The organism is Mesorhizobium neociceri, from assembly GCF_013520985.1.
Lineage (GTDB): Bacteria > Pseudomonadota > Alphaproteobacteria > Rhizobiales > Rhizobiaceae > Mesorhizobium > Mesorhizobium neociceri.
Genome location: NZ_JACDTY010000003.1, coordinates 335,836 through 390,489, shown reverse-complemented (window position 1 = coordinate 390,489; position 54,654 = coordinate 335,836). Strand labels below are relative to the sequence as shown.

59 protein-coding genes and 1 pseudogene (2 of these 60 cut by a window edge) are annotated in these 54,654 nt (G+C 62.5%); 30 read left to right on the top strand and 30 right to left on the bottom strand.

The genetic code is table 11. The features are described from left to right. Window positions 1–1,721, bottom strand: the 5' portion of a protein-coding gene (gene purL, locus H0241_RS09870) for a phosphoribosylformylglycinamidine synthase subunit PurL (protein ID WP_181057220.1). 511 nt of this gene lie to the left of the window's left edge; only the first 1,721 of its 2,232 coding nucleotides appear in the window; the start codon lies at window positions 1,719–1,721; its stop codon lies beyond the left edge, outside the window. A 190-nt stretch (window positions 1,722–1,911) separates the two neighbouring features. On the opposite strand from purL, the gene H0241_RS09865 reads away from it, so the two are divergent. After that, a complete protein-coding gene (locus H0241_RS09865) occupies window positions 1,912–2,076 on the top strand; it encodes a hypothetical protein (protein WP_181057219.1) in 165 nt (54 codons plus the stop codon). A 42-nt stretch (window positions 2,077–2,118) separates the two neighbouring features. On the opposite strand, the gene H0241_RS09860 is transcribed toward H0241_RS09865, so the two are convergent. After that, on the bottom strand, window positions 2,119–3,531 hold the full coding sequence (locus H0241_RS09860) for an aminotransferase-like domain-containing protein (protein ID WP_181057218.1): 1,413 nt from the start codon (window positions 3,529–3,531) through the stop codon (window positions 2,119–2,121). A 93-nt stretch (window positions 3,532–3,624) separates the two neighbouring features. On the opposite strand from H0241_RS09860, the gene H0241_RS09855 reads away from it, so the two are divergent. Beyond that, window positions 3,625–3,870 carry a DUF1127 domain-containing protein gene (locus H0241_RS09855; RefSeq protein ID WP_181057217.1) on the top strand — a complete coding sequence of 82 codons (246 nt, stop codon included), beginning with the start codon at window positions 3,625–3,627 and terminating at the stop codon, window positions 3,868–3,870. Between the two features lie 12 nt (window positions 3,871–3,882). Here the strand turns inward: H0241_RS09855 and H0241_RS09850 are convergent, their stop codons facing one another. The 7 genes and pseudogenes from H0241_RS09850 to purC form a co-directional block, all read right to left on the bottom strand. Beyond that, window positions 3,883–4,521, bottom strand: coding sequence for a Pr6Pr family membrane protein (locus tag H0241_RS09850; protein ID WP_181057216.1), 639 nt, complete (start codon window positions 4,519–4,521; stop codon window positions 3,883–3,885). Between the two features lie 4 nt (window positions 4,522–4,525). Then, window positions 4,526–4,936, bottom strand: a complete 411-nt coding sequence (locus tag H0241_RS09845) for a hypothetical protein (protein ID WP_181057215.1) — start codon at window positions 4,934–4,936, stop codon at window positions 4,526–4,528. Between the two features lie 43 nt (window positions 4,937–4,979). Beyond that, window positions 4,980–5,648, bottom strand: a complete 669-nt coding sequence (gene purQ, locus H0241_RS09840) for a phosphoribosylformylglycinamidine synthase subunit PurQ (RefSeq protein ID WP_181057214.1) — start codon at window positions 5,646–5,648, stop codon at window positions 4,980–4,982. Beyond that, window positions 5,645–6,195 (bottom strand): annotated as a pseudogene (locus tag H0241_RS09835) (RNA 2'-phosphotransferase). Before H0241_RS09835 ends, purQ begins: the two are co-directional and overlap by 4 nt. 36 nt (window positions 6,196–6,231) lie before the next feature. After that, the gene (locus H0241_RS09830) at window positions 6,232–6,486 is read right to left on the bottom strand and encodes a hypothetical protein (protein ID WP_181057213.1); all 255 of its coding nucleotides are present in this window, start codon (window positions 6,484–6,486) and stop codon (window positions 6,232–6,234) included. Between the two features lie 20 nt (window positions 6,487–6,506). Next, window positions 6,507–6,749: a phosphoribosylformylglycinamidine synthase subunit PurS gene (gene purS, locus H0241_RS09825; RefSeq protein ID WP_181057212.1), complete on the bottom strand. Its 243-nt coding sequence runs from the start codon at window positions 6,747–6,749 to the stop codon at window positions 6,507–6,509. 128 nt (window positions 6,750–6,877) lie between these two features. After that, entirely contained in the window at window positions 6,878–7,672 is a 795-nt protein-coding gene (gene purC, locus H0241_RS09820) for a phosphoribosylaminoimidazolesuccinocarboxamide synthase (RefSeq protein WP_013532127.1), read from the bottom strand. A 274-nt stretch (window positions 7,673–7,946) separates the two neighbouring features. On the opposite strand from purC, the gene H0241_RS09815 reads away from it, so the two are divergent. Together H0241_RS09815 and H0241_RS09810 are read left to right on the top strand one after the other, a co-directional pair. Then, window positions 7,947–8,267, top strand: a complete 321-nt coding sequence (locus H0241_RS09815) for a DUF1476 domain-containing protein (protein ID WP_181057211.1) — start codon at window positions 7,947–7,949, stop codon at window positions 8,265–8,267. Between the two features lie 184 nt (window positions 8,268–8,451). After that, window positions 8,452–9,225, top strand: a complete 774-nt coding sequence (locus H0241_RS09810; protein ID WP_181057210.1) for an HpcH/HpaI aldolase family protein — start codon at window positions 8,452–8,454, stop codon at window positions 9,223–9,225. Between the two features lie 20 nt (window positions 9,226–9,245). Here H0241_RS09810 and H0241_RS09805 read toward each other — a convergent pair whose 3' ends face one another. Beyond that, entirely contained in the window at window positions 9,246–9,800 is a 555-nt protein-coding gene (locus H0241_RS09805) for an RBBP9/YdeN family alpha/beta hydrolase (protein ID WP_181057209.1), read from the bottom strand. A gap of 241 nt (window positions 9,801–10,041) precedes the next feature. Here H0241_RS09805 and H0241_RS09800 point away from each other — a divergent pair, with 241 nt between their 5' ends. Further along, window positions 10,042–10,854 (top strand): VOC family protein, encoded by an 813-nt coding sequence (locus H0241_RS09800; RefSeq protein WP_181057208.1) that lies wholly within the window; start codon window positions 10,042–10,044, stop codon window positions 10,852–10,854. 228 nt (window positions 10,855–11,082) lie between these two features. Here H0241_RS09800 and purB read toward each other — a convergent pair whose 3' ends face one another. Genes purB through H0241_RS09785 form a run of 3 tightly spaced genes read right to left on the bottom strand, consistent with a single transcriptional unit; the run spans window position 11,083 to window position 13,696 of the window. Further along, window positions 11,083–12,390, bottom strand: coding sequence for an adenylosuccinate lyase (gene purB / locus H0241_RS09795; protein ID WP_181057207.1), 1,308 nt, complete (start codon window positions 12,388–12,390; stop codon window positions 11,083–11,085). Window positions 12,391–12,449: 59 nt separating this feature from the next. Beyond that, window positions 12,450–12,914, bottom strand: coding sequence for a hypothetical protein (locus H0241_RS09790; RefSeq protein ID WP_181057291.1), 465 nt, complete (start codon window positions 12,912–12,914; stop codon window positions 12,450–12,452). 56 nt (window positions 12,915–12,970) lie between these two features. Then, complete coding sequence (locus H0241_RS09785; RefSeq protein ID WP_181057206.1) at window positions 12,971–13,696, bottom strand: DUF2259 domain-containing protein; 726 nt, start codon at window positions 13,694–13,696, stop codon at window positions 12,971–12,973. A 138-nt stretch (window positions 13,697–13,834) separates the two neighbouring features. Here H0241_RS09785 and H0241_RS09780 point away from each other — a divergent pair, with 138 nt between their 5' ends. Next, window positions 13,835–14,089: a DUF2171 domain-containing protein gene (locus H0241_RS09780; RefSeq protein ID WP_181057205.1), complete on the top strand. Its 255-nt coding sequence runs from the start codon at window positions 13,835–13,837 to the stop codon at window positions 14,087–14,089. Window positions 14,090–14,102: 13 nt separating this feature from the next. Here H0241_RS09780 and H0241_RS09775 read toward each other — a convergent pair whose 3' ends face one another. Both H0241_RS09775 and H0241_RS09770 read right to left on the bottom strand, forming a co-directional pair. After that, window positions 14,103–15,122, bottom strand: coding sequence for a P1 family peptidase (locus tag H0241_RS09775; protein WP_181057204.1), 1,020 nt, complete (start codon window positions 15,120–15,122; stop codon window positions 14,103–14,105). Beyond that, the gene (locus tag H0241_RS09770) at window positions 15,122–16,192 is read right to left on the bottom strand and encodes a branched-chain amino acid ABC transporter substrate-binding protein (protein WP_181057203.1); all 1,071 of its coding nucleotides are present in this window, start codon (window positions 16,190–16,192) and stop codon (window positions 15,122–15,124) included. Before H0241_RS09770 ends, H0241_RS09775 begins: the two co-directional genes overlap by 1 nt. Window positions 16,193–16,371: 179 nt before the next feature. Between H0241_RS09770 and H0241_RS09765 the strand changes: the two genes are divergently transcribed. Genes H0241_RS09765 through H0241_RS09735 form a run of 7 tightly spaced genes read left to right on the top strand, consistent with a single transcriptional unit; the run spans window position 16,372 to window position 22,804 of the window. Beyond that, on the top strand, window positions 16,372–16,899 hold the full coding sequence (locus tag H0241_RS09765) for a flavin reductase (RefSeq protein WP_181057202.1): 528 nt from the start codon (window positions 16,372–16,374) through the stop codon (window positions 16,897–16,899). Then, window positions 16,896–17,825, top strand: a complete 930-nt coding sequence (locus H0241_RS09760) for an AAA family ATPase (protein WP_181057201.1) — start codon at window positions 16,896–16,898, stop codon at window positions 17,823–17,825. Before H0241_RS09765 ends, H0241_RS09760 begins: the two co-directional genes overlap by 4 nt. A 4-nt stretch (window positions 17,826–17,829) precedes the next feature. Continuing rightward, window positions 17,830–19,110, top strand: a complete 1,281-nt coding sequence (locus H0241_RS09755; RefSeq protein WP_407941732.1) for a vWA domain-containing protein — start codon at window positions 17,830–17,832, stop codon at window positions 19,108–19,110. A gap of 46 nt (window positions 19,111–19,156) precedes the next feature. Further along, the gene (locus tag H0241_RS09750; protein WP_023734542.1) at window positions 19,157–19,495 is read left to right on the top strand and encodes an XdhC family protein; all 339 of its coding nucleotides are present in this window, start codon (window positions 19,157–19,159) and stop codon (window positions 19,493–19,495) included. Window positions 19,496–19,497: 2 nt separating this feature from the next. Beyond that, window positions 19,498–20,202, top strand: a complete 705-nt coding sequence (locus H0241_RS09745) for an XdhC family protein (RefSeq protein ID WP_181057200.1) — start codon at window positions 19,498–19,500, stop codon at window positions 20,200–20,202. After that, the gene (locus H0241_RS09740) at window positions 20,199–21,809 is read left to right on the top strand and encodes an NTP transferase domain-containing protein (protein WP_181057199.1); all 1,611 of its coding nucleotides are present in this window, start codon (window positions 20,199–20,201) and stop codon (window positions 21,807–21,809) included. Before H0241_RS09745 ends, H0241_RS09740 begins: the two co-directional genes overlap by 4 nt. A gap of 32 nt (window positions 21,810–21,841) precedes the next feature. After that, on the top strand, window positions 21,842–22,804 hold the full coding sequence (locus H0241_RS09735; RefSeq protein ID WP_235984199.1) for an alpha/beta hydrolase: 963 nt from the start codon (window positions 21,842–21,844) through the stop codon (window positions 22,802–22,804). 14 nt (window positions 22,805–22,818) lie between these two features. Here the strand turns inward: H0241_RS09735 and H0241_RS09730 are convergent, their stop codons facing one another. Continuing rightward, complete coding sequence (locus H0241_RS09730; protein WP_181057198.1) at window positions 22,819–23,877, bottom strand: DUF1176 domain-containing protein; 1,059 nt, start codon at window positions 23,875–23,877, stop codon at window positions 22,819–22,821. 125 nt (window positions 23,878–24,002) lie between these two features. On the opposite strand from H0241_RS09730, the gene H0241_RS09725 reads away from it, so the two are divergent. Then, window positions 24,003–24,509 (top strand): DUF1993 domain-containing protein, encoded by a 507-nt coding sequence (locus H0241_RS09725; RefSeq protein ID WP_181057197.1) that lies wholly within the window; start codon window positions 24,003–24,005, stop codon window positions 24,507–24,509. A 58-nt stretch (window positions 24,510–24,567) separates the two neighbouring features. Here the strand turns inward: H0241_RS09725 and H0241_RS09720 are convergent, their stop codons facing one another. Continuing rightward, the gene (locus H0241_RS09720) at window positions 24,568–24,732 is read right to left on the bottom strand and encodes a hypothetical protein (protein ID WP_112395048.1); all 165 of its coding nucleotides are present in this window, start codon (window positions 24,730–24,732) and stop codon (window positions 24,568–24,570) included. A 407-nt stretch (window positions 24,733–25,139) separates the two neighbouring features. Here H0241_RS09720 and H0241_RS09715 point away from each other — a divergent pair, with 407 nt between their 5' ends. The 3 genes from H0241_RS09715 (at window position 25,140) to H0241_RS09705 (ending at window position 28,102) form a co-directional block, all read left to right on the top strand. Next, window positions 25,140–25,601, top strand: coding sequence for a hypothetical protein (locus H0241_RS09715; RefSeq protein WP_181057196.1), 462 nt, complete (start codon window positions 25,140–25,142; stop codon window positions 25,599–25,601). 118 nt (window positions 25,602–25,719) lie between these two features. Next, on the top strand, window positions 25,720–26,787 hold the full coding sequence (locus H0241_RS09710; protein WP_181057195.1) for an aldo/keto reductase: 1,068 nt from the start codon (window positions 25,720–25,722) through the stop codon (window positions 26,785–26,787). Between the two features lie 52 nt (window positions 26,788–26,839). Beyond that, window positions 26,840–28,102, top strand: a complete 1,263-nt coding sequence (locus tag H0241_RS09705) for a cysteine desulfurase-like protein (protein WP_181057194.1) — start codon at window positions 26,840–26,842, stop codon at window positions 28,100–28,102. A 4-nt stretch (window positions 28,103–28,106) separates the two neighbouring features. On the opposite strand, the gene H0241_RS09700 is transcribed toward H0241_RS09705, so the two are convergent. Genes H0241_RS09700 through H0241_RS09675 form a run of 6 tightly spaced genes read right to left on the bottom strand, consistent with a single transcriptional unit; the run spans window position 28,107 to window position 34,144 of the window. Continuing rightward, window positions 28,107–29,135 carry a histone deacetylase family protein gene (locus tag H0241_RS09700; protein WP_181057193.1) on the bottom strand — a complete coding sequence of 343 codons (1,029 nt, stop codon included), beginning with the start codon at window positions 29,133–29,135 and terminating at the stop codon, window positions 28,107–28,109. Beyond that, complete coding sequence (locus H0241_RS09695) at window positions 29,132–29,653, bottom strand: GNAT family N-acetyltransferase (protein ID WP_181057192.1); 522 nt, start codon at window positions 29,651–29,653, stop codon at window positions 29,132–29,134. The genes H0241_RS09700 and H0241_RS09695 overlap by 4 nt, the downstream gene beginning before the upstream one ends. Before the next feature lie 3 nt (window positions 29,654–29,656). After that, a complete protein-coding gene (locus H0241_RS09690) occupies window positions 29,657–30,154 on the bottom strand; it encodes a DUF523 domain-containing protein (protein WP_181057191.1) in 498 nt (165 codons plus the stop codon). Between the two features lie 36 nt (window positions 30,155–30,190). Next, on the bottom strand, window positions 30,191–31,120 hold the full coding sequence (locus tag H0241_RS09685; protein WP_181057190.1) for a BKACE family enzyme: 930 nt from the start codon (window positions 31,118–31,120) through the stop codon (window positions 30,191–30,193). An 11-nt stretch (window positions 31,121–31,131) separates the two neighbouring features. Further along, on the bottom strand, window positions 31,132–32,505 hold the full coding sequence (locus tag H0241_RS09680; RefSeq protein ID WP_181057189.1) for an aminotransferase family protein: 1,374 nt from the start codon (window positions 32,503–32,505) through the stop codon (window positions 31,132–31,134). A gap of 1 nt (window position 32,506) precedes the next feature. Beyond that, a complete protein-coding gene (locus tag H0241_RS09675; RefSeq protein WP_181057188.1) occupies window positions 32,507–34,144 on the bottom strand; it encodes a N,N-dimethylformamidase beta subunit family domain-containing protein in 1,638 nt (545 codons plus the stop codon). A 155-nt stretch (window positions 34,145–34,299) separates the two neighbouring features. On the opposite strand from H0241_RS09675, the gene H0241_RS09670 reads away from it, so the two are divergent. Together H0241_RS09670 and H0241_RS09665 are read left to right on the top strand one after the other, a co-directional pair. Next, window positions 34,300–34,548 (top strand): ParB N-terminal domain-containing protein, encoded by a 249-nt coding sequence (locus H0241_RS09670; RefSeq protein WP_008875526.1) that lies wholly within the window; start codon window positions 34,300–34,302, stop codon window positions 34,546–34,548. A 118-nt stretch (window positions 34,549–34,666) separates the two neighbouring features. Then, complete coding sequence (locus tag H0241_RS09665; RefSeq protein ID WP_181057187.1) at window positions 34,667–35,623, top strand: alpha/beta fold hydrolase; 957 nt, start codon at window positions 34,667–34,669, stop codon at window positions 35,621–35,623. Window positions 35,624–35,685: 62 nt separating this feature from the next. Here H0241_RS09665 and H0241_RS09660 read toward each other — a convergent pair whose 3' ends face one another. After that, entirely contained in the window at window positions 35,686–36,720 is a 1,035-nt protein-coding gene (locus H0241_RS09660; RefSeq protein ID WP_181057186.1) for an isopenicillin N synthase family dioxygenase, read from the bottom strand. A gap of 200 nt (window positions 36,721–36,920) precedes the next feature. On the opposite strand from H0241_RS09660, the gene H0241_RS09655 reads away from it, so the two are divergent. Continuing rightward, complete coding sequence (locus H0241_RS09655; RefSeq protein ID WP_181057288.1) at window positions 36,921–37,319, top strand: GFA family protein; 399 nt, start codon at window positions 36,921–36,923, stop codon at window positions 37,317–37,319. Between the two features lie 118 nt (window positions 37,320–37,437). Then, window positions 37,438–37,629, top strand: a complete 192-nt coding sequence (locus H0241_RS09650; RefSeq protein WP_181057185.1) for a hypothetical protein — start codon at window positions 37,438–37,440, stop codon at window positions 37,627–37,629. Between the two features lie 210 nt (window positions 37,630–37,839). Here H0241_RS09650 and H0241_RS35600 read toward each other — a convergent pair whose 3' ends face one another. Next, window positions 37,840–38,028, bottom strand: a complete 189-nt coding sequence (locus H0241_RS35600) for a hypothetical protein (protein WP_235984198.1) — start codon at window positions 38,026–38,028, stop codon at window positions 37,840–37,842. Here H0241_RS35600 and H0241_RS09645 point away from each other — a divergent pair. Next, window positions 37,940–38,977 (top strand): glycoside hydrolase family 25 protein, encoded by a 1,038-nt coding sequence (locus H0241_RS09645; RefSeq protein ID WP_407941736.1) that lies wholly within the window; start codon window positions 37,940–37,942, stop codon window positions 38,975–38,977. The two genes, H0241_RS35600 and H0241_RS09645, sit on opposite strands and share 89 nt — an antisense overlap. 162 nt (window positions 38,978–39,139) lie before the next feature. Beyond that, window positions 39,140–39,646 (top strand): DUF2314 domain-containing protein, encoded by a 507-nt coding sequence (locus tag H0241_RS09640; protein ID WP_181057183.1) that lies wholly within the window; start codon window positions 39,140–39,142, stop codon window positions 39,644–39,646. A gap of 162 nt (window positions 39,647–39,808) precedes the next feature. Here the strand turns inward: H0241_RS09640 and H0241_RS09635 are convergent, their stop codons facing one another. After that, window positions 39,809–40,714, bottom strand: coding sequence for a LysR substrate-binding domain-containing protein (locus H0241_RS09635; protein WP_181057182.1), 906 nt, complete (start codon window positions 40,712–40,714; stop codon window positions 39,809–39,811). A 104-nt stretch (window positions 40,715–40,818) separates the two neighbouring features. On the opposite strand from H0241_RS09635, the gene H0241_RS09630 reads away from it, so the two are divergent. Beyond that, window positions 40,819–40,989, top strand: coding sequence for a hypothetical protein (locus H0241_RS09630; protein ID WP_181057181.1), 171 nt, complete (start codon window positions 40,819–40,821; stop codon window positions 40,987–40,989). Window positions 40,990–41,029: 40 nt separating this feature from the next. Continuing rightward, entirely contained in the window at window positions 41,030–41,638 is a 609-nt protein-coding gene (locus tag H0241_RS09625; RefSeq protein ID WP_181057180.1) for a class I SAM-dependent DNA methyltransferase, read from the top strand. Window positions 41,639–41,666: 28 nt separating this feature from the next. On the opposite strand, the gene H0241_RS09620 is transcribed toward H0241_RS09625, so the two are convergent. Continuing rightward, the gene (locus H0241_RS09620) at window positions 41,667–42,608 is read right to left on the bottom strand and encodes a phosphoribosylaminoimidazolesuccinocarboxamide synthase (protein ID WP_181057287.1); all 942 of its coding nucleotides are present in this window, start codon (window positions 42,606–42,608) and stop codon (window positions 41,667–41,669) included. A gap of 169 nt (window positions 42,609–42,777) precedes the next feature. On the opposite strand from H0241_RS09620, the gene H0241_RS09615 reads away from it, so the two are divergent. After that, window positions 42,778–43,752: a DUF3592 domain-containing protein gene (locus H0241_RS09615; protein ID WP_328824643.1), complete on the top strand. Its 975-nt coding sequence runs from the start codon at window positions 42,778–42,780 to the stop codon at window positions 43,750–43,752. Window positions 43,753–43,776: 24 nt separating this feature from the next. Next, window positions 43,777–44,379 carry a hypothetical protein gene (locus tag H0241_RS09610; RefSeq protein WP_235984196.1) on the top strand — a complete coding sequence of 201 codons (603 nt, stop codon included), beginning with the start codon at window positions 43,777–43,779 and terminating at the stop codon, window positions 44,377–44,379. A 3-nt stretch (window positions 44,380–44,382) separates the two neighbouring features. Here H0241_RS09610 and H0241_RS09605 read toward each other — a convergent pair whose 3' ends face one another. Both H0241_RS09605 and H0241_RS09600 read right to left on the bottom strand, forming a co-directional pair. Then, window positions 44,383–46,086: an AIPR family protein gene (locus tag H0241_RS09605; protein ID WP_181057178.1), complete on the bottom strand. Its 1,704-nt coding sequence runs from the start codon at window positions 46,084–46,086 to the stop codon at window positions 44,383–44,385. A 10-nt stretch (window positions 46,087–46,096) separates the two neighbouring features. Beyond that, on the bottom strand, window positions 46,097–49,876 hold the full coding sequence (locus tag H0241_RS09600) for a vitamin B12-dependent ribonucleotide reductase (RefSeq protein WP_181057177.1): 3,780 nt from the start codon (window positions 49,874–49,876) through the stop codon (window positions 46,097–46,099). A gap of 817 nt (window positions 49,877–50,693) precedes the next feature. On the opposite strand from H0241_RS09600, the gene H0241_RS09595 reads away from it, so the two are divergent. Then, on the top strand, window positions 50,694–51,224 hold the full coding sequence (locus tag H0241_RS09595) for a dihydrofolate reductase family protein (protein WP_181057176.1): 531 nt from the start codon (window positions 50,694–50,696) through the stop codon (window positions 51,222–51,224). A gap of 169 nt (window positions 51,225–51,393) precedes the next feature. Beyond that, window positions 51,394–52,767, top strand: coding sequence for a glutamate--tRNA ligase (gene gltX / locus H0241_RS09590; RefSeq protein ID WP_181057175.1), 1,374 nt, complete (start codon window positions 51,394–51,396; stop codon window positions 52,765–52,767). On the opposite strand, the gene H0241_RS09585 is transcribed toward gltX, so the two are convergent. Beyond that, a complete protein-coding gene (locus tag H0241_RS09585) occupies window positions 52,685–53,881 on the bottom strand; it encodes a DUF2865 domain-containing protein (RefSeq protein WP_181057174.1) in 1,197 nt (398 codons plus the stop codon). The genes gltX and H0241_RS09585 overlap by 83 nt on opposite strands. Before the next feature lie 210 nt (window positions 53,882–54,091). On the opposite strand from H0241_RS09585, the gene H0241_RS09580 reads away from it, so the two are divergent. Next, a protein-coding gene (locus tag H0241_RS09580; RefSeq protein ID WP_181057173.1) for a DUF1287 domain-containing protein crosses the window boundary here: on the top strand, window positions 54,092–54,654 show its 5' portion. It continues 58 nt past the right edge of the window; only the first 563 of its 621 coding nucleotides appear in the window; its start codon is at window positions 54,092–54,094; its stop codon lies beyond the right edge, outside the window.

Here is a 54,654-nt window from a genome sequence, read left to right as displayed (position 1 = left end):
ATCATCTGCCCCTCGGCGGCGAAGCCGATCCGGGCCATCTTCGACCAGTCGGCGATCAGCCCGACACCGCCGATGGTCGGCGTCGGCAGGATGCCCTGGCCGTTGGTCTCGTTGTAGAGCGAGACATTGCCCGACACGATGGGGAAGCCGAGCGCACGGCAGGCATCGCCAATGCCTTTCACCGCGCCGACAAGCTGGCCCATGATCTCGGGCCTCTCCGGATTGCCGAAATTGAGGTTGTCGGTCGCCGCAAGCGGCAGCGCGCCGGTGGCGGTGAGATTGCGCCAGCATTCGGCCACGGCCTGCTTGCCGCCCTCATAGGGGTCGGCTTCGCAATAGCGCGGGGTGACGTCGGAGGAGAAGGCGAGCGCCTTGGTCGCATGGCCTTCGACGCGCACCACGCCGGCGTCACCGCCCGGCAGCTGCAGCGAATTGCCCTGGATCAGCGTGTCGTACTGTTCCCACACCCAGCGGCGCGAGGACAAATCCGGACCGCCGAGCAGCTTCAGCAGCGCATCGGCGACATCGGCCTTCGGTGCATCGCCAGCCGCCAGTGCCGCCGGCTTCTTCGGCTCGACCCAGGGACGGTCGTATTCCGGCGCCTTGTCGCCAAGGTCCTTGATCGGCAGATTGGCGACCTCGTCGCCCTGATGGATGACGCGGAAACGCAGATCGTCGGTGGTCTTGCCGACAATGGCGAAGTCGAGGCCCCATTTGTGGAAGATCGCCTCGGCTTCTTTTTCCTTTTCGGGGCGCAGCACCATCAGCATGCGCTCCTGGCTTTCCGACAGCATCATCTCATAGGCGCTCATGCGCTCTTCGCGCACCGGCACCTGGTCGAGCTGAAGCTCGATACCGAGGTCGCCCTTGGCGCCCATCTCGACCGCCGAACAGGTGAGGCCGGCCGCACCCATATCCTGGATGGCGATGACCGCGCCCGAGGCCATCAGTTCGAGGCAGGCTTCGAGCAGGCATTTTTCGGTGAAGGGATCGCCGACCTGCACGGTCGGGCGCTTCTCGTCGATCTTGTCGTCGAACTCGGCCGAAGCCATTGTGGCGCCACCGACGCCGTCGCGGCCGGTCTTGGCGCCGAGATAGACGACGGGCAGGCCGACGCCCTTGGCTTCCGACAGGAAGATCGCATCGGTCTTGGCAAGGCCGGCGGCAAAGGCGTTGACCAGGATGTTGCCGTTGTAGCGCGCGTCGAAATTGACCTCGCCGCCGACCGTTGGCACGCCGAAGGCATTGCCATAGCCGCCGACGCCGGAAACCACGCCGGAGACCAGATGCCTGGTCTTGGGATGGTCGGGCGCGCCGAAGCGCAGCGCATTCATCGCCGCGATCGGCCGCGCGCCCATGGTGAACACGTCGCGCAAGATGCCGCCGACGCCGGTCGCCGCACCTTGGTAGGGCTCGATGTAGGAGGGGTGGTTGTGGCTCTCCATCTTGAAGACGACGCAGTCGCCGTCGCCGATATCGACTACGCCGGCATTCTCGCCCGGACCCTGGATGACCTGCGGCCCGGTGGTGGGCAGCGTGCGCAGCCATTTCTTCGAAGACTTATACGAGCAGTGCTCGTTCCACATCGCCGAGAAGATGCCGAGTTCGGTGAAGCTCGGCTCGCGCCCGACCAGATCGAGGATGCGCTGGTATTCGTCGGGCTTCAGCCCGTGCGCGGCAATGAGTTCCGGAGTGATCGGCACGGAATTGGAAATGGTCATGGGCAGCGATTGGTATCCGTGGGAGAGGGGGATTTCTGAGTCCCCTCTTATCGCAAGCTTTGGCGCGATACACCCCCATCCGCTGACGAAAAACGCCGGAAAGCCACAAGGTGACGATAGCAGCGGTGAGCCCGGGGGGAACGCTAAGGCATGCCGGCCGTTAGGTCTCCAACCAATCAGGAGATTCGCCATGGCCACCAAGCAAGGCAAGAAAGACAATCGCCTCTCGGACAAGGAGGCTATGCATATTGCCGAGACCACCGACGTTTCGCCCAAGCAGGCCAAGGACCTGGCCGAGAAGCACGGCAAGGACAAGGGCGCGAAGGAAGCCAGGAATTTCAAGGCAGAGGGCTGACCGAGATCGGGGGGCGCGACCACCAGGTTAAGCGTCAACGGGTCAGGAAGACCTGTCGTAGCCGGCGCGGCCTTCTTCCAGCAGCCGCCGGATCACCGCGACGCCACCGGCGATCTCCTCGCGTCGCCTGGGCTGCGAGACGCCGAACCGCACGCCATGGAAAACCTGCTCGGAGCGCCCGGCCTTGAATTCGTCCTCGTCGTCGAGGAGCACGCCATTTTCGAGGCAGGCGTTCCTGAACGTGCCGGACAGCCAGGGGTCGGGCAAGGTCAGCCAGACGAAGGGCACGTTCTCGTGTGACCTGAAGGCGAAGCCGGTCAAAGTCTCGCGCACGATGGCGATGCGGGCGGCGATTTCGGCAATGCAGCGCCGACGGATATCGCCAGCCTGCCCTGACAGAACCAGCCGGGCATTCACCTCCGCCAGCAGGAACGGCATGCCGCCGGTCATCATCTTGTGGGCGACGCGGATGCGATGGCGATAGGCGGGCGGGCAGGAGAGCCAGCCGCCGCGAACGCCGGCGGCGACCGATTTCGACAGGCCGCCGGCGACAATGGTGCGCTCGGGCGCATATTCGGCCAGCAGCGGCGCCGGATCCTCGGTCAGGCCGCCATACAGATCGTCCTCGATGAGAATGACATTGTACTCGCGCGCGACGCGTGCGATCGCCTCGCGGCGTGAAACCGACAGGATCGCCAGCGTCGGGTTTTGCACCGTCGGCATCAGGAAGATCATTTTCGGGTGCTTTTGCGCGCAGACGCGCTCAAAATCCTCGGGATCGAGACCTTCCTCGTCCGATGCCACCAACGCCGTGCGCCGCCCGATCAGCCCGGCACTGCGGGCGATTTGGGAATAGGTGAGGTGCTCGAAGGCGACATAGTCGCCGGGCGTGGTGAGCGCCGCGATCGCCGCCATTACAGCGGCATGGGTGCCGAGCGTGGGAACGATGGTCTCGGCCGCCGGGCGGAACGAATTGCGCGACAGCCAGCGGGCGCCGGCTTCGAACCATCGCTCCGGAAAGTCCCTGGTGTAGCTGGAAATCTCATGCGGATGATCTTGCACCGTGCGCGACAGCATGTTGGCGACAATGGCGCCCTGGCCGATGTCGGGTGCGGCCGTGCTATCGAAGCGCAGTTTGCCGGACGGTGCGTCGACATAGCGGGTGCCTTGCACTGCGGGCTCGGCGAATTCGGGTGAAGCCGCTTCCGATTGCTGGGCCAGCACATAGGTTCCGCGTCCGACCTCGCCGCTCACCAGCCCGCGCTCGCGCAGCAGCTGATAGGCCCGGCCGATCGTGCCGACCGTGGTGCCGATGTCATAGGCGAGATCGCGCTGCGGCGGCAGTTTTGCCCCGGCATCGATGATGCCCTTGTCGATGTCCGACTCGATGCTGTCGGCAAGGCGCTGGTAAAGCGGGCCGGAGCCGGTGGTGAGGTCAGGAAGCCAATTTGTCATGGTGACAATTTTGTATATTGCACCGAAATAGGAGTCAATACATATCAGCGTCGTATCGAAACGGGTACAATTTGCAACCTCGGCAGAAAGACAATGAGCACAATCGAGACAATCCGCTATACGGGCATTGAACTGGTCGGGCCGCGCCCGTCTGGACGGCGAGGCTTTGTCAGCCGCATCGTGCATGTGGTCAGGTCACTGGCGCAGCAGATCGACGCGCTCATCGAGCGCCGCCGCGGCCGCATGGCCCTGCTGGAAATGACCGACGACCAGCTCAGGGATATCGGTGTGTCGCGTGGCGACGCCCACCGCGAAGGGATCAGGCGGTTCTGGGACTGAACCGTAGTTCGGTCAGCGGCGCACGCCCCTGAGGCGTGCGACACCCCTGTCGACAAGCACGGCAACAATGCACAGCACCAGGAAAACCCCGGTGACGGCCAGCGCTGCAAGCGCGACGCTGGCCGCGCCGTTTTTCGCAACGTCGAGGAACGGGTAGGGCACTTCGCCCGCAATCGGCGCGCGCGCCAGTGCATAGGCGAGATAGGCGATCGGATAGGCCATCCACCAGGAAATGTCGCTCCAGCGTGTCCTGCCGTCGGCGCCCGCCACCAGCCACCACAGCACGAACAGCGCCGGGGTCACATAGTGCAGCAGCACGTCGCAGAGCAGGAACAGGCCCTGCGGCTGCCAGAGCTGCGCCAGAACCGTCGCATAGACGATAAAGACCAGCGCGATGGACACCGCGACGCCAGCCCGCATCCGCGGTCCGGCAAAGGCCGGCAGCCAGGCATAGCCCGAAGGCGACAGCAGCGAGGCGTGGACCAGCACCGCGCCGATGTTGGTCAGGATGGTGAAAAAGCTGAACAGAAAGACGATGGAGCCGAGAAAACTGCGGCCGGCTTCCATCGAAGCCGGGATGGTGATGCAGGCTTGCAGGACAAGCCCGGCCAGACCGACGATCAATCCCGCAATCTGCAGGAAGCGACCCATGGTGTCAGGCGGCCGCGTTGCAGGAAGGGTTGCCCGTCTGCCAACGCGCAATATCGGAGCCGATGCGCGCACCGAGCGGATCGTCCATCAGCGGACCGAACACGTCGATGCGGCTGGAATTGCCTTGCGCCTGCACGACCAGCAACGGCTTGCCGCCATAATGCTTGGCCGGCACCAGCAGGAAGCGCGGTGTGCCGCTGAACGAATTCAGTTCATTGGCCATCTGATACGACTTGAAGGCGGGATCCTTGCTGGCGATCCAGCATTTATGCGCCGATATCGCCACTTGTTCCATGGCGAGCAGCGAAGCGCTCTTGCCCGCAGGCACCGGCGCACTCTTCGGGCTCGACTGGCAGGACGCCAGCGCCAACCCGGCGGCAGTCAGGAGAGCCATCCGGGCAATCGTCAGTCTCATGGTCAGCCGCCCCCGCGCTTTGAAAGGAATTTCGAAAAGGATATTAGGCGGCGATGCCGAGCGCACCTTCGAACAGGGCCCTGCCGTCGCTGCCGCCATGCGCTGCCTCGATCAGGTTCTCCGGATGCGGCATCAGGCCGAGCACATTGCCCTTTTCGCTGATGATGCCGGCAATGTCGTTGATCGAGCCGTTGGGATTGGTGCCTTCGGCATAGCGAAACACCACTTGGCCTTCGCCTTCGAGACGGGCAAGCGTGTCGGCATCGGCAAAGTAATTGCCGTCATGATGCGCCACCGGCGTGCGAATGATCTGACCCGGCTGATAGCGGCGGGTGAACATGGTGTTGGCGTTGGCGATTTCGAGCTTCACCTGCCGGCAGACGAATTTCAGCGAGGAATTGCGCATCAGCGCGCCGGGCAAAAGGCCGGCCTCGACTAGGATCTGGAACCCGTTGCACACGCCGATGACCATGACGCCCTTGGCCGCCTTTTCAGCGACCGCCCGCATCACCGGCATGCGCGCGGCAATCGCGCCGCAGCGCAGATAGTCGCCGAAGGAGAAGCCGCCGGGGATGGCGATGAGGTCGACATCGGGGATTTCGGTGTCGGTCTGCCAGACGGTCGCCGGCGCCTGTCCGGAAATCTTGGTCAGCGCCGCGATCATGTCGCGGTCACGGTTGAGGCCCGGGAGAAGAACGACGGCGGATTTCATGGCAATTCCTGTTCGCTGATCTCAAGCAGATACCGGGGCGGAACATGATTGGTCAACCAGACGCCGTTGTCGGAGAGAAAGAATATCTCGCCATCCCCAGCCATGGCTGCCGAGTCGACCTGAAGGATAACATCTTTTCCCTTGCGCCGCCGCGCCACGATGCGGGCGGTTTCGACATCCTTCGACAGATGCACATGCTGGCGCGACTGGCTGGTCAGGCCCTCGCGCAAGATGGTGGGCAGAAACTCCACCTTGGTGCCGTGGTAGAGGATGGCGGGCGGGATGGAATGCGGCAGGCCGAGATCGACATCGACGCTGTGGCCCTGCACGGCGCGGATGCGATTGCCCTCGACGGCAAAGCGCCTTTTCGGATTTTCATCGACGATGCGGACAACCTCAGCTAGGGGGGTGCCGAATTTCGATTGAAGGACAGCGCACAGCTTGTTGAAATCAGCCCAACCGTTTCGTCGAGCGAAAGCCCGGCCTCTTTCGGCGCGTGCCGAAGGACCAGGCTCATGAATTTCGAGATCTGTGTGTCGTTCGGCATGGTGAAGGCAGTTTCAGTCCATTTGCCGAACCGGCGTCATTTCGGCTCAAAGGGCCTTTGTGCTTCGGCGAGTTCGCGCAATTCGAGGCGCTGCTCAATCCGCTCAAGACGTTGATCGATACGACCTGTTATCGCGTAGATGTTGCTGACGTCCGTCTGCGTGCTCAACGCCTGCAGCCTGATCGCAACAATCTCCTGCTTGACTTCGCCTAGACCATTCTCAAGCCGATCCATTCGTGAATGGATTTTCTTGAGAAGTTCGTACATCAACTCATTCGTGACTTCCGGCATCCGAGCCCCCGGGTACAACCTCAGGTAAGCGTCACACTATAATTCTCTATCACCGTATTCGCCAGCAGCTTGTCGCACATGGCTTTGAGGTCGGCTTCAGCCTTGGCCTTGTCGGTCTCTGAAAGCTCGAGGTCGAAGACCTTGCCTTGCCGCACCTGGCCGACACCGCCGAACCCCAGTCCCGACAGGGCGTGCTCTATGGCTTTTCCCTGCGGGTCGAGCACGCCGTTCTTGAGAGTGACGGTGATGCGGGCCTTGATCATGCTGGACAGGTTCCTGTTCGAGTTTGGTCTTAGCAATTCCAGGAAAAGTGTGAAGCGGTTTTCCGTCCGGAATTGCGTCAAAACAAAGAGCTAGAACGGTTCAGCGTTCCTCGAAACGATGGACAGTTCTAGTGCGGCTTGCCTTTGAGGCCGTCGGTCGAGGCGACGAGCACCGGGCCGGTCGGGCGCGGCGGTTCGTTCTCGTTCATGATGCCGAGGCGGCGGGCCACTTCCTGATAGGCTTCGACAAGGCCGCCCATATCGCGGCGGAAACGGTCCTTGTCGAGCTTGTCTTGCGTCGCCACGTCCCACAGCCGGCAGGAATCCGGCGAGATCTCGTCGGCAACGACGATGCGCATCATGTCGCCCTCGAACAGGCGGCCGCATTCGATCTTGAAATCGACGAGCTGGATGCCGACACCCATGAACAGGCCGGAGAGGAAGTCGTTGACGCGGATGGCGAGCGCCATGACGTCGTCGATTTCCTGCGGGCTCGCCCAGCCGAAAGCGGTGATGTGCTCTTCCGACACCATCGGGTCGTCGAGCGCATCGGCCTTGTAATAGAATTCGATGATCGAGCGCGGCAGAACGGTGCCTTCCTCGATGCCGAGGCGCTTGGACAGCGAACCGGCGGCGACATTGCGCACCACCACTTCGAGCGGAATGATCTCGACTTCCTTGATCAGTTGCTCGCGCATGTTGAGCCGGCGGATGAAGTGGGTCGGAATGCCCATGCGGTTCAGATGATTGAAGATGTATTCGGAAATGCGGTTGTTGAGCACACCTTTGCCGTCGATGACCTCGTGCTTCTTCTTGTTGAACGCGGTCGCATCATCCTTGAAGAACTGGATCAGCGTGCCCGGTTCTGGTCCCTCATAGAGGATCTTGGCCTTGCCTTCATAAATGCGGCGGCGATTTTTCATCTGATTTTTCTCTGGATTTGCGGGCAGGCGGCAAGCGACCAGTTCCTGTCCGTCCGCCTAAATTAGTGCGGCGACGGGTGGGTTCAATGCCGGGTCTATCCCAATCACACCGTTTGCTCAATCGGCAAATCCTTTCCATCTACCGCTTTCAGGAATGAAATGCCGCAGCGCAGCAAGTGATGTAGCATATTGACCGACCCGCGCCCTTTTGGTTTGTGCTGCGGCAACACACATATCCATCGCCAACGCGAATCGATTTCACCGGAGGGAAGCCATGAGCAGCATGAAAGACCGCGAAGAGGGTTTTGAGCGCAAATTCGCCTTCGACGAAGAACTTCGCTTCAAGGCTGCGGCGCGCCGCAACAAGGCGCTCGGCCTGTGGGCCGCTGAAAAGCTGGGCAAGTCCGGCTCTGACGCCGACGCCTATGCCAAGGAAGTGGTTGTCTCCGACATAGAGGAAGCTGGCGACCACGACGTATTCCGCAAGATCCGTAAGGATTTCGACGCCGCCGGCGTCGACCAGTCGGATCATCAGATCCGCCGCACCATGGACGAGCTGATGGCGCAGGCGATCGAGCAGATCAAGAACACCTGATCTGAAGCAGGTCCGCGAAAGTGTCCTGCGGTTTTGCGACTGGACCTGGGACAAACAAGGAATGACTGGACCAATCGACCGCCCGGCCCAACCGGGCGGTTTTTCTTTGCCTTTTCAGCCTTTTCCGGCTGAAACTGTGCGTGGGCCTGTTAGAAAAGGTCCTAGCCAACAAGGAAAAGCGCCGATGTCCCTGAAATCACGCCTGGCGGCGGATGAAACGCTGTTCACCGCCTGGTCCGGGGTTCCGGACGCCTTGACGGTCGAAATCATCGCCAAGCAGGGTTTTGACGCCGTCACCCTCGATATGCAGCATGGCGGTCATCACGAAGACTCTGTCTTGCGCGGCCTGGTGCCGGTGCTCGCCGCCAACAAGCCGGCGCTGGTGCGCATTCCGGTCGGCCGCTTCGATATGGCCAGCCGCGCCCTCGATTTTGGCGCCGAGGCGGTGATTGCGCCGATGGTGAACTCGGTGGCCGATGCAAAACTGTTTGCCGCCGCGATGAAATATCCGCCGCTCGGCGAGCGCTCCTGGGGCCCGACCTATGCCTTTCCGCGCCACGGCAAGGGCGACCAGGCCGAGTGGCTGCGCGACACCAATGCGCGCACCATGGCCTTCGCCATGGTCGAAACGCGCGCCGCGCTCGATGCGCTGGACGGCATTCTCGACACGCCTGGCATTGACGGCATCTTTCTCGGACCGTCGGATTTCTCGATCGCCTGGTCGAACGGCGCTACCGTCAATTCGACACTGGAAAGCATGATGGAAACCGTCGCGTCCATCGCCGAGCAGACGCGCAAGGCAGGCAAGCATGCCGCCATCTACGTTATCGAGCCGGCCATCGCCGGCCGCGTCGTGGCGATGGGCTACCGGCTGCTGGCGATGGGCTCGGACCACGCGCTGATTTCGCTCGGCGCAAAAACCCTCATCAAGAGCATGAACGATTCGATCAAGGGCTGAGGCGTGGTGCCTTGCCCTGGTCAGGCCTTGAGGTCGGTCAGGAATTTGGCGAAGGTCATCGATCCCTCGGGCCACGGGCCGAAGCCGGCATCCTCGTTGAGGTGACCGGTTTCACCGGCATCGATGAACAAAGAGCCCCAGGCGCCGGCTATGTCTTCGGCAACCTCGAAGGCGCAGAACGGATCATTGCGGCTGGCGATCACGATGGATGGAAAGGGCAGCGGCTCGCGCGAATAGGGGCCGAAGGTCATCAGGTGCCTCGGCCTTATGTCCGGGTTGGCGACATCGGGTGGCGCGACAAAGAAGGCGCCGACGACCGGCTTCCTGAATTGCGGAATGGCCTGCACCGCGGCTGCCACGCCGAGCGAATGGGCAACGATCACCACCGGCCGCTCCGCTTCGTTGACGGCGTTCGCCACGCTGGCTGTCCAGTCCTCGCGAACCGGCTTCGACCATTCGGCCTGCTCGACCCGGCGTGCCGTCGACAGTTTCGACTGCCAGCGTGTCTGCCAGTGTTCCGGGCCTGAATTGGTGTAGCCCGGTACGATCAAGATATCTGCGTCTTTGACTTTCATGGCGCTGAGATAGCGAGCAGCTCTGTCTCGTGCAACCATGCTGATGGACGCGGCGCATCACAATTGTGAACAACCTGTTCGATTCTTTCCGTCTTGTGTGAACGATCGGGATAGACGATCTGTGGACAGGAAGAGCGACCGTGAAAACCAGGGCTTGTTGGTTGAAACGGCGCTACAGTTGTTGCGGCGCCGGGCCTCTGGCTTGGAAACCTCGCGGAACGCCGCCCGAGCGGAGATTTTGATGAGCGAACTGCCTTTTGCCGCGACTACCCCCGTCAGTGTGTCACGCGTTGGCCTGAAGGCGAGCGATGCCGAGGGCCTCGCGGCCTATTACCGTGCCGTTGTCGGCCTGCAGGAATTGAGCCGCGCCGACGGCGCGATCACGCTGGGCGCCGCCGAGCGACCGCTGCTGGTCATCGAGCCTGACGCAACGGCCAAGCCCGACGATCCGCGCAGCGCCGGCCTGTTCCACACGGCTTTCCTTTTGCCCAGCCGCGCCGATCTCGGCCGCTGGATCAACCATGCTGCCGCCAACAAGATCCGCATAGAGGGTGCCTCTGACCATCTGGTCAGCGAAGCGCTCTATCTGACCGATCCCGAAGGCAACGGCATTGAAATCTATAGAGACCGTTTGCCGGAGGAGTGGAAGTGGAACGGCGACAAGATCGCCATGGCGACCGAGCGGCTGAACCTGGCCGCTGTGGCCGCCAGCGTGCCGGCCGGTGACGCCGGCTGGCAGGGCGCGCCGGAAAACAGCATTGTCGGCCACGTCCATCTGCGTGTCGGCCGGCCGGAAGACGCCGAAGCCTGGTGGCACCAGGAGTTCGGTTTCGACACCGTGGCCAAGTATGGCGGGCAGGCGGTGTTCCTGTCGTCCGGCGGCTACCACCACCATATCGGTGGCAATTCGTGGCACAGCGCCGGCGCCGGCCGCCGCGATCCGTCCCGCTCGGGTCTGGCCTGGGTCGAGATGCGCTCGGACAATGTGACCAAGGAAACGAACCGCGAGGATCCGTGGGGCACGGTTATCAGGACGGTGCCTGGCAAGGCCTAGATCTGAGGGCAGCGCCAAGCTGGAACACCCCTCATCCGTCTCGGCGCTACGCGCCGATCCACCTTCTCCCACAAGGGGAGAAGGCGGAGCTCGCCGCTTGCGCCTCTGCAAATCTCAATCGTTGATGATTGGCGGCAAGGTCGCCGCAGTCTTCCCTTCTCCCCTTGTGGGAGAAGGTGGCCTCGCGAAGCGAGGTCGGATGAGGGGTGCTCCAGCTTGGCGCTGGCGTCAGGCTTCCCCAAAAACCCGCTTGAAGATCGTGTCGACATGCTTGGTGTGATAGCCAAGGTCGAACTTTTCGCGGATCTCGGCTTCGGGCAGCGCTGCGGTGACCTCCTTGTCGGCCAACAGTTCCTCAAGGAAATCAGCGCCGTGTTCCCACACCTTCATGGCGTTGCGCTGCACCAGGCGGTAGGCGTCCTCGCGGCTGACACCGGCCTGCGTCAGCGCCAGAAGCACGCGCTGCGAATGCACAAGGCCGCGGAACTTGTTCATGTTCTTCAGCATGTTGTCGGGGTAGACCAGCAATTTGTCGACGACGCCGGTCAGCCGCGACAGCGCGAAATCCAGCGTCACCGTGGCGTCGGGCCCGATCATGCGCTCGACCGAGGAGTGCGAGATATCGCGCTCGTGCCAGAGCGCCACATTCTCCATCGCCGGCAAGGCCATGGACCGAACCATGCGGGCAAGGCCGGTGAGGTTTTCGGTCAGCACCGGGTTGCGCTTGTGCGGCATGGCCGACGAGCCCTTCTGGCCCGGCGAGAAATACTCTTCCGCTTCCAGCACCTCGGTGCGCTGCAGATGGCGGATCTCGGTCGCCAGCCGCTCGACCGACGAGGCGATGACGCCGAGCGTGGCGAAGAACATGGCGTGGCGGTCGCGCGGGATGACCTGCGTCGAAACCGGTTCCGGCTTCAGCCCGAGCTTTTTCGCCACATGCTCTTCGACATAGGGGTCGATGTTGGCGAAGGTGCCGATGGCGCCCGATATGGCGCAGGTGGCGATGTCCTCACGCGCATGCACCAGCCGCTCGCGGCAGCGCGAGAACTCGGCATAGGCCTGCGCCAGCTTGACGCCGAAGGTGGTCGGCTCGGCATGGATGCCGTGGCTGCGGCCGATGGTGACGGTGTCCTTGTGCTCGAAGGCACGGCGCTTCAGAGCGGCGAGCAGACCGTCGAGGTCGGCGAGCAGAATGTCGCTGGCGCGGCTGAGCTGCACGGCCAGGCAGGTATCGAGCACGTCAGACGATGTCATGCCCTGGTGGATGAAACGCGCATCCGGCCCGACAAATTCGGCGAGATGGGTGAGGAAGGCAATGACGTCATGCTTGGTGACGGCTTCGATCTCGTCGATCTTGCCGACGTCGAATTTGGCCGCATTGCCCTTTTCCCAGATGGTTTTTGCCGCTTCCTTGGGGATGACACCCAGTTCAGCCAGCGCATCGCAGGCATGGGCTTCGATTTCGAACCAGATGCGGAAGCGGGTTTCCGGCGACCAGATGGCGACCATTTCCGGCCGGGAATAGCGAGGGATCATCCGTCAGTCCTGATATGTCGGTGGTTAAGTGCGCCTCCTATCAGAGGCGGACCAAATGCTCAACGCTGCTGGCGCGCAAACCACACGCTGGCGGCGGCAAGTGCGATGAATCCGAGCGGAAAATAGAGCCGCACCCCCAGCACCACGAACTGGTAGAGCGCCGTCAGCGAGGTGAACACCAGTTCGAACGCCCAACGGACGGTGAAGGCCTCCGCGTGCCATTCGGCGTAGTAGGAGCGGTATTGCAGCGCAAACAGCCCGCCGGTGAAGGCAAGTGTCGCAGCAAGCAGACAGACGAAGGCGGCGGCAAGCGCCACTTCCCAGTGCCGGTCGAGCGAGGCCAGCCGCGCCGCGAACAGGCCGACGGGGAAGGCAATTGCCGCGCCCATGGCAAAGAGCAGGACGACGAAACGAATCTTTTCAGGCGTCTCCCAATTGTCGAGCCAAAGGCCGGTGAGCGCGCTTGCGCCCATGGCCATTGCCCACAGCAAGGCGCCGACAAGGGCCGCGCCCGTCGATGGCACGGCGCGGCGGACGCGATTGCCGACGCGCTTGCGCCAGCTGGATTGATCGAGCGATGTCACAGGCGGCCGGTCACGGCGATCCAGCGGAAATCCGGCCCCTCGAAGCCGTATTGGCGCACCGCGATCAGCACCGCATAGGCGCTGATACTGTCCATCGAGAACGTCTGCACCACGCCGATCCGGTAGCCGTTGGGGCAGCCACGGCTTTTCGGGATCGATTTGTCTTCATGCAGCAGATGCGTCTGGCCGCCATCGCTTGCTTCGATGCGCAACAGGCGAAAACCATTGATCTCGCCCTGGCTCTCACAGCCTGCCGTATCGTTCATGCCGATCTCGTCGAGCCGGAATTCCAGTGGCGGGTCGACCGGCGAGAAGATTGGTCGCGGGTTGACCACCATGCGGAACGGGTCGGCCGACAGTTCGGTCACCGGGTTGAAGCCGGCGGTGATGCCGCGATTGGCGGTAAGCTCAGCCTGGGCAATGATCGCTTCGCCCTTCTGCTTGGCCTGGAGACGGGCCGCGTCGAGCGAGGCGGTCTCGTCCTCCAGCCGCACCCGGATCGGCGTGCCCTTCAGGAACGTGTCGTCGGCGGTATCGATGTAGTAGCGGTTGGCATAGGGAAAGCCAGACCCATCCGCGACGCCGTACTCCTCGAAGGCGAAGACGCCACCATCTCTGGTGAAGCCGAGGATCTCCAGCTCAGCGACATCGCCTGCCCAGGCGGCCATGGCAGATGTCAGCTGGGCCAGCAGGCAAACGCCAATCAGGACAAGATTTCGCATCGGATCTCCGCTCAGGCTGCCATGGTTCGATCGTTCCCTATCATGAGACAGTCAAAACATCGTGCTATCCAAAAGGCGATGCATCCAATTGCACCTCTGCTTGTTATCGTCGATCGCTTTCAAAAAGGAGAACACCCCATGACCGAGGCCAGCAAGATTCGCGAACATATGGAAGTGGTCGGCGCAGACGGCGTTCACATCGGCACTGTCGACAAAGTCGATGGCGACCGGATCAAGCTGACCAAGGCCGACAGCGGCATGGGTGTGCACAAAGGCCATCACCACTACATTCCCTTGAGCCTGCTTGCCGAGGTCGATGGCCAGAAAGTCTGGCTGTCGGCGAATTCCGATGTCGCGGTCAGCTTCGAGGAAGAAAAATCCGACCCGACCTGATCGAGTTCCGCGCTCAGCGAGACGACCATACCGGAAACAGATCGCCTTCGGCCGGCGTCGCGGCATGGACGCCGCGGCTGATGGCGCGCGCCATGGTGGCGCCGGCCGCGGCAAAGAAGTCGACCGCCGCGTCGGCGGTGAGCTCGATGCCGCTCTTGCCAGTCGCCAGTGCGAACACCAGGTCACCGTCGGCCGGCGTATGCACCGGCCAGATGGCGCGCACGAAGCCGTCATGCGCCGATATGGCCAGCCGCTTGGCAGCCGCCTTGGTCAGCACGGCGTCGGTGGCGATGACAGCGATGGTGGTGTTGCCGCCGGGCTCCTCGTTTCCGCCGACACGCTTGTCGCGATATTTCAAGAGGATCCGCCTGGCGTCGTCCGGCATCGGCGAGGGATAGCCGAGGCCGCCGAACTCATCGCCGATTTCGAACGGTGCAGCCCAGAAATAGCGCGTTCGGGCGATGGTCACCGAACCCGTCGGGTTGGCGGCGGCGAGCGCGCCGATAGTGACGCCGCTGTCGAGCACGGTCGAGGCCGAGCCGAGGCCGCCCTTCAGCCCGGAACTCAACGCGCCAGCGCCGGCGCCGATCGTGCCGAGCGGAAAGTCGATCGCAGCGGTTTGCGCCGCTTCATAGCCGAGGTCGCGATAGGGGGGATAACGACCCCAATCCTTGTCGCCGCCATTGCGCAGGTCAAACAGGATCGCCGCCGGCACGATCGGCACGCGAAAGCCGCCGACATCGACACCGATGCCTTTTTCGCGCAGCGCCGCCTGCACACCCGAGGCGGCGTCGAGGCCGAAGGCCGAGCCGCCTGAGAGCACCACGGCATGGACCGCTTCGATGGAATTGTGCGGTTCGAGAAGGTCTGTTTCGCGCGTGCCCGGAGCACCGCCGAGGATCTGCACGCCACCCACCGCCGGCTCGTCGCACAACACCGTGGTAACGCCAGATTTCAACCTGGCATCGGCTGCGTTGCCAACGCGAAGGCCGGCGACATCGGTGATCAAATTGCGCGGCCCGGTGCGGAACATCAGTTGGTCTCCGCCGGCACGAACCGTGTCCCGTCGAAACGAAAGGCGCGATAGAGGCTCTGGCTCAGATCGCCTTTGTCGTCGAACCTCAGCGGGCCGATAGCTGTGGAGAAGTCATGCCCGGTCAGCGCGTCGGCGAGCCCCTTGCCCGAAGTGTCGGCCCCCGCAGAGGCGGCTTTGGCGATTTCCACCGCTGCGTAGGCCGGCAGCGTATAGCCATCCGGCGCAACGTTTTTGGCTGCAAATGCCGCCAGCACCTTGGGATAGGCAACATCGGCCCATTCCGGCGGCGCAATCATCAGCGTGCCCACGGCGTAAGGCACGTCGCCGGGTGGCGCACGCATGTTCTCGCCGCCGGCAAAGGTAATGCCGGCCTCGAGCTGGCCGGCGTCGCGGCCCATAATGGCGATGTCGTCGCCGTCGCCACCGGCAAAAACATGCGTCGCGCCCGCCTTCTTCAACCGGCCGATCAGCCCGATCTGGTTGTCGAGCTGCGGCCGGAACGTGTCTGTGAACACCGGCTTCAGCGCCGCCTGTCCGGCTGCGGCCCGCAACGTCTCGGCGATCTCGCGACCATAGATGGTGCCGTCATCGACGATGGCGAACAATTCGCTCTGCCACAGCCGGGTGAGAATGGCGGCCACCGCATTGCGCTCGTCGTCGCCGCGCGGCCCCAGCCGATAGACCGGCCAGCCGGTCTTGGCGCGGCGGTCGGTCAGGCTTTCGGTGCGCACGCCGACAGTAATGACCGGTATGTTGGCGTCCTTCAGGATCGGCAGCGCCGCCTGGATCGCCTCGGTGCAGAGGAAGCCGACAACGACATTGACCTTCGCCGCCGCGAATTCCCTGGCGGCGGCAGCCCCGCCATCGGCGGTGCAGGCATCGTCGACCGTCTTGATCTCCAGGCCATTGGCTTCCGCTGCAAGGCCAGCGCCCGTCTCGATCTGCTTGCCGAGGATCGCCGATGGGCCGGACAAGGGTGCTGCGACGCCGACGAGCAGCGTCTGAGCGCCGGCGCCTGCCGGCAGCAGCCAGAGCAGTGCCGCTATTACAGCTGCTAGGGGTCGCATTCTGACGAGAATTCCTCCGTGCCGGTCGCATGCTTCCAGCGTCTCTTGCGCCAAGACCTAAAGGCTGCCCGCCCCAGGCGCAACACGCGAATTTGCGGATTGGCGTCGAGCACTTCGCTTGTGGCCTATTGTGTGCCGCCATATATAACGCTTGGGTTCCTGCTTATGGAAAATCATCAGTGTTGAAGTTGAACGACATAGGGCCGCAGGCCTATCGCGACGCCATGGCGCATTTCGCCGGTCACGTCCATGTGGTGACCACCGACGGCCCCGCCGGCAAACGCGGCACGACGGTGATCGCCGCCTGTTCGGTGTCGGACACGCCGCCGACGGTTCTCGTGTGTCTCAACCGCGAGAATGCTAAGAACGAGTTGTTCGTGCGAAACGGCCGGTTTGCGCTGAACACGTTGGCTTCGCACCAGCAGCCGCTATCGGTGGCGTTTTCAGGCCTGACCGGCTTGTCATCCGATGAGCGTTTCGCGCTCGGCGAGTGGGATGTCATATCGACAGGCGCCCCGACCTTGAAGGGCGCTCTCGCCGTGTTCGACTGCGAATTGATCGACACCAAGGATCTGGCCACCCATCGTGTGCTTTTTGGCAAGGTGACAGGCCTGCGCATGGGCGATAATTTGCGGCCGCTGATCTACCACGCCCGCGACTACCACGTGCTGGAAAGCGGAGCAGAGGCGTCAACGGAGAAAGAATGACCGAGCTGAAACCGCGCCCCGCGCCGCGGACGATCGACGAAACGCTCGATCTCCTGACCGGCGCGGACTATGTCGCGGACCGGTCTCTGGCAACCGTTCTGTTCCTGTCCCTGCGCATGCAGCGGCCGCTCTTCCTCGAAGGTGAGGCCGGCGTCGGCAAGACCGAGATCGCAAAAGTGCTGGCGCAGGCGCTCAGCCGCCGGTTGATCCGCCTGCAATGCTATGAAGGCCTCGACGTCTCATCCGCCGTCTACGAGTGGAACTATGCCGCGCAGATGATCGAAATCCGCATGGAGGAGGCGGCAGGCTCGGTCGACCGCTCCGACATGGAGCGCAATGTCTTCTCCGAAAAATACCTGATCCGCCGCCCGGTGCTCGATGCCCTCACCGGCAAGGCGGGTGCGGCCCCGGTGTTCCTGATCGACGAGCTCGACCGCACCGACGAGGCTTTTGAGGCGTTCCTGCTCGAAATCCTCTCCGATTTCCAGGTAACGGTGCCCGAACTCGGCACCATCAAGGCGGAAGAGCCGCCGATCGTCATCATCACCACCAACCGCACCCGCGAGATCCACGACGCGCTGAAGCGGCGCTGCCTCTATCATTGGGTCGACTATCCCAACGCCGAGCGCGAGCTGGAGATCGTGCGCCGCAAGGTGCCGCAAGCCAACAGCCGGCTTTCAGCCGAAGTGGTGTCGTTCATCCAGAAGCTGCGCCAGGTCGAACTGTTCAAGGCGCCGGGCGTCGCCGAGACCATCGACTGGGCCGGCGCACTGACCGAACTCGACAAGGTGGCGCTGGACCCAGAGACAGTATCGGACACGATCGGCGTGCTGTTGAAATACCAGGATGACATTGCCCGCATCGGCGCGGGTGAGGGCCGGCGCATCCTCGATGAGGTCAAGGCCGAACTGGCGGCGGCGGAGTAGATCCGTGAAGACGCCGGGTGCCTACCCCAAAGAGGCCGACCCCAAACAGGCCGAACGGATAGAGGCGACGGAAGACGGCCGCATCGCCGACAACATCGTCTATTTCGCCCGCACCTTACGCAAGGCTGGCATGCGGGTCGGGCCGGCCTCGGTCAAGGACGCGATCGAAGCGGTGCTGGCCGCCGGCATCGGCTCGCGCGACGATTTTTACTGGACGCTGCATGCCGTGCTGGTGTCCAGGCATGAGGATCATCCCGTTTTCGACGAAGCCTTCCGGCTGTTCTGGAAATCGCGTGAGCTGATCGAGAAACTGCTGGCGATGTTCTCGCCGGTGGCGCCCGACACCAGGGAAAAGCAGAAGCCACGCGCGGCCGAGAATCGCGTCAGCCAGGCGATGTTTGAAGGCCATCAAAACAGCGCGCCACGCCAGGAAATCCCTGAGATCGAGGTCGACGCCCGGTTCACCTTCTCCGGCAATGAGGTGCTGCGGGCTAAGGATTTTGCCCAGATGAACGCCGCCGAGATGGCCGACGCCAAGAAGGCGATCGCCGAGCTTCGGCTGCCCTTCGACATGGTAAGGACGCGGCGCTTCCGGGCTGATCCGCATGGCCGCCGCATCGATCCACGCGCTATGATGCGCTCGGCGGCGCGCACCGGCGGCGAGTTGATCCTGCCGAAATTCCGCTCGGCCCGAGAGGTGCATCCGCCGCTGGTCGTGCTCGCCGATATCTCAGGCTCGATGAGCCAGTACACGCGCATCTTCCTGCATTTCCTGCATGCGCTGACCGAGAAGCGGCGGCGCGTGCACACCTTCGTCTTCGGCACGCGTCTGACCAATCTGACGCGGCAGATGCGCCACCGAGACCCCGATGCTGCCCTTGCCGATTGTTCGGCAGCGGTGAAGGACTGGTCGGGTGGCACCCGCATCGGCGACACGCTGGCCGAGTTCAACAAGCAGTGGTCCCGCCGTGTGCTGGGGCAGGGCGCCGTGGTGCTCTTGATCACCGACGGTCTGGAGCGCGACGATGTCACCGGTCTGTCGGAAGAAATGGAGCGCCTGGACAAATCCTGTCGGCGGCTGATCTGGCTGAACCCTTTGCTGCGCTTCGAAGGTTTCGAGGCGCGCGCCCGTGGCGTCAAGGCGATGCTGCCGCATGTCGACGAGTTCCGCTCGGTGCACAATCTCGATGCGCTGGCTGACCTCTGCGCCTCGCTGGACAAGAAGTCTGTCAGCTCCGTCGATCCCCGCCGGTGGCTGGACGCTGGCGCCAGGCGCGCGGCATGACCATATATTTTCAAATCCGGAAAAACAGACCCTAGGACAAGCGATCATGGACAACAGCATCTATCTCGATGAGGCCCGCGATCCGCTGATCATCGCGGAAGGCTGGATGAAGGACGGCAAGGATGTCGCCATCGCCACTGTGGTCGAGACCTGGGGGTCGGCGCCGAGGCCGGTCGGCAGTCATCTGGTCATCGACGCCGAAGGCAATTTCCACGGCTCGGTCTCGGGTGGCTGCGTCGAGGGCGCCGTGGTGAGCGAGGCGATCGACGTCATCGACTCGGGAAAAGCAAAAATGCTCGAATTCGGCGTTGCCGACGAAACCGCCTGGCAGGTCGGCCTGTCCTGCGGCGGCCGCATCAAGGTCTATGTGGAGCGGCTCGGTTAGGCATGGATCCCTACGCGCTCAAAACCCTCAACGCCGAACGCCGCGCCCGCCGCGCGGCGATCCTGGTCACCGATCTCGGCGATGGCCGCGATCGCATCGTCCGCGAAGGCGACCAAGTTGCCGGGGAGCTCGGGCAAGCGATCGCCAAGGCGTTTCGGTCAGGCAGCTCCGGCTCGGTCGAGGCGGAGGGCCGGACCTTCTTTCTCAACGCGCATCTGCCGCAGCCGCGCCTGATGGTGATCGGCGCCGTCCATATCAGCCAGGCGCTGGCGCCGATGGCCAAGATCGCCGGCTATCCCGTCGAGATCGTCGATCCGCGCACCGCTTTCGCCACGCCGGATCGTTTTCCGGATGTCGCGCTGCATGCCGAATGGCCTGAGGATGTGCTGAAGCGCCAGCCGCTCGACAGCTACACGGCACTCGCCGCCGTCACCCATGACCCGAAGATCGACGATTTCGCGTTGAAGGCGGCGCTGGACGCCAATTGCTTCTATGTAGGCGCGCTCGGCAGCCGTAAGACCCATGCGAAGCGCGTCGAGCGCCTGCTGGCGCTGGGCGCCAGTGCCGACCAGATCGCCCGCATCCACGCGCCGATCGGCCTCGATATCGGCGCGGCGAGCCCGGCCGAGATCGCGGTCGCCATCCTGGCGCAGACCATCCACGCCTTTCGCTCGCGCGGGCTGGAAGCGAAAGGCGCCGCGGCGTGAAATTCGGGCCAGTTCCGATCGATCAGGCTGAAGGCGCGGTGCTGGCGCATGCCACCACGGCCGGAGACCGGCGTTTCCGCAAAGCGCATCGGCTGAGCGCCGAAGACGTCTCGGCGCTGAAGGCGGCCGGCATCGCCGAAATCGTTGCGGCGGTGCTTGCCGCCGATGATCTCAGTGAGGATGCAGCGGCTGAAAAGATCGCCGCCGGTATGCGCCACCGCAACATCGAGGCGAAGCCGGCTGCGACTGGCCGCGTCAACCTCCATGCCGGCGCCGCCGGTGTCTTCACCGTCGATGCCACGATGATCGACGCCATCAACGCCGTCGACCCGACCATCACCATCGCCACGCTGGCGCAACACGCCCCGGTCGAGCAGGGCCAGATGGTCGCGACGGTCAAGATCATCCCGTTCGCCGTTGCCTCGGCCCTGGTCGATGAGGTGGTGAAAATCTGCGCCGGCGGCGAGATCTTCGCCGTCAATGCCTACCGGCCGGTGCGCATCGGCGTCATCCAGACGGTGTTGCCCGGCGTCAAGGCCAGCGTGCTCGACAAGACGCTGCGCGTCACCGAGGCCCGGTTGGCACGCTCCGGCGCCCGGCTGACCACCGAGCGGCGCACGCCGCATGAAATTGCGCCCGTCGCCGAGGCGGCCGCCGCGCTGGCGCGCGACAACGATATGGTGGTGATCTTCGGCGCCTCGGCGATGAGCGACTTCAGCGACGTTGTTCCGGCGGCTATTGAGAGGGCTGGCGGCACGGTCGTCCGCGCGGGCATGCCTGTCGATCCCGGCAATCTGCTGGTGTTGGGCACGCTCGACGGCAAGCGCGTCATTGGCGCGCCCGGTTGCGCCCGCAGCCCCAAGGAGAACGGCTTCGACTGGGTGCTCGATCGGCTGATCGCCGGCCTAGATGTGACAGCCAAGGATATTGCCGGCATGGGTGTCGGCGGGCTCCTGATGGAGATCCCGACCCGGCCGCAGCCGCGCGAGCCGCTGCCTGCGAGAGCCGGATTGAAGGTCGAGATTGTGCTTCTGGCCGCCGGCCGCTCCAGCCGCATGGGCGGGCCGAACAAGTTATTGGCGCTGTTCGACGGCAAGCCGCTGGTGCGCCGCGCCGCCGAACGGGCGCTCGGCTCGAAGGCATCCAGCACCGTTGTCGTCACCGGCCATCAGCGTGAGCGGGTGCATCAGGCCTTGTCGGGCCTTGACGTGACCTTCGCCGACAATCCGGATTTCGCCGACGGCCTGTCCTCGTCGCTCAAAACCGGCATTGCCCGGGTTGGGGCCGACGCGGCCGGCGCGATGATCGTTCTCGGCGACATGCCGGGCATCTCCGCCGCCGATCTCGACAGGCTGATCGAGGTCTTCCGCAAGGCCGGTGGCCGCTCGGTGGTGCGCGCCGCGCATGACGGCCGCCGCGGCAATCCGGTGCTTTTGCCGCGCGCTCTGTTTCCAGCCATTGCCCATCTCGAAGGCGACACCGGCGCCCGCCATCTGGTCGAGGCCGAAGGGCTCGACGTCATCGACGTCGAGATCGGCGACGGCGCGTCGATCGACGTCGACACCCGCGAAGCGCTCGAAGGCGCCGGCGGCGTGCTGCAGGATTGACAAACCGAAGCCGAAAAACGCATGGCTGAGACATGGTTATCTCTTCACTTGCCTCTGCGCTTCTACCCCCCTCTGGCCTGCCGGCCATCTCCCCCTCAGGCCAGAGGGGGGTAGCCGCGCTCCATACCCTTCTGATTTCACTATTTTTTCTGTTTTCCGCAGCCCGCGCTAGCGCGCTCGAGCTAAAACCCTACAAGGACGATCTCTTCGCCTATCCGGCGACACTCTCGTCCACGGACAAGGGCGCTTACACCGTCATCGACTACCGCGAGATGCGCGACATCAATGCTCGCGACGAAGTGCCGGAAAAGCGCGTGCATGCGCAGTATACCGACACCGGTGTGCGCAAGGTGCAGCAGGACCTCTTGCTGAAAACCGATGCCGGCGATGTCAGGCATGTGGCCGTCGGCAAGACCGAGGGCGCCGGCATCATCGTGCTTTACCTGCACGGGCAGGGCGGTAGCCGCAAGCAGGGCGTCGACGACTTCACCTTCGGCGGCAATTTCAACCGCATCAAGAACCTGATGGCCGGCAATGGCGGCCTCTACCTCTCACCCGATTTCACCGATTTCGGCGACAAGGGTGCGGCCCAGGTCGCGGCGTTGATCGGCCACTATGCCGAGGCCTCGCCCGACGCCAAGATATTCGTCGCCTGTGGCTCGATGGGCGGTGCGCTGTGCTGGAAGCTGGCCGGCCGCAACGACACGGGGCGGCGCATAAACGGGCTGCTGCTGCTCGGCTCGCTATGGGATGACAGTTTCCTGTCGAGCCCGGCCTACAGGCGCCATGTGCCGGTGTTCTTCGGCCAGGGCAGCAAGGATCCGGTCTTTCCCGTGGAGAAGCAGGAAGCCTTCTTCCGCTCGATTATCGCCAACTCGAAAGCCTATTCCTATCCGACCCGCTTCGTCCGGTTCGAGACCGGCACCCACGGCACCCCGATCCGCATGGTCGACTGGCGCGAAACGCTGAACTGGATGCTGTCGAAAGCGCCCTGAGCCGATGCAATCGCTCAAGGCGCTGTGTTGTAGTCGACCACTGTCTGCGGGTTTTCCTCGCCGTCATAAGAGGCGTCAACATCATACTGGACCAGCGAGAAATTGCCGTTGCGGAACAGATACGTGCCGGCATCCGAGGCGTCGCCGATGCCGCGCCATTTGTTGAACGTGCTGATCGTCCTCGTCTCCTCGTCATAATCGGAGTTGGTCGCCCAGCCCGAGGTGTGGAAACCGATGACGGTCACGCCAAGCAATTTGGCGTCGCTGTCATTGTTCTCGTAACGGATATCCAGTTCCGGCTCGGTGAACTGCAACTGCAGGACGCCAGACACCTCGTCGGTCATGTAGTAGATGGAGGCTTCATTGTAGGCCGCCGCCGAGCAGGAGAAATGAAACAGCCGCGTTTCCTTCTCGGCATCGCCGGGCTGGGCGTCCTTGTCCTTGTATTTGATCGAAAAAACCGTCGGCTCGTCAGCCAGGAATTGCTTGTCGCACTGGTTGCCATAGGTGGCCAGGAAGGCCTTCTTAGCCTGTTCGAGCGCGGTGTCCTTCTTCGGCGGCGGCGGGCCGTCGCCGCAACTCGGCGGCAGCGCCTCCTCGAACTCGGCCTTTGACGGCTTCAGCGCACCTTTGTCGATGAAGATCGGCTGGAACGGTGGGGCCTGGACCTGGGCGCTGACCTGGCGCAGCGTGTAGCAGCCGGCAAACACCGCCTCTTTGCCGTCCTTGCCGGTGGCGCGGATGGCGACCGGGACACTGTAATAGATGCTGCCGGCCGCACCTTCGTCGGAAATGGCGCCGGTTTCGACATCGACCTTGTCGGTGCCGTCATAGCCCTTGACGAAAGTATCGAAATCCTTTGCCGGCTTGGTATCGCCGTAATAGCCCCAGGCCCGGGCGAATTCGTGCCGGTTGATGGCGCTGTAGAGTGAGCGGATAACGGCCGCGGCGTCCGACCTGTCATCGACATAAGGCGCCTGGTCAGCGGCCACCGGTTCATCGTCGGCGAACACAGCTTGGCCGGATACGGCAAGGGAGAAAAAGGCGGCCGCCACCAGAAAGATGTGTCTCATCGGGGAATCTCCACCACCACAAGATTCTATCATAGAGATTGCGGCGACGTGGTGACGCTTGTAAAATCGCCGCGGAAGGCGCTACGTCCCGCCGTCGGCGCTTCAGCCGCAATGGAGATTTGAACGTGACACTATCGATGTATGAAGCCTCGGTGCCGGTGTTTTCGGCCAGGCTGAAGGCGCTGTCCGGCGTGCTGACGGCGGCCGAACAGAATGCAACTGAACGCAAAATCGACCCGCAGGTGTTTTTGACCGCAAGGCTGGCGCCGGACATGTACGCGCTGGTGCGGCAGGTGCAGGTCGCCACCGACCACGCCAAGGGCGCGCCGTCTCGGCTGGCCCGCCGCGAAGTGCCGAAATACGACGACAATGAAGCGACCTTCGCCGAGCTTCAGGCGCGCATCACCAAGACGCTCGATCTGCTGGCTTCATTCTCGGCTGCCGAATTTGATGGCTCGGATGACAGGGTCGTCGACCTGAAGTTTGGCCCGCGCGAGGTCTCGATGCCCGGCCTGCAGTATTTGCTGCATGTCGCCATGCCCAACTTCTATTTCCACGTGACAACGGCTTACGACATCCTGCGCCACAATGGCGTGCCGCTGACCAAGGGTGCCTATCTCGGGAATCGTTGAAGAATTCGGCGTTCCGAGGTTTCCCGGTCGTAGCCGGGAAACCTCGGCTGGCGCTGGTTCAGCGCACGGACATTTCGCGCGCGATGCGTGGGAAATCGGCCGGCTTGATGCCGATGTCGGCGCGGTCGGCATTGCTCATCGAATGCAGCAATGCCAGTGCCGAGCGGTAACGCTGATGCTCCTGCGGACGCGGACGAGCAAACATTTCAGTGAAGAACCCCATGATTCGGCCCCTAGTTGATCCTCCACGACGCTGAATATAGGGAAATTGTGAAGATTGTGCAGTGCAGCATTTGCATGGCAGCCATGCCGGGCTAATTTTTTCGGCACAATTGGCTCATGCGCTGAAACTTTTGGCTGGTGCCTACCGTACGCATAGACGCTGGCACATGGCCGGCTTTTCCTCGCCACTCCTGGCGAATTTTCCGGACTGCATGAAAGTGCAGTCCGGCTTTTTGTTGAGTTTCCCGCACCATCAACCGGTCCGCGCAAGCCTGGCGAACGCCTAAACTGGTTAAGATCAGTGGCATTCATTTTTAACGAGCCGGTTCTATGGTGCGACCGGCTCTATTCGCATGCGCAAAAAACGAGGGGGAGGCTGACATCGGCGCCAAGCGGGATTTCGCTTCCTTGCTTGACGATCTGTTCGTCGCCTCCGACAAGGACGGCGAGGAGACAGGCGCGCGGCCGTCGATCCCGTTCGACTATCTCTCGGTGGCCGACGAACTTCACTCCGGCCGCATCAAGGTCTCCGGCGAAACCTTCACTGCCGAATATCGCGAGGCGGGGTCCGATCTCGCAGCCGAATTCGCCGCATTGCTCGACCAGGCCAAGTTGGCGTTGGCCGGCGAGGAGGCGACGCCCGAGGAAAAGCTTCCGCCGATCGACCCTGAAGCGATCGCCGTCGAACTCGGCCTCGATCATCCCGTCAAGAACGCCGATCTCGGCCGCATGCGCCGCAGCTTTGCCTTCGCCAACCATCCCGACCGCGTCGCGCCGCATCTGCGCCAGCGCGCCATGATCCGCATGCAGGTCGCCAACATGCTGATCGACGAAGCCAAGCGCCGCGCACTGGCCGGCGCCCGGCGCTGACTTTTTCAACTTCACGCAAAAGTCGGGCCTGCTGAGGCTTGGAGAGCGCCTCCGCTTTGCCTATAGATGCGGCTTCCTTCCCGCGTAGCCGCGCAAATCTCCCGCCGGAGAAAATTCCATGCACAAACGCCGTCTCGGTCGGACCGATCTTCTTGTTACCCAGATCTGCCTGGGATCGATGACCTGGGGCCAGCAGAACACCGAGGCCGATGGCCACGCGCAGATGGATCTGGCTTTTGAGCGTGGCGTCAATTTCATCGACACCGCCGAGCTTTACCCGATCCCGCCCAAGGCTGAAACGCAAGGGCGAACGGAAAAGATCATCGGCAGCTGGATGAAGGCCAATGGCAATCGCGACAAGGTCATCCTCGCCTCGAAAGTAGTCGGCCGCACCGCCAACAGCTGGTTTCGTGGCGACCGGCCGTCGAAACTGGTGCGCGCCGACATCTTTGACGCCATCGACAAATCGCTGGCCAAGCTCGGCACCGACTATCTCGATCTCTACCAGATCCACTGGCCGGAGCGCGACATTCCCTGGGGCGCCAATCCGACCCGCGTCGGCGCCACCCCGCGCCGTGCCGATGCCGTCGGCGCGCCGGCGGGCGAAACACCGATCGCCGAGACGCTGGCCGTCTTCGACGAACTGGTGAAGGCGGGAAAGATCCGCCATCTCGGCCTGTCGAACGAGAATTCCTGGGGCGTCATGCGGTTCATCGCTGAGGCGGACAAAGCCGTCGGTCCGCGCGTCGTCTCGCTGCAGAACGCCTACAATCTCGTCAACCGCACCTTTGAGGTGAACCTGGCCGAAGTCTGCGACCGCGAGGAGATCGGCTTTCTTGCCTATTCGCCGCTGGCGCAAGGCTATCTCACCGGCAAATACGACCACGGCGCGCGGCCGCAGGGTTCGCGCTCGCAGCTGTTCAACCGCGGCCAGCGCTATGAGACGCCGAACGCGGCGGAAGCGCAGCTCGAGTACAATGAGCTGGCGCGTTCCTTCGGCCTCGAGCCGGCGCTGTTTGCCAACGCCTATGTCGCCAGCCGGCCCTTTGTCACCTCCAGCATCATCGGCGCGACGACGATTGCCCAGCTTGAGATGGCGCTGTCTTCGGTCGACGTCACCTGGACCGAGGAAATGCAGAAGGGGGTGGATGCGATCCACCAGCGCGTCGGCAATCCGTGCCCATAGGCAAGTCGTTCGGACGGAATTGCCGAGCAAAGACAAGGGGAAGGGGACAGCAATGGATTTTCCGATCGAGACCGTCAGGGGAAGATTTCCGGCGCTGGACCTGACCGACAAAGGCCGCCGGCGCATCTATCTCGACAATCCGGCCGGCACGCAGGTGCCGCAAGCGGTTGCCGATGCGGTGGCGCGCTGCCTCTTGACCACCAACGCGAATCTCGGCGGCTATTTCGAAACGACGCTGGCCGCGCAAAAGGTCGTTGACGACGCGCATGCAGCGATGGCCGATTTCCTGGGCGCGGCGAGCGCTGACGAAATCATCATCGGCGCCAATATGACGACGCTGACCTATCATATGTCGCGCACGCTCGGCCGTGGCTTCAAGCCCGGCGACGAGATCATCGTCACCCGTATGGATCATGAGGGCAACGTCTCGCCCTGGTTGCAACTGGCCGAAGACCTTGGGCTCGTCGTGCGCTTCCTGCCTTTCGACGAGAAGAGCTGGCAGGTCGAGGAGGCGGCGCTCAGCGCTATGCTCACCGACAAGACGCGGCTTGTCGCCATGAACTATGCCTCGAACCTCACCGGCTCGATCAACCGGGTCAAGGCGCTGACGGCGATCGCCAAACAGGCCGGCGCGCTGGTCTATGTCGATGCCGTGCAGTTCGCGCCGCACGGGCTGGTCGATGTGCAGGGGCTCGGCTGCGATTTCCTGGTCTGCTCTGCCTACAAATTCTTCGGGCCGCATATGGGCATATTGTGGGGACGGCGCGATGTCATCGACGCGTTGCAACCCTACAAATGCCGCTGCTCATCCAACGGGCTGCCGGAGCGTTTCGAGCTCGGCACACCGCAGATCGAACTGATGGCCGGCCTCACGGCAGCAGTCGATTATTTCGCCGAACTGGGTGCCGCAGCCGGCGAGGGCGGGTCGCGGAGACGCAAGATTGCCAAGGCATTCGAAGTCGCGATCGCCTACGAAAACCCGCTGGCGCTAAGGCTGATCGATGGTCTCTCGGACATTGAGGGCCTGACCATCCGCGGCATAACCGATCCGAAGCGCGTTAGTGAGCGCGTGCCGACGGTTTCGTTTACGGTCGACGGCATCGTGCCGGAGACGATCGTGCGGCAGATGAATGCCGAAAACACCTTCCTGTGGTCGGGCCACAACTACGCCTGGGAGATCGTCCACCAACTCGGCATTCCGGCCGAGCAGGGCGTCGTTCGCATCGGCATTGCGCATTACAATACGGTAGCCGAGATCGACGAAACGCTGGAGAGCGTGCACCGGGTCATCGCCATGCTGAGGCAACAGCGCTAGTCAGTTACCGCTGTTTACCGCCGAAGCCTGTGAGAAAAGCGGTGAGATTGTCGCCGAGCGCATCGCAGAGATAGCCGCCTTCCTGGACGATCACTGTCGGCAGGCCGAGCTTTGCGATCGCCTCGCCAATGCGTGAGAAACCAGGCGTGGTCACCGACAGCCCGCCGAACGGATCGCCCTCGAACGCGTCCAGCCCCAGCGCCACGACCAGCGCGTCCGGCGAGAAGGCGCAGATACGCTGGAACGCCACGGCGAGTGCTTCCAGAAACACCGCGTCGGCGGATTTGCGCGGCAGTGGCAGGTTGAAATTGTAGCCGAGCCCCGGCCCTTCGCCGCGCTCGTCGGCATGGCCCCAGAAGAACGGATAGAATCGCACCGGATCGGCATGCAGCGACACGGTGAGCACGTCGGGCCGGGCATAGAAGATGCCTTGCGTGCCGTTGCCGTGATGCAGGTCGACATCGAGGATCGCTACCCGCGCTGCCTGCTTGCGCAACACTTGCGCCGCGACCGCCGAATTGTTGATGAAGCAGAAGCCGCCGGCGACATCGGCAAAGGCGTGGTGGCCGGGCGGCCGGCAGAGCGCATAGGCGGCAGGCGCGCCTGATATCACCGTCTCGGCGGCCTCGACCGCGCTCCAGGCGCTCCACAGCGCGCTCTGCCAGGTCTCGGCCGAGATCGGGCAGGCGGTGTCGGCCATGTGGTAGCCGGCTTGGCCGACCGCAGAGGCGGGATAGGACCCTGTGCGGGCAATAGGGTGGATATTGGGGATCACTTCCGCCGAAGCGCCTTCAATGCGCTGCCAGCGCGCAAAAATATGCTCAAGAAAGGCGAGATATTCAGGCGTGTGCACGGCCGCCACCGGGCCGAGCCCGTGATCCCTGGGCCGTTCGATCGTTAATCCGGCAGATTTTGCGCCGGCTAACAATCGCTCGGCGCGCTCCGGCTGTTCGGGGTTGGGTTGCGGCGCACCGCTGGACAAAAAAGCCTTCGGATCATGGCGTTTCTGCTCCTCGGCAAAGAAGGCTTTCATTCCGTCTCCCCATCCTGCGCTGCATCGGCAAAGGCGAAAAACGCCTCGCCGACGATCTTCTGCGTCTGCTCGTAATGCGCCCAGCCAATGCCGAGCTTCTCATAGAAGGCCTTGGCGCCATCATTGTCGGTGTCGACCGACAGCCTGAGATAGGCGCCACCATCCCTTCGGCAGCCGCGCGCGACCCGGCGCAGCAGCTTTTCACCGATTTTGCGGCCACGAAAGCGATCCTCGACATAGAGATCCTGGATATAGACGCCGGGCCGCCCCATCCAGGTCGAGAAGATCGGGAAAGAGATGCACAGCCCCGCAAATTCGCCGCCAATCTCGGCGATCAGGGTGGAAAAGGCGGGCTTGTCGCCAAAACCGTAGCTGCGGAGATCGTCGGCGGTGGACGTGATTTGCTGATGCTCGCCGATATGGGTGCCGAGCTTGAGCAGCGCGGCGTAGATGGTGTCGACGTCGTCGATGGTGCCGGGGCGGATAACGGTATCGCTGGTCTGGATTTTGTCCTGCATGGATCAGGCCGCGGATCCGGCTGAACCGTTCAGGAGATCGTCAAGTTCATCGATATTGTCTTCCGAAAAGACGTGAATGCCGTTCGCTTCCAGCAGCGCGGTGGTCGTGCCGCGACCGGCCACGCGTTTGCCGGAAAAACTGCCGTCATAGACGAAGCTTGAGCCGCAGGACGGGCTGCCATCGGTCAAAACCGCATAGCGACATCTCGTTTCCCGGGCGAGTTCGAGCGCAAGCGCCCCGGCTTCGAGATAGAGTGCGGTCACATCGTTTCCGGTCTGCTCGACCACCTGGCCTTGGCCGTGCAGCACAGCATCGCCTGCTCCGCGAATCTCTGCCGGAGGACGCGGCGTGGAGAAACCTGCGGCGACTTCCGGGCAGATTTGAACGAGCCGGCCTTCCGCCTGCCACCGCGTCAATACCGGATGGTTGTTGAGCCTGTAGGAGCCGTTATAGCGGACGTGGCTGCCAAGCAGGCAGGCTGAGACCAGAATCTTTTCCATATCAGCCTCCTTTTACCACGCGATCCCGTGCAAGCCCTAGAAGGCCACCCGGTCGCCACCCTTCAGCGCCAGCATTTCCCTTGCCTCCGCCGGCGTGGCGACGTCCAGCGACAGCCCGTCGAGAATGCCACGGATTCGGCGCACCTGGTCGGCGTTGGACTTCGCCAGCTGGCGGCCGTCGTAGAGACTGTCCTCCAACCCGACGCGGACATTGCCGCCCATCGCCGCCGCAATCGAGATCAGCGGCATCTGGTTGCGGCCGGCGGCGAGCACCGAGAACTGGTAGCTATCGCCGAATAGCTTGTCGGCGATGCGCTTCATATGGACGAGATTGTCGGGATCGGCGCCAATGCCGCCCAGAATGCCAAGCACGAATTGAATGAACAGCGGCCCCGACACCAGCCCGCGATCGCAAAAATGCGCCAGCGAATAGAGATGGCCAACATCGTAGCATTCGAACTCGAAGCGCGTGCCGCAGCCCTTGCCGAGTTTTTCGAGAACGCCTTCCATGTCGGCAAAAGTGTTCTTGAAGATTGTGTCGCGGGTGGCTTCGAGCAGTTTTGGCTCCCACTCGTGCTGCCATGCCCTTGGCTTGTCGAGCATCGGGAACAGCGCGAAATTCATCGAGCCCATGTTGAGCGAGCACATTTCCGGTTCGGCCCGCAGCGGTGCCGCCAGCCGCTGGTCGAGCGTCATCAGCGACGAGCCGCCGGTGGTGATATTGATCACCGCATCGGTTGCCTGCTTGATGCGCGGCAGGAACTGCATGAACACCTCAGGGTCGGCTGTCGGCCGGCCGTCCTTGGGGTCGCGGGCGTGCAGATGCAGGATCGAGGCGCCTGCTTCAGCCGCTGCGATGGCGTCGGTTGCAATCTGGTCCGGCGTCAGCGGCAGGTAGGGCGACATGGACGGCGTGTGCACCGAGCCGGTGATGGCGCAAGTGATGATGACTTTTCTCGGCGCCATCTTTTGTCCCCTCAGCCTTCGACCGGCAGGTCGAGCTCGGCGGCCAGAACTTCCAGTGAATCGCCAATGATGGAAATGATCTCGCCGACCTGTTCAGCCGTGACGATCATCGGCGGCGCGACCATGAAATTGTCGCCGTCGACGCCGCCTTTGACCCTGCGCCCGTAGATGATCAGCCCGCGTTCATAAGCGAGGTCGAGCAGGCGCTGGGTGGCCTTCTTGCCCTGTTCGATTGGCCGCAGCGTCTCGGGGTCGGCGACCATCTCGGCGCCGGTGAGCAGGCCCTTGCCGCGCACGTCGGCGATGAACGGAAAACGCTTTGCCAGCCCTTTCAGCCCGTCCATCAGCACATCGCCCATGGCGGCTGCCTTGGTAATCAGGTCGAGGCGATCCATCTCGCCAAGTACGGCAAGGCCGGCAGCGCAGGCGAGCGGATTGCCAGCATAGGTGTGGCCGTGCTGGAAGCCGCCCGACGCCAGCAGCGGCTCGACCAGCCGCATCGGTGCGGCCAGCGCGCCGAGCGGCGCATAGCCGGAGCCCAACCCCTTCGATAGCGCGACAATATCTGGCTTGCAGTTCCAGTGGTCGCCGCCAAGGAACTTTCCAGTGCGCCCAGCGCCACTCATCACTTCGTCATGGATGAGCAGGATGCCATAGCGGTCGCAGATCTCGCGGATGCGCGGGTAGTAGCTGTCCGGCGCCACCAGGGCCGAAGTCGCCGCACCGCCGATCGGTTCCATAATGAAGGCGAGCACGCTATCCGGGCTTTCGGCCTGGATTTTCTCCTCCAGCATGTCGGCGTAGCGCAGGCCGCGCTGTTCCATCGACAGGTTGTCGCGGTCGCGCCAGGCGGTCGGCGCCGGCACGGTCGGCATCACGCGCATCATCGGCGTGAAGGTCTCGGCCAGCGCGTCGTCGCCGGTGATCGAAAGCGAACCCAACGTGCCGCCATGATAGGAGGGAAAGCGCGTGATCACCTTCCAGCGCTTGGGCTGGCCGGTGGCGACCGCCCATTGCCGCGCCAGCTTGATGCAGGATTCGGTTGCCTCCGAACCGCCGGAGACGAAGAAGATGCGGTCCATGCCTTCAGGCAGTTTGCCCGCGAGTTTCCGCGCCAGCTCTTCCGCCGGCTCGTTCTCGAAATGCAGCCGGTAGGCGAAGGTGGCGCGGTCCATCTGCCGCTTCATGGCGTCGAGCACGTTGCGGTTGGAATGGCCGATATTGGCGACCATCGGCCCGCTCGATCCGTCGATGAAGCGGCGACCGTCCTGCGTCCAGATATGGATGCCCTCGGCGCGGTCGATCAGCGGCCGGCGCAGGCTGGAGAGGTAGAACAGATGCGAGGGCGCACGCGTTTCTGAACCGGCGGATGAGGGCTTCTGCATGTCAGGTCTTTCCGAGATAGCGATCGATTACATTTTTGGTCACGCGCTCGACCATCGGATCCTGCCTTAGCAGGCCGGCGACCCATTCGCAGCTTCCGGCGTGAAAGACCTCGCCCTTGCCGCGTCGGAAATTGACGATCATGCCATTGCCGCGTTTGACTTTGTCGAGATTGGCGTCGGTCGCTTCGCCAAACAGCGTCTCGGCGGTAAAGCGTCCATCCTCGTCGGTCAGGAACTGATCCTCGATCGGGATGTCGGCGCTTTCCTCGACCTGGCTTGCCATGCCGACAGCCAGCACCTGCAGACCGTCAGGCGCGCCGCTGTCCGGTGTCGGGTAGGGCAGGCCGCCGCGGATTTCGAAATCGAGCCCGTCGACCTCATAGCCGTAGACATGGCTGTCGGCGCCGAGCAGGTCGCCATAGTAGATGCCGGTGCCCGCAAAGGCCCAGTGCTCAGGCCGGTACACAGGGAAGCCGCGCACGCCGCGCGGCGCGCAGCCGCCCCAGCCGGCATAGACGCCCCTGGTTGCGTTTAGGCCGAAGGTCATTGCACCGGGACGGCCGATCTCCGGCGCTTCCCACGAGTTGGTGGCGCGGGTGACATCGCCGCTATAGGCGGGGTCTTCGGCACGCGCCCGGTATTTGTAGCAGACCTGCCGGCGGCCTTCGTCCTCCAGCCGGGTCTGCCACATGAAATTACCGGCAAAACGCGCAGCATGGCCGCCGCGCTCGACATAGGCGTCGACCGCATCGCGCATTTCCCAGGTCCAGTATTCGTCATGGCCGACGAAGACGACGCAGTCATAGCCGTCGAGGATTTCGGGCGAGAAGTGCAAATCGTGCTGGCTGGCCAGATCGACGCCACAGCCGGCGCGCTCGGCAAAGTGGAAGAAGTGGCTGTCATAGCTCGCCCAACCGGCGGACGTGTATTTCTTCGAATGACCCGTAGCGTACGCCCATTCCATATGGGGGTAGCGCGGCACGGTTTTGGGCGGCACCGCGACCTCCAGGGGCACACGCGGGGCGTCCTTGGGCAGCACGACGAAGCCGCGGCACCAAGGCCGCTGCGTCGACACCATGGGCGCATACTGGTCGCGCCCCGGGCCGGTGATGCCCTGATAGGCGTTGGAGCCGCCCCATGTGTTGTAGGACAGCCAGGTGCCAGTCGCCGCCACCTGCAGCACCCGGCGGGGTTTTCTGCCTGATATGGGCGCGACGATGATGAGGTGGTGGCAAAGGATAGGTTTGCCATCGCGGCCGTCCGCCGTGAGCGTCAGCCGATAGGCGCCGGACGGCCAGTCGTCGCCGACCCGGAATTCGAACGACGCCTCCCAGCCGCAGCCTTCGACCGAGCACTGGTCGGGCGTGTCCTGCCATCGTGCCGACAGGCCCGTTTGCTCGAAGACTTTTGTCTCGCTGCCGCCGTCGCGGACAATGACCATGCTGAAGCGTGGCGCCGTCGAGCTGACATGCAGCGTCACGGTTTCGCCGGCGCGGTAGGAAAAACGGCCCGAATAACACCAGATCTCACCGCGCTCGCCATCCATGCCCGGCCATTCGTAGTAATGGCCGCGCACCGCCTCGCGGCGCTGCTCGGGCGTCAATCCGAAATCGGGAAATTCGGTCGGCAGCTGGGTCATGGACACCGGAAAGGATCGAAGGCCGCCATTTCGGCCATCTGCCGGCCAAGCGTCAAATGGAAACGATCGGGCCAGCAATTGCTTAGCCGCTCTTGGCCGCACCCGGCAAACCGACTATCTCAGGCGAGGCGGCATTTTCCGCCTCGGGAGCCGGTATGCTGAGAGTGCAGAAGGTCAAGGTCGACGACATCTACGTGCCGACGGCGCGCAAGAAAACGCTGCATCCCGAAACGGTCCGGCATCTGGCCGAAGACATACTGGAAAACGGCATGAAGACGCCGATCCAGGTCCGCCATGACGGCAAGCGCCACATTCTGGTCGAAGGCCTGCATCGCCTGGAAGCCGCCAAATGGCTCGGCGAGACCGAAATCGACGCCTATCTGGTGCAAGCCAAGCGCCATTGAGGCGCAGTCTCCGACCCATCAACAACAGCCGGCCGATCATCGCTCCGCGGATTTTTTCGCGGGCATGTCGGCATGCGGCGTGCTCGCCCGTCCTTGGGCAGAAGCTGAGGAGACTGACATGTCCAGATCGACCCTTTTCGCCATTTTTGCCTCGGTTGCAGCGTTGTTCGCGGCACCCGGCCTGACCAATGCAGAGGAGACAAAGCCTGTCATGACGAGCGAGACCAACGCACTGCCGAAGCCCGAAAAATCCGGCCTGCTGCCGATCGACGGACTGAACTACTACTATGCCGTCTATGGCAAGGGCGAACCGCTGCTTCTTCTGCATGGCGGCCTCGGCACGTCCGACATGTTCGCGCCGCTGCTGCCGAAGCTGGCGGAGAACCGCACCATCATTGCCGTCGACCTGCAAGGCCATGGCCGCACCGCGCTGGGTGAGCGGCCGTTCACGCTGGAGGCAATGGGCGACGACATGGCCGCGATCGTCAAGGCGCTCGGCTACGACAAGGTCGACGTCATGGGCTATTCGCTGGGCGGCGGCGTTGCCTTCCGCATGGCGGTCCAGCATCCGGAAGCAGTTCGCCGGCTGGTGCTAGTTTCGACCGGCTTCGCCGCCAATGGCTTCTATGACGAGATGCGTCCGCAGCAGGCGCAAGTAAGTGCAGCGGCGGCCGATTTCATGAAGGACACGCCGATGTACAAATCCTACGTCGCCGTGGCGCCGCGTCCGGATGACTTCCCGAAACTGCTCGACGCGCTCGGCAACTTCATGCGCAAGGATTACGACTATTCGGCTGATGTCGCCAAGCTGAAGATGCCGGTCATGTTGGCTTACGGCGACAGCGATATGTACAAACCCGAGCACGAAATCAAGTTCTACCAGATGCTCGGCGGCGGGCTGAAAGATGCAGGCTGGATGCGCGAGAACCTGTCGCAGAACCGACTGGCCATCATTCCCAACCGCACCCACTACGACGTCTTCTTCGCGCCGGAACTGACGGCCGCGGCACTTCCCTTCCTCAATGGCGAAACCAAGGTGAAGACCTGGGACGAGATCGTCAGCGAAGCGAAATAGTTTGGTCTGAAATGCAGGCCGGCCGTCTCGAAAGAGGCGGCCGGTTTTTTGTGCCTGCGAGATTACGAAGCCTTGGCGCGGCGCGGCTCACGCAAATGCTTGATGCCGCTCATCTCGACGAAATTCGTCGCCGACTCCCAGAGATAATCGCCATAGAGAAACGGCTCGAACGGGGCGGCGCCGGCGAGCGGCAGCGGCGCGATCTCGGCATCGACGCGCGGTTCGTAAAAGAACGGGATCGAAAAGCGCGCCGTCTTCGGCGCGATCACCCGGTGCCGCGTTGCCCGCACACGGCCGCCGGTCCAGCGCTCGAGCAACTGGCCGAAATTGACCGCCAGCGTGCCGTCGGCGGGCGGCACGTCGATCCAGTCGCCGGCAAGGTTTTTTGCTTGCAGTCCCTCGACACCGTCCTGCGCCAGCAGCGTGACGAAGCCGGAATCGGCATGTTCGCGACCGATGATGGTGCGCGTCTCGCCCTTATGGACGATCGAAAACTCCGGCCCGCTCAGGTCGACGCCGCTGTTGGCGTCGCGCAAGGGATAGCGGATCAGCCGCAGCGTCGAGATGCCCCCGTCGAAATCGGCATCGAAGATGGTTTCCGGCAGGCCGAGCCCGCGCGCGATCGATCGCATCAGCGCGTTGCCGAGCGCCTCCATCGCCAGGTAGTAGTGTGCCGCAGCCGCGCGCCAGCCGGGCAACATCGCTTCGGAGGGCAAGGGCGTTGGCTCGCGCAACGGGTCATCAGTATCGTCGGCGCCGGCGGTTTGCGCATGCGCAATGTCCGGCCCCATGTCGATGCCTTCCTTGTAGGAGACGGCGGTCGGCTGCAGCGGGAACCAGCCGCGATAGACGTTCTTTTTCGTGCGGTCGAAATTCCAGCGGAGCAGCTTTGCCTTCTCGGCGTCGGACAAGGCGAAGATGTTGAGCAACTGCGCTCGTTTGTCCCGCGTCAGCCATTCATCACCCGGAAAATCCCGGATCGCCATGAAGCCGATGCCGGAGGCAGCAGCCAGGATCCGCGCGTCGGTGCGCTCGCGGCCGGGCGAGGGCGGCCCGAACAGATCCGCGACGGCAATGGTTTCGATATCCTGCGTCATGGTTTCCTCCCGGCCGACCCAGCCACAAGACAGGCGCGGCTGCCGGTTGGCTGTCAATCCTTCGCCGCTGCCTTGGGTTGGGCCAGCGGCAGGCCATCGGTCGTATCAGCGCAATCGATAGCGCCATCAGGGCTTTTCAATTGACCGAAAGCTGCCTGTCGTTACCTTCCAAGGACCTTCAGCGCGACGGGGTTCAGATGATGGCGAAATATCAGGGTGGGTGCCTGTGCGGGGCAGTGCGCTACGGCACCGAGGCGGAGCCGCTCAACCAGCGCGTCTGCCACTGCCGGCGCTGCCAGAAGGTGATCGGCGCGGCCTTCAACGCGCGTCTGCTGTTTCGCATCGACGATGTCACGGTCGAGGGGCAGGTGGCGACAGTCAACACCTCTCCGGACCTTCAGCGCGGCTTTTGCGCCGCTTGCGGCACGACGCTGTTTTCCCGGCGCGACTCCGCCGGGATTGTCGGCATCACCACCGGCTCGCTCGACGATCCCTCGCTGTTCAAGCCGGAAATGCATATGTGGACCGCCTCGAAGCAGCCGTGGCTGCGGCTCGATGACGGCCTGCCGCAACATGAAGGTGCACCGCCTCCGAACTGACGCCGACCTTACCGGAAATTAATCCCGAAAACACGACATAGCCGACAAAGCGTCATTGGCGGGCCATGATTGCCTGCCTATCTATCGGCTGCGGGCCCGGTATTCGAGGAGACGACCGATGAGCGACAGAATCAACACCCTGGACGAGCTTTTGAGCGATCCGATGGTCCTGCTCGTGATGGAGCGCGACCGCGTGCGCCCCGAACAGGTTCGCCTGCTCCTCGAACGAGCCCGTCGCCCTGCTGTCGACGCCGTGCCCCCCGCGCATGTGGTGGCCAAAACCTGCATGCAGCAATGGCTCGGCAGGTGAGGTTTTCCCTTCTCCCCTTGTGGGAGAAGGTGGCCGAGCGAAGCTCGGTCGGATGAGGGGTGTTCCAGAAAACGCCAACGCCTCATTCCTTCCAACACCCCTCAACCGTCTCGGCGCTGCGCGCCGATCCAACTTCTCCCACAAGGGGAGAAGGGAAACGGTCAAAATTATCCCTAACAACTTGATTCAAACTTTATTGGTAATTTATCGTTAGTAATCGAAGCCGGTTTGTCCGGCGGCGTCTGTTTGCCTTCGGTCTGTTGTGTTTTGCGTACAGGTCCAGATGCGGATTTCAGGCGTCGTCACTTTTGTGTTGGCATCGCTGTGCCTTGCCGGCTGCTCGTCCACGGCGGGCATCGACGACTTGCAGCCGTCGAATGAAACCACCAGTTCGGTCATGCGGCCAAGAGCGCCGGTTGCTGCGGCTCCGGTGGAGACCGCCGACCTTGAGCCGATGCGGTCCGATATGGTGGCCGACAACGCTGTGGCCGACAATGCGCCGCCCTTCTCCATGGTCGAGGAAGAAGAGGCCATTGTCGCGGACACGCCTCAGGGGAGCGCCGAGCCGCAGGTCGAGCCTGTGGCGTTGATGTCGCCGCCGAAGCGGCTGACGCGCGCGGCGCCCGCAATGCTGGCCTCTCCGGTTACACGCTACGGCTTTCGCGACGCCAAACCGATCAATTTCGGCAAGGCTTCGCCACGCTATCTCGCCGTGCATGGCGTCGACGTCTCGCGTTGGCAGGGCAACGTCAACTGGAGCAAGCTACGCGCCCAGGGCGCCAACTTCGCCTACATCAAGGCGACCGATGGCGGCGACCATCTCGATCCGATGTTCATGAAGAACTGGCGCAATGCCGACGCCGCCGGGCTGAAGCGCGGCGCCTATCATTTCTTCTACTGGTGCCGCACCGCCGGCGAGCAGGCCGACTGGTTCATCCGCAATGTGCCGAAGATGGATGGCGCGCTGCCGCCGGTGATCGATGTCGAATGGAACGGCGAATCCTCCTGCAAGCGGCGGCCGTCGCGCGCCACGGTGCTGGAGAAGATGCAGGTGTTCATGGACAAGCTCGAGCGCCATTACGGCCAGCGGCCCATCATCTACACCAGTCCCGATTTCTACCGCGACAATCTCAAGGGTGCATTTCTCGACTACCCGTTCTGGCTGCGCGCTGTGGCGCGGCATCCCTCAAAGGTCTATCCCGGCCGCAAATGGCTGTTCTGGCAGTATTCCGGCTCGGGCCTGTCGCATGGCGTAACCGGCCGCATCGACCTCAACGTCTTCCACGGCGATGAGCGCGCCTGGCGGGCATGGGCGGGCGGTCAGACAACCGTCGCCGACGCTAACTAAACGTCTGGCCGGTGACGGTGCGTAGGCGCCTGCACTGGCTGCCGCCGCGAAGCCTTGGCTTGAATTTTCAGCGTCTCGCTAACGATCCGCTCACTCTGTCCTTTAGCGGTATCGCAACAGCCTTCCGGTAACGTGCCCGTGATCGGGTTTTCGGAGGGGTCCATGCGCAATCCAATTGTGGCCATCGCTGTTGTCGCCGCCGTCGGCTACGGCTTTTTCAGCACGCTTGGGCATATGCCGGGCGGCAGTGGCGCCTCGCTGGCGGAGTCGAAGCAAAACGTCGTTTCCTATTCCACCGAGGACAAGGCGATGCAGGCCGCCAAGAACAGCGGCCGCTCGACCCTCAAGCGCTTCCACGAGTTGATGGACGCCGGCACGCCCGGCACCTATACGGTGAAATTCCCGCTGACCCAGAACGGCGCCACCGAGCATATCTGGCTGCAGCTGGTCGGTTATAGCGACGGCTCCTATATCGGCCTGCTCGCCGACGTGCCGGTCAACGGCAACAAGTACAAGATGGGTGACAGGATGACGGTGGCCGAAGCCGACGTCGAGGACTGGATGATCAAGAACGGCAAGGTGATCTACGGCGGCTACACCACACGTCAGGCACTTGCGGATATGCCGAAGGAGCAGGTCGCCAGGTATGGGCTGATCTTCAAGGATTGAGGATCTTCTTCCTTCTCCCCTTGTGGGAGAAGGTGGCCGAGCGAAGCTCGGTCGGATGAGGGGTGTTCCAGCTTGGCAAGGACGGCGATCCGTCACGCACCCCTCATCCGTCTCGGCGCTGCGCGCCGATCCACCTTCTCCCACAGGGGGAGAAGGGAGAGTCTAGCGCACCTCGCGTTCGCGTATCTCTGCCGTTTGCGCGAGCACCCAGTCGCGGAACACCTTGATCTTGGGCGTGTTGCGGCGGCTCTCCAGATGCACCAGCCAATAGCCGTCGCCATCGGATCCAACGACGTCAAAGGGCTGTATCAGCTGGCCCTTCTGCAGCAGGGCGCTGTAGAGGTTCTGGGTGAGGATTGCCGCGCCCTGATCGGTCAGTGCCGCCATCACATCGTAAGCCTGCGCGCCCAGCGCCGGACCGGCGATGACGCGATCGGGATCGAAGGGCACGCCGGCTGCCTCGAACCAGGTTTTCCACCAGGGATCGTCAGGGCCGCATAGCGCCACCTTGTAGAGATCCTCGGGATGGCGGACGCCGCCGACACTCTCGGCCAGTTCTGGGCTGAGCATTGGCGTATAATCCGCCTTGAACAGATAATGGGCTGTCAGACCTGGCCATTTTCCATTGCCGGTTCGAATGCCGATATCCATGTCCTCGCGGGTGAAATCGATCAGGCGGGACGATGTATCCACCTTAACGGCAAGGTCAGGATGCATCAGCTGAAATGTTCCAAGCCGCACCGCCAGCCAGTTCGACGCAAATGTTCCCATCGTCGTGACGGAAAGCACCCCGCTCGCTCCACCCTTGGTGGCGAGCCATGCATCCGCCAAGGCCGAGAACGCGCCGGTTGCGAGCGGCGCCAACTGTTGTCCGGCCTCCGTCAAGGCGATCTGCCTTGTTTTTCTTATGAAAAGCGGCGCTCCGGCGCGTTCTTCCAGCACCTTGATCTGATAGCTGGCGGCTGACTGGGTCATGCCGAGTTCTTCGGCCGCCTTGGTAAAACTGCCCAGTCGCGCCGCAGCTTCAAAGACCCTGATAGCCCCTAACGGCGGTAGCTCCCAACTCATGACGCATCAATCCTCCTGATGCATACTACGTGACGTTCGATTGGAAACCAAGACTGGAAAACGGCATGGTTTGTTCATCAGATCAAACCCTGGAGGATACGGCAATGACCACCATCGCTCTCTACAACACGCTTCGCCGCCCGGTGCTCGACCTCTTCACCGCTCCGTTCAGGCCCCGCAAGCGCGGCCTGCTCGATCGCCGTTCGGTGTCGGATCATTTCCTTAGGGATATCGGTATGCTTGATGGACGCGTGCCTCCCGGCACCATTCGCTAAGCAAGCTGTTTTGACCTGAAAAGATGCGAGGGAGGGAAAGATGACTGTGCTGTCCGAGGACCTGGCCAAGAACCGTCAAACGATCAACGCCTATGAAGATTATGCCGAACGCTACGACGCGCTGGTGCGGCACGTTCCGAACCAGAGAGAGCAGAAATGGCTCAAGCGCCTGGTGAAGATCGCCGGCAAAGGCGGCCGGATTCTGGAAGTCGGGTCGGGACCCGGATACGATGCGGATTTTGTCGAGGGGCTCGGCGTCAAGGTCCGGCGCACCGACGCAACAAAGCGCTTTCTTGAGCTGCAGGCCGCACGCGGCAAGCACGGTGAGTTTCTCGATCTGATCACCGACGATCTCGGCGGCCCCTATGACGCGGTGCTCGCTTTGTGTGTCCTGATCCATGTGCCGCGCGAGCAGACCGACCAGGTGCTTGCCAAGATAGCCGGATCGCTGCGGCCAGGCGGCGCCTTCCTCGTCTCGATGCGCATTGGCTATGGCGAGAAGAGCGGCGAATATCATACTGTCTACTGGCGCAGGGACGACTTCGCGGCCCGCCTCGAAAGCGCCGGGCTTGTCCTTGTCGGGGACGAGTTCAACGTTGGCCGCGATCGTGAGGAGTGGACCACCTTCCTGGCCGTGAGGCCCTCATGACCCGGCGCGGATTGCCAGGCAATCGCTGTCAGAAATAAGGCCTCAGATTCTCGCGAATACGGTCCAGCACCGCCTTTCCCGAGGTGTCGGCGGTGAAGGTCTTGCCGGTGATGGTTTCATAGGCCTGGGTATAGACCCGCGACGTCTGCTCGATCAGCTCGGCCGGGATTTTCGGAATGCGATCCGTGTAGGGATCGCAGCGCGCCGTCACCCAGGCGCGAATAAAATCCTTGTCGAAACTCTGCGGCCGCTCGCCAGCCTCGAAACGCTGCTTGTAGCTTTCCGCGAGCCAGTAGCGGCTGGAGTCGGGCGTATGGATTTCATCGGCAAGGATGATCTTCCCGTCGCGGTCCGTGCCGAATTCGTATTTCGTGTCGACCAGGATCAAGCCGCGTTTGGCGGCCAGCGCCTTGCCGCGCGCAAACAGCGCCAGCGCATAGCGTGAGACAGTGTCCCATTGCTCTTCCGACAACAGGCCGCGCGTCAGGATGTCGTCGCGCGTCAAGGGCTCGTCATGACCGCCATCGAGCGCCTTGCTGGTCGGTGTGATGATGGCCTGCGGCAGCTTCTCATTGTCGCGCAAGCCGTCCGGCAGGCGAATGCCGTACATATCGCGTTCGCCATTCTTGTATTTCGTCAGCACCGAAGTGCTGGTGGTGCCGGCGAGGTAGTCGCGAACGACGATTTCCACCGGCAGTATGTCGAGCCTGGTGCCGACAACGACATTGGGGTCGGGATAATCGAGCACATGGTTCGGGCAGATGTCTGCGGTTTCCTCGAACCAGTAGCGCGCCGTCTGGGTCAGCAGCTCGCCCTTGAGCGGGATTGCGGTCAGGATCACATCGAAGGCGCTCAGCCGGTCGGTGGCGATGATGATGCGGCGGCCATCCGGCAGATCGTAATTTTCGCGGACCTTGCCTTTGTAGTGGTTCGGGAGTTCCGGAATGAAGGCATCTGAAAGAACGCGCAGTGCTGTCATCCTGGTCTCGTGGCTCCTGACGGTTTGGGCCACTCTTAACAAAGTTGGCGGGGCTTCGATACCCGAGGAAGGGTGGTTCGGCTTTGCGAATAAACAAGACATTGCCGTCGCCGTGCTATCTATTTGAAGCTTCCGGCACTCCTGGGGGATTGGGGACGCGGTGGAACTGCAATTTCTGATCGTCGGGTTTTTCTGCGTGGTCGCGGCCGCGCTGTCGCTCATCACGTTCGTCAAATGGCGCGAGGTGCAGGCGATGAGCCACTGGCTGCCGACGCCGGGCAAGATCATCTCGTCGCGCGTCGAGGCGCGCAAGGTGAAGGTCTCGGGCGTCGGCGCCGACAGCGAGAAGGTCACCGAAATCCGGAATTTTCCCGCCATCACCTTCGAATACAGGGTGGCCGGCAAGAAATATCGCGGCTCGCGTTACAGCGTGAAGGAAAATCTCGGCAATTTCGAAGTCGATGAAACCCTGGCGCAGTTTCCGACAGGCGCCGAGGTGACGGTGTTTTATAACCCGGCCGACCCCAGCAAGGCGGTGATCGAGCGCACCTTGCCGGACGGCGCCTTCAAATTCATGGTCAAGCTGTCTGCGGGGCTGGTGATCGGTTCCGCGGTGTTGGTGTTTTCCACCGGTGGTGTTCTGGAGGCGATCAGGCCGTTCCTGCACAAGCCGGAAAAACTCGGCATCGCGATGATTCTGTTTTTCATGGGCCTGTTCATCCTGCTCATGGGAATAGCCCATAAGGTGCTTGCAAGGCGGGCGACAAAATGGCCGGTTGCCGCCGGCCGCATCGATGCTTCGGGACTTGAGACGATCGGGATCGATGCCGGCTACCAACGCTGGCGCCGCGCCTTTCGGTCTCGCATCGTCTACAGCTATGAGGTTGCCGGTCGGCGCTACATTTCCAGCCGCGTCACCTTCGGCGCCGCTGTCGCCGCTTCGCTGGCCGCCCTGGTTCGGGGCCAGTCGCAACGCTACGCCGAAGGCAGCAAGGTCGACGTCCACTACGACCCCGCCAACCCGGCCTCATCGGTGCTCGAATGCCGGGTGCGCGGGCTCTGGCTGCTGTGGGCCTGTTCGGCTGGCTTTATTGGTGCTGCGGCCTGGCTGGTCGGGCTCGTGCCTTCACTTTGACAGGATGCAGCGATGAATAGCGCCATGAGATCGATTGTCTGGACGGGCGCGTTGTTTGCATCCGCTGCGATATCTGCAGCTGCACATGCGGACGAGCCGGCGCCGTCGCGTCCGCCGATCGACAAATGCATCTGGGAAAAGCTGGCCGACAAGACTATCGGGCTGGCCGCCTGGGCGCAGCGCTGCGATTTCGGCTTCCGCCATATCCATTTCGAATTCGGCGGCAACGCTCTCGCCATCAAATACAGCGATGGCGGCGCGCCCGATCCTCTGGTCGAGGTCTTCGACATCAAATCAGGCGAAACCGCCGAGGCCGCAGTGCTTCGCCTGTTGCTGGATAAGACCGACAAGGCCGTCAGCGCCCGCTGCGTGCTGGCGCCCTACACCGAGGGCACCGTGCCCGCCGGCGTCAAACGCTACACATTCAGCCCCGACGCCGCCTACGCCAAAGAGCTGAAGGCGCTGGCCAATGACGACGTTCCCGAGCCACCCTGCGGCGACTGGGGCGAAATGCCCGACGGCATCCAGTATTTCGAAGTACCGGCGGGTGAGGGGTTGAAGGTGCTGTTCGTGCGGGTGGGTCAGGACGAGCCGTTGTTTGACGAGCAAACGCTGCGCGTGCAGTAGGCGCTACGCCGATCCTAAATGTTGGAATAGCTCAATCTGAACCGGGTTAGCCTCATCCGGCTTGGAGTTATTGTCGATGATCTTCAGGATTTCCTCCCGAGATCTAGCCAAACGGAAGAGTCGATAGTTTGCAACTTTTTGATTCCGCTCGACAAAAGTCCTTAGGATGCTGCTCGCCTTCTCAATCAAGCCAATAGCTATTGTCGTCTCTGACAACGGAATGGAAGCTCGACGCATGAGTTCACCGATGACGAATAGCAAATGAAAATGGCCTTCGATCAGCCATGATTCCTCAAAGGAATTTCGAGTAACCGATGCCTGCCAGGCTAGGATTTCTTTTCTGCGGCGCTCGATCACGGAATAACATTCGTGCGCCGCGATAATTATCTCGGGCGTTACTGCGTGAGGATTGAATGCCTCCTCATATAGGTCGCCAAATATATCGTTCGAGTTAGTTTTGCTCTTTGTCGGCTCGCCGCAAAGGTACGCCAGGACGAGTTGGCCTGCTCTCGCCGCATCGATCATCCTCATTCCTGGACGAGGTGCGTTCTCTCCGCGCTTCCTAACATAGAAATAGTTGTGGGGCCGGAGACACTCGACAAGTTGGCGCTGTATGTTGTCGTTTGCTCTCAAGTCGCGATTTAAGATGCGGCTCTGCGTGTTGCTTGCGAGGGCAACCCGCTCGATAAATGTACTATCGTTCGTTTCGATGATTTTCACATGAACATAGCCGTTGTCTAGGTCGGCCATGGTTCCGGTCGAAACCGCATGAATGACAGTCGCGGTTTGGCAGCCATTCACGATCTGAGGGTTTACCATCGTTATAGGGTGTCGGCCATTCGCTACTGAAACTATCTGTTCGCACACGATTGTAAGACCGGAGTTCAAGAACCAAAAATCGCTTGCCTGCCCGGACAGTAACGTTTCGCGGATTTCCCTGTTGACCTCATTGTCCAAGCCAAGGAAATATCGAACGTTTTGCCAGATTAATCGCTCATCGAATGTTTGATTTTCTGCGCTGAGAAACTGAGTCAGTTCCTTCAACGAGACCTTCAGCATGACAGCCCGCTTGTTGGCCTCTTTTACGCTGAACGCGGCATCATCTGACGGAACAATCTTCTTTCTGAACCGAGGCTTAGTGGCCTTTACGACACCATGAGATAGCTCGAACAATCCATATTCGAACAGCGCAATTTCGTGACGGCTCAGAGCGTCAACTAGTCGGTTGTGAGCATCTTTTTGAAGGGTGGCCTGGTTTGAAAAGAGATGAACCGAAATCCGATAGCTCTCTTCCGCAAAAATATCCCATATTTCCCTAACTTTTGCAGCTAGAGGGCCGTTGCATGTTTTAAGCATATCCTCGCGATTAAGAACGAGGTCTTCAACAAAAGAGATTATTTTATCAATTTCGTCGCCGGGGAAATTCTTCCGAGAATTCTTATACGAGACAACCGTCTTGCATGACCCGATATTTATTACGCGATTATCGTGATCAATATAGACAATATCGATGCCGCGGTCATCAAAGCCGTCGACGATATACTCGTCGACTTCTGGTTGAGGTAGTCCAAAGACAGTTTCTAAAGCAAGTCTGGTAAATGCATCGCTGCGCGAGACGCTGACGCTCTCACGTTCCCGTATGCCGCTTTCAACGACGCCGAAATCTAGGATTGTCGGCGTCGTTGCATTTACGACTTTTGGGCTCAATCAAATCCCCTCAGCTGCACCCGCTCGTGGCGCCGCAGGTGTCGCACTTCTCGCAGGTCCCATTCCGCACCATCGTAAAGTTCTGGCACTCGGAGCAGGAATTGCCGGTGTAGCCTTGGAGCAGCGACTTGGCGCGGCGGTCGGCGGCGAGTTTCTTCGCCTCGGCAGCTTCATTGGCCGCGGCATCGGTGAACAGCGCCGCGGTGGCGTCGGTGGAAGCCGCTTCCACAACCTCCTCGAAGGCGATGTCCTCGGCCAATTCCTTGGCCCGCTCCTCATAGTCGCGCTTGTAGGCGACCGCCTCGTCGCTGGCCGGCTTCAGCGCCAGCACATTCGAGCCGGAGAAAGCGGTGGGCGCCGAGCGGGCAGGGGTGCCGGCGCCGGCAAAGCCCTTCGGCTCGCTGCCGGTCACCCGCGACACCAGCTTCACCGGCGAGGCGCCGCGCGTCAGGCCCTTGGAGACCGCGTCGGTCTTGCCTTCGCTGATGCCGCGACCCAATGCTGTGTTGGAAAAGTCCGACTGATCGACATGGGCGAGGTCGTTGCGGCCGAGATAGGAGATGGCGAGTTCGCGGAACACGTAGTCGAGGATCGACGTCGCGCTCTTGATGGCGTCGTTGCCCTGGACCATGCCGGCGGGCTCGAACTTGGTGAAGGTGAAGGCGTGCACATATTCGTCGAGCGGCACGCCGTATTGCAGGCCGAGCGAGATGGCGATGGCGAAGTTGTTGAGCAGGCCGCGCAGCGTGGCGCCTTCCTTGTTCATGTCGATGAATATCTCGCCGAGACGGCCATCATCATATTCGCCGGTGCGCAGGAAGATGGTGTTGCCACCGATCTTGGCCTTCTGGGTGTAGCCCTTGCGGCGTCCCGGCAGCTTCTCCTGCTCGCGCGAGACGCGCTCGATGATGCGCTCGACGATCCGCTCGGTGATCTGCGCCGCGCGCGCTGCTGCCGGCGCCTGGATCAACTGCTCGACCATGTCATCCTCGTCCTCCTCGCCATCGGCGAGCAGCGAGGAGTTCAGCGGCTGTGACAGCTTGGAGCCGTCGCGGTAGAGCGCGTTGGCCTTCAGCGCCAGCTTCCACGACAGCATGTAGGCGCCCTTGGCGTCTTCCACCGTCGCATCGTTGGGCATGTTGATGGTCTTGGAGATGGCGCCGGAGATGAAGGGCTGTGCCGCCGCCATCATCTGGATGTGGCTGTTGATCGAAAGCGAGCGCTTGCCGATCTTGCCGCACGGGCTGGCGCAATCGAACACCGCCAGGTGCTCGGGCTTGATGAAGGGCGCACCTTCCAGCGTCATCGCACCGCAAACATGGATGTTGGCGGCTTCGATGTCCTTCTTGGAGAAGCCCAGCGCCGGCAGCATCTCGAACGAGAAATCGTTGAGCTGTTCGTCGGTGAAGCCGAACGTCTCCTTCACCCAGTCGGCGCCGAGCGTCCACTGGTTGAAGACGAACTTGATGTCGAAGGCCGACTTCAGCGCCGCATTGAGCGCCGCGATCTTCTCATCGGTGAAGCCCTTGGCCTTGAGCGAGCCGGGATTGACCGCCGGCGCCTGGTTCATGTTGCCGTGACCGACCGCATAGGCCTCGATCTCGGCGATCTGGCTTTCAGAGTAACCCAGCGTGCGCAGCGCTTCCGGCACGGCGCGGTTGATGATCTTGAAGTAGCCGCCGCCGGCAAGCTTCTTGAACTTCACCAGGGCGAAGTCGGGCTCGATGCCGGTGGTGTCGCAATCCATGACCAGGCCGATCGTGCCGGTCGGCGCGATGACGGTTGCTTGCGCATTGCGGTAGCCATGCTCTTCGCCGAGCTCGATGGCGCGGTCCCAGGCGGCCTTGGCGTGCGAGGCCAGATCCTGCTGCTTCAGGTCGGAAGCGACCAACGGCACCGGATTGACGGCGAGCTTCTCGTAGCCGCCCTTTTCACCGTAGGCAGCGCGGCGATGGTTGCGCATGACGCGCAGCATGTTCTGCGCATTGCGGTCGTAATCGGCGAAGGCGCCGAGTTCGGACGCCATCTCGGCCGAAGTGGCATAGGCGACGCCAGTCATGATGGCGGTGAGCGCGGCGCAGATGGCGCGGCCCTCGTCGGAGTCATAGGGAATGCCAGACGTCATCAGCAGGCCGCCAATGTTGGCATAGCCGAGGCCGAGCGTGCGGTATTCATAGGACTGCTTGGCGATCTCCTTCGACGGGAACTGCGCCATCATCACCGAGATTTCGAGAACCACGGTCCACAGCCGCACCGTGTGCTCATAGGCAGCGATGTCGATCGTGCCGTCGGCATTGCGGTAGGGCAAAAGGTTGATCGAGGCGAGATTACAGGCCGTGTCGTCGAGGAACATGTATTCCGAGCACGGGTTGGAGGCCCGGATCGCACCGGCCGAAGCGCAGGTGTGCCAGTCGTTCATCGTCGTGTTGAAATGCAGGCCCGGGTCAGCCGACGCCCAGGCGGCGTAGCCGATCTTTTCCCACAGGTCGCGTGCCTTCAGCGTCTTCAGCACCTTGCCGTCCTTGCGGGCGGTCAGGTGCCAGTCGGCATCGTCCTCGACGGCGCGCAGGAAATTGTCCTTAAGCGACACCGAATTGTTGGAGTTCTGGCCGGAGACGGTGAGGTAGGCGTCGGAATCCCAGTCGGTGTCGTATGTCTTGAACGACATCGAGATGTAGCCCTGCTTGGCGAACTGGATGACGCGGTAGATGTAGTTCTCCGGCACCGCCGACTTCTTGGCCGCCTTGATCTCGCGCTTCAGCGCGGTGTTGATCGACGGGTCGAAGCAGTCGTCATCATGGCCTTCGCAGTTGATGCCGGCCTTCATGATCGCTTCGAGATGCTTCTTGACGATCTTGGAGCCGGTCACCAGCGAGGCGACCTTCTGCTCCTCATTGACCTTCCAGTCGATGAATTCCTCGATATCGGGATGGTCGGCGTCGACAATGACCATCTTGGCTGCACGACGCGTCGTGCCGCCCGACTTGATGGCGCCCGCCGCGCGATCGCCGATCTTGAGGAAGCTCATCAGGCCGGACGATCGGCCACCGCCGGACAGCTTTTCGCCTTCGCCGCGCAGCAGCGAGAAGTTCGAGCCGGTGCCCGAGCCGTATTTGAACAGCCGCGCTTCACGCACCCACAGGTCCATGATGCCGCCTTCGTTGACGAGATCGTCCTGCACGCCCTGGATGAAGCAGGCATGCGGCTGCGGATGCTCGTAGGACGACTTCGACTTGGTCAGCTTGCCGGTGAACGGGTCGACATAGAAGTGGCCCTGGCTCGGACCATCGATGCCATAGGCCCAGTGCAAGCCGGTGTTGAACCATTGCGGCGAATTCGGCGCGACGCGCTGGGTGGCCAGCATATAGGCGAGCTCGTCACGGAAGGCGAGCGCGTCGTCTTCCGACTTGAAGTAGCCGCCCTTGTAGCCCCAGTAGGTCCAGGTGCCGGCCAGCCGGTCGAAGACCTGGCGGGCGTCGATCTCGGAACCGTAGCGTTCGGCTTCCGGCAGTTTTGCCAGCTCGGCCTCGTCGGCGACGGAGCGCCACAGGAAGGAGGGGACGTCGTTCTCCTCGACCTTCTTCAGGCGCGCCGGGACGCCGGCCTTGCGAAAGTACTTCTGCGCCAGAATGTCGGCGGCAACCTGCGAGAATTGCGCCGGCACATCGATGTTATCGAGACGGAACACCACCGAGCCATCCGGATTCTTGATCTCCGAAAGCGCCTTGCGGAATTCGATCTCCGCGTAAGCCGATTGCCCTTGCTTGGTGAAACGACGCTCGATGCGCATTGGTCCGGTCCCTTTTGTCTATATATAGCGCTTTTCCCCAGGGATTTCTGCCCCACAAGCTGAAAAACGCGGTCCGCCGTTTGCCGGCATTGCGAGCAACGCCGGCACTCTCCTTTTCGCAGGCGCCGGCATGCAGACAGCAATACGCCTTACCAAGCGTTTGCCCGGGCTGCAGACCGACCCTTGCGGGTCCCTCAACTGAAACTTTGATCGATTCCCTCGTTCGAGGGAGGTTCACACTATCTAGCGTCGAGACTGCCTGCAAACACTAAATATAGTGTTAACAGATGATTTTTTCCAGTCCGACAATTCTCCCTTTCGTCACCCCAAGCCCCACGATCCCAACGCTTCCGCCAGCCTCGTAAACAGGCGGAAATCTGGGCAAAAACGCACAAAATCCGGGAAAAAAGACCGGGCTCTGAACTCTCCGGTCGCGCCCTCAACAAGAGCACATGGCACATAAAAGGCGACTCGGTTTGCGTCGTCAAGGATTCGTTTGCGTAGCTTTTGTGACCCCAACATCTTGTGTGTCACATATGTGGATAACGGGGACAGAAAACGGTCTGCGCCGAATTCGCTTGGACCCGATTCCGAAGCCGGCTTTCGCGCGGCTTGCGGGCCCGGCAGGCCAATTCCGCGCTCGTGCGCCAACCCGATGAGGCATCGCAGTATCGCCGGCGTGCCTGCGTAACCCGATTCCGGATCTTTTTGAAAAAAACTTGACGCAGCGGCAGACGGATGCACTTGGGTTGGCGTCGCGGCGAGGGGTGAATGCTGGCGGATAGACGCTGACCCCGGGGGATGGAGACTTTGCAGCATGGCCAAGCTCGTCTTTGGAATGAACCAGTCCCTGGACGGCTACGTCGACCACCTGGAAATCCCGTCCGCCGTCGCAATCTTTCATCACTGGATAGAGCACGTGCGCAGCCTGACGGGCAGTGTGTACGGCCGCCGCATGTATGAGGTCATGCGATATTGGGACGATGACCTTCCTGAGTGGAGCGAAGAGCAACGTGAGTTCGCCGAGGCGTGGCGCAACCAACCAAAGTGGGTCGTGTCACGCTCGTTGAAGTCAGTCGGACCGAACGCCACGCTTGTCAGAGATGACATCGAGGGGACGATCCGCGGGCTGAAGGCTCAGCTGGTTGGAGAGATTGCGATTTCCGGACCAGACTTGGCCCGAAGCCTGACCGACTTCGGTCTTATCGATGAGTATCGGCTCTACCTCCACCCCGTCGTGCTTGGCCGCGGCAAGCCATTCTTCGCCGGCCCGCGGCCACCGCTTCGCCTTTTGGCCAGCGATCGAATTGGCGAGGATACAGTCAGGTTGACGTACGTTCCTGCTTAATCACGCAACCCCGTCGGACTGTTCGCGCCGGCGCGATCAGTCGGGGCAGGTGAACGGGCTGTCGGCCGTCCTTTTGCGGCCTTTTCATTTTAGCTGGCGTGCATTATGTCTTTGGCGTCGCGCGGGGGCGCGTCTTGTCAATTCTAAGAGCATCCGTTACGCCCCGCCCATGACAGTTACCGTCCGTTTTGCCCCCTCACCAACCGGCCGCATTCATATCGGCAATGCGCGCACCGCCTTGTTCAACTGGCTGTTTGCCATGAACAACAAGGGTCGCTTCATCCAGCGCTTCGACGACACCGACATTGCCCGCTCGAAGCAGGAATTCTCCGACGCCATCCTCTACGACCTGCACTGGCTGGGGATTTTTCCCGACGCCACCGAATACCAGTCGCGGCGCTTCGAGGCTTACGACGAGGTGGTTGAACGGCTGCAGGCGGCAGGCGTGCTCTATCCCTGCTACGAAACCCCTGAAGAGCTCGATTTGCGCCGCAAGGTGCGCCGCACGCGCGGCCTACCGCCGGTCTATGGCCGCGAGGCGCTGACGCTTTCGCAGCAACAGGTCGCCGAGTACCGATCCGACGGCCGCCGGCCGCACTGGCGCTTTCTGCTGCCCAACTTCAGCAGCGATCCGCTGCAGCCGGAGCGCACCGAAGTGCACTGGAACGACCTGGTGCGCGGCGAGGAGACTGTCGATCTCGCCTCGCTGTCCGATCCCGTGCTGCGGCGCGAGGACGGCACCTATCTCTACACGCTGCCGTCGGTGGTGGACGACATCGAGATGGGCGTCAGCCACGTCATTCGCGGCGACGACCACGTCACCAACACCGGCGTGCAGATCGCGCTGTTCAAGGCGCTGGGCGCTGAGCCGCCGGTCTTCGGCCACCACAATCTTTTGACCACGGCCTCGGGCGAAGGGCTGTCGAAGCGTAGCGGCGCGCTGTCCATAGCGAGCCTGCGCGAGGATGGCATCGAACCGATGGCGGTCGCTTCGCTCGCCGTGCTTGTCGGCACCTCGGAAAATGTCGCGGCCATGCATGACATGCCGGCACTGGCCGAGCGCTTCGATCCTGCCGCCACATCGAAATCGGCGGCCAAATTCGACCCGGACGAGCTGTTCGTGCTCAACCGCGCGCTCATGCACCATATGCCGTTTGCCGAGGCGCAGGACCGGCTGATCGTGCTCGGCATCTCCGGCGACAAGGCCGAGCCGTTCTGGCTGGCGGTGCGCGGCAATATCGACCGGCTGAGCGACGCGGTTGCCTGGTGGCGTATCCTTGCCGACGGCCCGCAGCCGGCGCCGGAATTTTCCGACGAAGACCGCGACTTCCTGCAGCAGGCCTTCGACCTGTTGCCGGAAGAGCCATGGACCGGCACCGTCTGGAAGGACTGGACGGCCAGGATCAGGGAAGCCAGCGGCCGCAAGGGCAAGGCGCTGTTCATGCCGCTGAGGCTGGCGCTTACCGGACTTGCTTCCGGGCCGGAGCTTGCAGATCTATTGCCGCTGCTGGGTCGGGAAGGAACGCTGGCCCGACGACCCTGACCTTGCGCTGGTCGGGCGGGATCAGCGACACCGGCGATACCACCGGCTTGACGGCAAGGCGCTTGATGGCGGCGCTGTCGAGCCCGCCTTGCATGTTGGCCAGCGTCTCCGGATCGGCGCCCGGATCGGGCTTGGCGACCGGCACGGGGACGAACGGTGTCGTGTCGGTATCGGGCTGCGATTGTTCGGGCGGTGGCGGGTTGCCGCCGATGATCTCGAAATTTCCGGCCTGCGCGTTGCAGCCGCAGGCCAGCGGCCGCGACATGTTGGGTTGTTTGTAGAGATAGGCGGTCGGCAACTCGCTGTAGGGCCTGCCGGTCACTGATGAGGTCATGTTGGCCGAATCGTCGTCCATGCCGCGCGAATAGAACACCTGCATCTCGGTGCCGGGGCAGCTCGATTCACAGTTCTTCTGGTCACGCTCGAAATCGCCGAGCGAGGCCGAATTCGACATCGGGAAGAAATAGCCGTCGCAGGTGCGCACACAACTCGTGTGGAACTCGCCGCCGACCGTCGGGAAATCCGGCACGCCAGGCTGGTTGAGCACGCGGCGCACATTGCGCTCCTCGCCGGGATCGTCGGGCTGATCGAGCGTGTCGATCTGCCGGTTGCCGCCGAAAAGCTGGTCGAACAGATTGCCGTCGTCGGGGTCGCGGCTGGCTTCCTGAACAGGCTCACGGGTTGGCGCGGGCTCGTCCCGGCAGCCATTGGCATCGAGCGCCGCCAGGATGCGGCCACGGTCGCGCCGCGAGCCGCCGCCGGCAAGCTGGGCACGTTTGGCTTGCAGAGCATCGAGATTGGCGTTCATGCGATCGATGCTGCTGTTCAGCGCGGCACATTGGCTGACGTTGCGCGAAAACAGCGAAAACCCGCAATTCGCATCGCTCGCACGACCGCGCACCTTTGATAGCTGTTCGAGCTGGCGGGCGATGGCCTTGTCATATTTCCGCACCATGCCGGACTGGCCGCCGCCATTGGATGAAGAAGCAAGCTCGGCTTCCAGCTGCCGGCAGAAGCGCGAAGCGGCTTGCGGTTCGGTGGTAGCGACGGCCGAAAGCACAAGCGCGCCGAGCAGCGCAGCCAAATGCGTCAGCCTCCACCTTCCGCCCGCCATTGCTAGAGACCCCGCTTGCCTGCCTGTCGCGATGCTACCGGATTCGCGGTTAACCGTTCCCTCAATCTACAACCAAAGATGGTCTTAGCCCATAGACGCGGTGCAAGAGGTGTTCGGATAAGGTGGCGGCTGGGCGATCTCAACGCTGCATGAAAAAGGCGCAATCGCTCGGGAATTATCTCTCGATCCAGCAATGCTCGGGGACCTGGCATGACCACGATTAGCCGTCGAGCCGCACTGCAGCTCGGTCTGTTATGCCTGGCGGCGCCCGCGGCCTTGGCGCAGGAAAGGCCAGCCGAGCCGGACTGGCGCAGCAAACTGGTCGAAGCCGCGCGTGAGCAGATCGGCGTCACCACCCTCTACGACCCCACCTATGTCCGCCTCGGCTATCCCGGCGGCGATGTCGCTCCGGACCGGGGCGTGTGCACGGATGTCATCGTGCGCGCCTATCGCCGCGCCTTCAATCTCGATCTGCAGAAGCTGGTGCATGAGGATATGGCGGCCAATTTCGCCGCCTATCCCAAGACCTGGGGTCTGAAAGCGACCGACCGCAACATCGACCACCGACGGGTCGGCAACCTTGCCGCCTTTTTCGGGCGCAAGGGTGTTTCCTTGGCCGTAAGCGAGAACCTCGCCGACTTTCAGCCGGGCGATCTCGTCACCCAGATGCTGCCCGGCAACCTGCCGCACATCGTCATCATCTCATCCGAACGCTCGGCGGACGTGCCGGAAAGGCCGCTGGTCATCCACAATATCGGGGCCGGCGCCCGGCA

Bases quoted from the DNA above. Each gene is read 5' to 3' on its own strand.
- H0241_RS09805 (WP_181057209.1), bottom strand. From the start codon at position 9,800: ATGAAAGTCAAAGACGCAGATATCTTGATCGTACCGGGCTACACCAAT.
- H0241_RS09810 (WP_181057210.1), top strand. From the start codon at position 8,452: ATGTCCCTGAAATCACGCCTGGCGGCGGATGAAACGCTGTTCACCGCC.
- H0241_RS09730 (WP_181057198.1), bottom strand. From the start codon at position 23,877: ATGAGACACATCTTTCTGGTGGCGGCCGCCTTTTTCTCCCTTGCCGTA.
- purS (WP_181057212.1), bottom strand. From the start codon at position 6,749: ATGATCAAGGCCCGCATCACCGTCACTCTCAAGAACGGCGTGCTCGAC.
- H0241_RS09670 (WP_008875526.1), top strand. From the start codon at position 34,300: ATGCTGAGAGTGCAGAAGGTCAAGGTCGACGACATCTACGTGCCGACG.
- H0241_RS09745 (WP_181057200.1), top strand. From the start codon at position 19,498: ATGGATCCCTACGCGCTCAAAACCCTCAACGCCGAACGCCGCGCCCGC.
- H0241_RS09780 (WP_181057205.1), top strand. From the start codon at position 13,835: ATGACCGAGGCCAGCAAGATTCGCGAACATATGGAAGTGGTCGGCGCA.
- H0241_RS09705 (WP_181057194.1), top strand. From the start codon at position 26,840: ATGGATTTTCCGATCGAGACCGTCAGGGGAAGATTTCCGGCGCTGGAC.
- H0241_RS09760 (WP_181057201.1), top strand. From the start codon at position 16,896: ATGACCGAGCTGAAACCGCGCCCCGCGCCGCGGACGATCGACGAAACG.
- H0241_RS09600 (WP_181057177.1), bottom strand. From the start codon at position 49,876: ATGCGCATCGAGCGTCGTTTCACCAAGCAAGGGCAATCGGCTTACGCG.
- H0241_RS09630 (WP_181057181.1), top strand. From the start codon at position 40,819: ATGACCACCATCGCTCTCTACAACACGCTTCGCCGCCCGGTGCTCGAC.
- H0241_RS09650 (WP_181057185.1), top strand. From the start codon at position 37,438: ATGAGCGACAGAATCAACACCCTGGACGAGCTTTTGAGCGATCCGATG.
- H0241_RS09595 (WP_181057176.1), top strand. From the start codon at position 50,694: ATGGCCAAGCTCGTCTTTGGAATGAACCAGTCCCTGGACGGCTACGTC.
- H0241_RS09850 (WP_181057216.1), bottom strand. From the start codon at position 4,521: ATGGGTCGCTTCCTGCAGATTGCGGGATTGATCGTCGGTCTGGCCGGG.
- H0241_RS09770 (WP_181057203.1), bottom strand. From the start codon at position 16,192: ATGCGACCCCTAGCAGCTGTAATAGCGGCACTGCTCTGGCTGCTGCCG.
- H0241_RS09610 (WP_235984196.1), top strand. From the start codon at position 43,777: ATGAGATCGATTGTCTGGACGGGCGCGTTGTTTGCATCCGCTGCGATA.
- H0241_RS09700 (WP_181057193.1), bottom strand. From the start codon at position 29,135: ATGAAAGCCTTCTTTGCCGAGGAGCAGAAACGCCATGATCCGAAGGCT.
- H0241_RS09680 (WP_181057189.1), bottom strand. From the start codon at position 32,505: ATGCAGAAGCCCTCATCCGCCGGTTCAGAAACGCGTGCGCCCTCGCAT.
- H0241_RS09665 (WP_181057187.1), top strand. From the start codon at position 34,667: ATGTCCAGATCGACCCTTTTCGCCATTTTTGCCTCGGTTGCAGCGTTG.
- gltX (WP_181057175.1), top strand. From the start codon at position 51,394: ATGACAGTTACCGTCCGTTTTGCCCCCTCACCAACCGGCCGCATTCAT.
- H0241_RS09720 (WP_112395048.1), bottom strand. From the start codon at position 24,732: ATGGGGTTCTTCACTGAAATGTTTGCTCGTCCGCGTCCGCAGGAGCAT.
- purB (WP_181057207.1), bottom strand. From the start codon at position 12,390: ATGATCCCTCGCTATTCCCGGCCGGAAATGGTCGCCATCTGGTCGCCG.
- purQ (WP_181057214.1), bottom strand. From the start codon at position 5,648: ATGAAATCCGCCGTCGTTCTTCTCCCGGGCCTCAACCGTGACCGCGAC.
- H0241_RS09800 (WP_181057208.1), top strand. From the start codon at position 10,042: ATGAGCGAACTGCCTTTTGCCGCGACTACCCCCGTCAGTGTGTCACGC.
- H0241_RS09685 (WP_181057190.1), bottom strand. From the start codon at position 31,120: ATGGCGCCGAGAAAAGTCATCATCACTTGCGCCATCACCGGCTCGGTG.
- H0241_RS09655 (WP_181057288.1), top strand. From the start codon at position 36,921: ATGGCGAAATATCAGGGTGGGTGCCTGTGCGGGGCAGTGCGCTACGGC.
- H0241_RS09640 (WP_181057183.1), top strand. From the start codon at position 39,140: ATGCGCAATCCAATTGTGGCCATCGCTGTTGTCGCCGCCGTCGGCTAC.
- H0241_RS09710 (WP_181057195.1), top strand. From the start codon at position 25,720: ATGCACAAACGCCGTCTCGGTCGGACCGATCTTCTTGTTACCCAGATC.
- H0241_RS09815 (WP_181057211.1), top strand. From the start codon at position 7,947: ATGAGCAGCATGAAAGACCGCGAAGAGGGTTTTGAGCGCAAATTCGCC.
- H0241_RS35600 (WP_235984198.1), bottom strand. From the start codon at position 38,028: ATGACCGAACTGGTGGTTTCATTCGACGGCTGCAAGTCGTCGATGCCC.
- H0241_RS09855 (WP_181057217.1), top strand. From the start codon at position 3,625: ATGAGCACAATCGAGACAATCCGCTATACGGGCATTGAACTGGTCGGG.
- H0241_RS09625 (WP_181057180.1), top strand. From the start codon at position 41,030: ATGACTGTGCTGTCCGAGGACCTGGCCAAGAACCGTCAAACGATCAAC.
- H0241_RS09830 (WP_181057213.1), bottom strand. From the start codon at position 6,486: ATGCCGGAAGTCACGAATGAGTTGATGTACGAACTTCTCAAGAAAATC.
- H0241_RS09635 (WP_181057182.1), bottom strand. From the start codon at position 40,714: ATGAGTTGGGAGCTACCGCCGTTAGGGGCTATCAGGGTCTTTGAAGCT.
- H0241_RS09660 (WP_181057186.1), bottom strand. From the start codon at position 36,720: ATGACGCAGGATATCGAAACCATTGCCGTCGCGGATCTGTTCGGGCCG.
- H0241_RS09695 (WP_181057192.1), bottom strand. From the start codon at position 29,653: ATGCAGGACAAAATCCAGACCAGCGATACCGTTATCCGCCCCGGCACC.
- purC (WP_013532127.1), bottom strand. From the start codon at position 7,672: ATGAAAAATCGCCGCCGCATTTATGAAGGCAAGGCCAAGATCCTCTAT.
- H0241_RS09690 (WP_181057191.1), bottom strand. From the start codon at position 30,154: ATGGAAAAGATTCTGGTCTCAGCCTGCCTGCTTGGCAGCCACGTCCGC.
- H0241_RS09860 (WP_181057218.1), bottom strand. From the start codon at position 3,531: ATGACAAATTGGCTTCCTGACCTCACCACCGGCTCCGGCCCGCTTTAC.
- H0241_RS09585 (WP_181057174.1), bottom strand. From the start codon at position 53,881: ATGGCGGGCGGAAGGTGGAGGCTGACGCATTTGGCTGCGCTGCTCGGC.
- H0241_RS09845 (WP_181057215.1), bottom strand. From the start codon at position 4,936: ATGAGACTGACGATTGCCCGGATGGCTCTCCTGACTGCCGCCGGGTTG.
- H0241_RS09775 (WP_181057204.1), bottom strand. From the start codon at position 15,122: ATGTTCCGCACCGGGCCGCGCAATTTGATCACCGATGTCGCCGGCCTT.
- H0241_RS09735 (WP_235984199.1), top strand. From the start codon at position 21,842: ATGGTTATCTCTTCACTTGCCTCTGCGCTTCTACCCCCCTCTGGCCTG.
- H0241_RS09750 (WP_023734542.1), top strand. From the start codon at position 19,157: ATGGACAACAGCATCTATCTCGATGAGGCCCGCGATCCGCTGATCATC.
- H0241_RS09675 (WP_181057188.1), bottom strand. From the start codon at position 34,144: ATGACCCAGCTGCCGACCGAATTTCCCGATTTCGGATTGACGCCCGAG.
- H0241_RS09785 (WP_181057206.1), bottom strand. From the start codon at position 13,696: ATGCGAAATCTTGTCCTGATTGGCGTTTGCCTGCTGGCCCAGCTGACA.
- H0241_RS09865 (WP_181057219.1), top strand. From the start codon at position 1,912: ATGGCCACCAAGCAAGGCAAGAAAGACAATCGCCTCTCGGACAAGGAG.